Below are 55,729 nucleotides of genomic sequence, written 5' to 3' on the forward strand. Positions count from 1 at the left end.
GATATCGTCGCGGCCACCGGACTGGCCAAGACGACGGTCATCCGGCTGGTGCAGACGCTCGAGCAGAGCGGCCTTCTCTGGGCGACCAACTCGGGTTACATGGCAGGCCCGGGGCTCTGGCGATGGGCTCATCTCGCCCGCCGGGGCTGGGAACTGCCACCGGAGACGCAGCGCCTGATGCGCGAGCTTGCCGCTCGGGAGCGGGAGACCGTCAACGTCTACGTCGCCCGCGACATCGTCCGGGTCTGCATCGCCCAGCAGGAGAGCCCGCAGGCCCTGCGGCACGTCGTGCAGGTGGGCGACGAGTTGCCGCTGTGGGCGGGCGCATCGGCCAAGGTGCTGCTGCGGGACGCCTCGGCCGGCCTGCTCGAACGGGTCGCCCGCTCCTCGCCCTACGGCGCGGAACACGTGCACCTCATGCAGGAGCGGATCGCCGAGGCAACCCACCAGGGTTATGCCGTCAGCCACGGCGAACGTGACGCGGGGCTGTCCGCGGTGGCCGTTCCGATCCTGGGCCGGTCCGGAACCGTGGTGGCCGCACTGACACTCAGTGGTCCCACCGTGCGGTTCAGCGATGACCGCGTCGCCGCGTTCGCCGAGGCGTTGCTGGCCGCGGCGGCACAGATGAACGAACGCGGTTTCGACCATCCGCTCGGCTCGTCGTACTGACCCCCGGCCGGACCACCGGTCCGGCCGGGGACCTCGGAAGGAGAATCGCGCATGCCCGACCGCCCGCTCGCCGGTGTCCGAGTCCTCGATCTCACCAATGTCCTCGCCGGGCCGTACTGCACGTACCACCTGATGCTGCTCGGCGCCGAGGTCATCAAGATCGAGATTCCGGGCCGCGGTGACCTCGCCCGGGTGCTCGGACCGGACCCGGAGCTGAACCGATCGAAGCTGGGCGCGTCCTTCCTGGCGCAGAACGCCGGCAAGAAGTCGATCGAGCTCGACCTGAAGAACGAGCCGGACCGGGCGACCTTCACCGAACTCGCCAGGCACGCCGACGTCCTCGTCGAGAACTACCGGGCCGGCGTACTGGCCCGCATCGGTTTCCCCTGGGAACGGCTGCAGCAGCTCAACCCGGGCCTGATCTACTGCGCGATCAGCGGCTTCGGCCAAACCGGGCCGATGAGCCAGGCTCCGGCCTACGACCAGATCATTCAGGGCCTGTCCGGGATGATGAGCGTGACCGGCACCCGGGAGACCGCACCGCTGCGCGTCGGTTTCCCGGTGGCCGACACCGTCGGCGGGCTCAGTGCCGCCCTGGCCATCACCGCGGCCCTGGCCGGCCGCCGGCTCGACGGCAAGGGGCGCTTCCTCGACGTCTCCATGCTGGAGGCCTCTCTTTCCGCCATGGGCTGGGCCGTCTCCAACTACCTGGTCAGCGGCATCGAGCCCGAGCCGATGGGCGACCAGAACGCGACTGCCGCACCCTCCGGGACGTTCGACACCGCGGACGGCCCGCTCAACATCGCGGCCAACCGGCAGGAGCAGTACGAGACGCTGTGCCGGCTGGTCGGCCGTCCGGAGCTGATCACCGATCCGCGCTTCGCCGACCGCGAGGCCCGCAAACGGCACCGCGTGGAGCTCAACCGGCTGCTGAACGAGGCGCTGAAGCGACGACCGGGCCGGGAGTGGGAACGCATCCTGACCGCGGCCGGCGTTCCGGCCGCCCGCATCCTCACCGTGGCCCAGGCCGTCGCCGTGGACCAGGTCGCGGGGCGCGGCTTCTTCGCCGACATACCCTTTCCCCCGGGTGTTCCGCGCCAGACCGTGGAGCGCTCCGCCGACCGCTCCCTTCGGGTCAGCGGCAGCGGCGTGCTCTTCGACGGCGAGCCATTGACACCGCCGGCACCGCCTCCCGTGCTCGGCGAGCACAACGCGGAGCTGCCCGAGTTGCTGCGGCGCTGGCGGGAAGCGCGCGATCCGCGGCTGGCCGACGACGCCGCCCGGTGAGTCAGCCATCGTCGCCACCGCGCGCCAGCTCGGCGAAGTCGTCGCCCATCCGCTCCTCGTCGGCGGCGAGCCCGGTGAACAGGCGGAAGGACGCGGCGGCCTGGTGGACCGCCATGCCACCGCCGTCGACCACCGGGCAGCCGAGCCGGCGCGCCGCGCTGATCAGGTCGGTGTCGAGCGGGCGGTAGATCACGTCCGCGACCCACAGTCCGGGCCGTAGGTGCTGCGGGTCGATCGGCGTGCCCGGATGGCCCTCCATGCCGATCGGTGTGGCGTTGACCAGGCCGTCGGCCTCGGCGAGCCGGGCCGGAACCTGCTCCGGGGTGATCGGCTCGACGGCCGCCGGATGGTGCGCCGCGATGGCCTCGGCCAGCCGGCCGGCTCGTTGCGGGTCGACGTCGGCCACGGACAGCCGGCGTGCGCCCGCGCCGGCCAGCGCGGCGGCGACCGCCAGGCCCGCTCCGCCGGCACCGAGCTGGACGACGTGCCCGAGCGGGGCATCGGGTAGCGCCCGCGCCAGGCCGGTCGCGAAGCCGTACCGGTCGGTGTTGTGACCCACCGCCTTCCCGTCGCGGAAGACCACGGTGTTGACCGCACCGAGTTCCGCCGCCTCGGGAGCAAGCTCGTCGAGGAATTCAACGACGTCCTGTTTCGCCGGGTGGGTGATGTTGAGCCCGTGGAAGCCGAGCCGCCGCGCCGAGGCGAGCAGCTCGCCGACCTCGCCGGGCCGGGAATCCAGGTCGATCAGCTGATAGAGGTAGCGCACCCCGTGCCGGTCGGCCTCGCGCTCGTGCAGGGCCGGGCTCATCGAGGTGCCGATGCCGGCGCCGATCAGGCCCACCAGAAAGCGCTGCGGACGGGGCATGCCGACCTCCAGTTCTTTGTACGAACCAGTACGTTAGTTAGCGTCACGGAAACCTGCTCTGTCAAGAGTGGAAACACTTCAGCCGATCAGAAGATGTCAGTGCCGTCGGAGACCACGTCGTCCCCGGCCATCGCATTGGTGTTGTTGAGATGGCCGTAGCGGAATCGGGTGCCGGGGTGCCGGGCCGCGTGCGGGCGGGAGTCCACGATCGGCAGATGGCCCATGCCGGCCGCGCTTCCGGGACGCCCGGTCATCACGGTCAACTCGTCGTCAGTGGCGAAGGTACCGTCCAGCAGCACCTCGGCCGCCCCGTCGACGAAGGCGTCGAAAGCGTCGGTCCAGACCGGCAGGCAGGTGGCGTAGACGAACGACGAGCCGGTCCGCCGGTCGCTCAGGCGCAGCGCCGACACCCACCCCTCCCCTGGTGTTCCGGTGGCATAACGGGGTCGCTTGGCGCCGACCGTGAGCCGGTCGACGATCAAACCACCGTCGAGCTCCAGCCGCTCGGGCATCTCCCGCCAGTCGAGATCGGTGTATTGCGCGAGCATCGACCGCAGCGGAAACGCGGTCTGCAACGCCGCGCTGACGGCCGGCGTGGCATGGACGGTAAGCCGGACCGCCTCACGCAGGCTCAGCAGGCCGATCGTGTGGTCGAGTTCAGCGGTCGTCAGCAGGACACCGCGCAACGGGGTGTCGCGCAGCCCCGGGCCGGGCGCGAGTTCGGGGGTGGCGAGGATCTGGGAACGAATGTCCGGGCCGGCGTTCAGCAGGAACCAGGCGGTGCCGTCGCCGCTGACGGCGACCGTGTCCTGGGTTCGGTTGCGCCCGGTGCGGCGGGCATCCCGGCAGGGTGGGCAGGCGCAGTTCCACTGCGGGGAGCCACCGCCGGCCGCACTGCCCAGGACGCGGACCCTCACGGGTACCGCCGCGGGATCATCGCAGGCCGGGTGCCGGCCGGGGCGACGAGATCGTGGTGCGGTGACAAGGAGCAGGCCGGGTCGGTCGCCGCCGCGTCGCCGGTGAGCTGGAACGCCTGGCAGCGGCATCCGCCGAAGTCGAGTTCGCGAAGTTCGCAGTCGCGGCAGGGCGACGGCATCCAGGCGGTGCCGCGGAAACGCTCGAACAGCTCCGACCGGTACCAGATGTCGGCGAGCTGGTCGCGATGCACTGTCGGGGCCGGCGGGCCGGGCAACTGCTGCGCCGCCAGGCAGGGCAGAACCACGCCGGTCGGGGTCACCGCGAACTGCCTCGTGCCCCAGCCGTTCATGCACGGTTTCGGCCGGCCCGTGTAGTGGTCCGGTTCCACGTAAACGATCTCCATGAGGTCGCCGTACCGCTCGTGCACCTCGACCGCTGCGGTCCGCGCCCGCTCGATCTGACCGGCGGCGGGCATCAGGGCGGCCCGGTTGCGCAAACCCCATCCGTAGTACTGGGTGTGCGCCAGCTCGAGACGATCGGCGCCGAGGTCGGCGGCTAAGGCCGCGATGGAGGACAGGGCTTCCACGTTGCCGGCGTGCAGGACCACGTTGACGGTCAGCGGCAGCTCCGCCTCGCGGATGAGGGCGGCCACGGCGATCTTCCGCTCATGCGAGCGCAGCCCCGCGATGGCGTCCGCGGCCGGAGCGTCGGCGTGCTGGACGGAAAGCTGGACGTGGTCGATGCCCGCGTCGACCAGCTGGTCGAGGCGGCCGCGGGACAACCCCACCCCACTGGTGATCAGGTTGGTGTACATGCCGAGGGCACGAGCGTGGGCGACCAGGTCGGCCAGATCGGGCCGTAGCACCGGCTCGCCACCGGAGAAGTGCACCTGCAGGACGCCGAGCTGCCTGGCCTGGTCGAGCACGTTCCGCCATCGGTCGGCGGTCAGCTCGTCCCGGGCCGGGTCGGCCTGGACGGGGTTGGAGCAGTAGCCGCAGCGTAGAGGACACCGGTAGGTAAGTTCGGCCACCATGCCGATCGGCAGCGGCGAGCGAGCGCCCGGGCGGCCGGCGCACGTGTGCGGTTTCGCCGGCATCCCCTCATCGACGATCAGGCGCCGCGACGCCAGGTCGGCGATCAGGTCACCGATGTCGGCCGGGCGCACCTCGTCGAAGGTCTCGGAGAGCAGAGCGGCGATGCCGTCGACGTCACGGAACCCGTCGCAGGCGCGCACCACGTCCGGCGCCGGGCCGGTCAGCAGGAGGCTGCCTTCCGGGTAGAGCAGCGCGTCGGTGCCACGGACCGGGTCGTGCACCAGCCGCACGCCGCGGGCCAGCCCCGGCCTCACAGCACCCCTCCCTGGTAGTCGATGGCGTCGAGCATCGCGCCGAGCACGTCGCATTTGAAGGCCAGCGCTCGGAGCGCCGCCTGTTGCTCATCGGCGGAGCGGCAGTGAGTAAGGACCAGATCGAGGGTGTACTGCGCGTCGTCGCGTACGACTGGAATCCGGTTCTCGAAATAGGCGTAGCCATCCGGCTTGATCCAGCGGTAATGCTGCCGCCAGGCCACCACCCGGGCCGCCATCAGGTCGGGTGAGAACATCTCGGTCAGCGCCGCTGCCGCACCCTCCGTCCACGGCCGGCTCTGACAGAAATTCAGGTAGCCGTCGACGGCGAAGCGGGTGCCCCGAGCGACGTGCCGTTCGTCGAGCATCTCTTCGCGGGCGAGGCCGACCGCATCGGCGAGGACCAGCCAGTCGGCCTGTCCGCCCTCGCCGTCGCGGACGCCGTCGTGGAACACCACGCGCTCCAGCCACCGTCGCCGCACCTCGGGCAGCGGACAGTTCGCGATGACCGCGGCGTTCTTGCGGGCCAGGATCTGCTGGTAGTACCAGCGGTTCGCGACCCAGCCACGCACCTCGGCCGGTGAGCAGTCACCGGCGTGCAGACGGAGGTGGAACGGGTGGCGGTCCCAGTAGCGGGGTCCGAGGCCGCGCAGCGCGGCCTCGAACCCCTCCCGGCTCAGCGCGTCCGGGGCCACGGGGTGCCGGTGCCGGCGTACGCGGAGACCTCGGCCCGCGACTCCAGGCACTCCGTCTTCGGCTTGGTCCAGGTCTTCTTCTTCATCGGGATCCCTTTCATGAGACGACGATCTTGCCGGTGTTCTGCGGATATATGGCGTCGTTATAGAAATAGGTGCCGGGCTTGGTGAACGTATGTGACCAGGACTTTCCGGGCATCAGGACGCCGGTGTCGAACTCGTCGTCGAAGAACGACACGGCGGCGTGCGCGGAGGTGTTGTCCGCCGGGTTGACGAAGGTGACCTGCGCGCCGACCGGGACGGTGAGGTGTTGCGGCGACATCGCGTTCTGCGCGACCAGGTTCTCGGTGGCCCCGGGTACCTTCCGGGTGGCGTCCCAGATCCGGCCGATGGTGACGGTGTTGTTGGCGGTAGCGCCGGTCACCGGCGCGGAGCGGACGTCGTTGCGTTTCGACGGCGGAACGGGTGCGGGGGCCGGTGCCACGGTTCCGCCCAGCTTGAACGCCCACAGGTGGTCGCCCCGCGGGATGTCCGGGTAGGGCAGGCCGTTGCCGCCGGCAAAGACCGCGATGTACTGCTCGCCGCCGATCTCGTACGAGATCGGGCTGGTGTGCACTCCGGCGCCGGTCTGGAAACTCCAGAGCACGTCGCCGTTGCGGTCGTCCATCGCGTGCAGGACTCCGTCGGGGCCGCCCTGAAACATGATCCGCCCGGCGGTGGTGAGGATGCCGTTGCCATGGGCGAGCGACCATTCCCCGTCCTTGACCCACACCGGCTTGTTGGTGACCGGATCCACGGCCGCGATGCCGCCGGCGAAATACTCCCCCAGCGGCCGGGACGTGTTGACCCGGCCGTCCCGGGCGTTCGAATAGCCCGAGTTGATCAACCCATAACCCACATAGATCCAACCGGTGTACGGGTTGAAGGACAGGTGCGCCCAGTCCGCGCCGCCGCCCGCACCCGGGAAGATGATCACCGGCCGGTCCCAGTGCGGGGTGTACAGGCCACCGGTCTCGTAGAACGGCACCGGCCGGGTCGCCTTGTCGATGCGTGGCTCCTGCGGCACGAACGGCTCGCCGCCCGGGAACGGCTGTGTGGGCGCGGTCTTCTGGCGTACGTCCTGGGGAACCGGTCGTTCCTCGATGCCGTGGATCGCCTCGCCGGTGCGCCGGTCGAGGATGTAATACATGCCGACCTTGCTGCCGTAGACCACCACCTTCCGCGGCTTCCGGTCGACGACCAGGTCGACCAGCACCGGGGCCATCACGTTGTCCATGTCCCAGATGTCGTGGTGCACCGACTGGAAATGCCACCGCCGCCGCCCGGTCTTCGCGTCGAGCGCGACGATCGAGTTGGCGAACAGGTTGTCGCCGGCCCGCGACGAGCCGTCGGTACGCGGATAGGGGCCGCTGAACGTCCAGTAGACGAGGCCGAGCTCCGGGTCGATCGCCGGGTGGATCCACGGCACCGCGCCGCCGGTCTTCCACGAGTCGCCCGCCCACGTGTCGTGGCCGAACTCGCCCGGTCCGGGGGCCGACCAAAAGGTCCAGGCGATCTCGCCGGTGGCGGCATGCAGCGCGTACGCCCGGCCGCGCGCCCCGCCGGTGCTGCCCTGCATGCCGACGTAAATCAGGCCGCCGAAGTAGACGACCGCTCCGGCCAGCGTGCCGGTCAGGCCGCCGCACTGCCCGTTCTGCGGGTCGCAGCCGCTGTCCGAGCCGCCCTCGTCCGCGGTGATCAGGGCTTTCTGCCAGACGATCGCGCCAGTGCGCTGATCCAGTGCGTACACGATGTTGGCACCGCTGGTGGAGAAGACCTTGCCCTCGCCCAGCGCGACGCCGCGCATGTTCGTGGTCTTGCTGCCGAGATTGGTCTTCCACTTGATCGCGCCGGTGCGACCGTCGACGGCGAACACGTTCTGCTGGGTGGTCTGCACGTAGAGCACGCCGTCCTGGACGACGGCGGTGCTCTGCTGCGGCTGGCTGGTGCTGCCGCCTTCGAGGTTCGCGTGCCAGGCACCGCCGAGCTGCCGGATCGTCCGCCGGTTGATCTGACTCAGGTTCGAGTGGTTGGTGTTGCCGAGGTCGCCACACACTTTCGGAAAGTTCTTGCCGGTCCGCCCGAACGCGGCGGGCTGCGACGGGATGACCGGGGCCGCCGCAGCCGGCGTTCCGACGGCGGTCGCGCCGGCCACACCGGCCGCACCGGCCAGGAAATTGCGTCTTTCCATCGACTGCCCCGCCTCAGCTGCAGAACGGAAGCTTGCCCATGGCGGACAGGATCCCGTTGACGACGTGCTTCTTGAAGAAGGCCTGCCCGACGAAGCCGGACCCGTCGGTCCAGGCGGCCGAATCGTGGCCGAGGGCGGTGACCCAGGAGCGTCCGCCGTCGTAGTACTGGCACCAGGAGATCGGGTGGAACTTGCCGTGGCCGGGGTGCGTGCCCGACTTGGTGGCCAGGGTGGACTCGTCGACGCCCAGCAGCCATTTCACCCGGCCCGGGAAGGGCATCCAGTTGTACCACTCGTCCTTGAAGTCCCACCGGCCCGGCAATCCCTGGGTGGACGAATCTTTGGCGTAGGTGACGACGGTGCCGTTCTGGTTGGCGCCGTGGTCGTAGTACTGGGTGCCGCCGCACAGCCCCTCGTAGTACGGCCAGTTGTACTCGGTGCCGCCGATCGCGTTGTGGATGCCGACGAACCCGCCGCCGGCCCGCATGTACTGCCGCAGCGCGGTCTTGGCCGCGTCCAGGTGCGCGCCGGTGGTGGTGTTGACCGCGCTGGCCGGCTGGACCGCGGTGCCGTGCTTCCACAGCGTGTCCCGGCTGGTGCTGCCGAAGACGACCGCCTTGTAGGTACTGCCGATGCCGGGCATCTGGGTGACGTCCTCGGTCCAGTCGACCTGCACGCCAACCTCGCCCATCCACTTGATGACCGCATTCTGCAGCACGTGCGCCGCCGTCAGCGGTGGGTTCAGCCCGGCCGGGAGCGCGGGTCCGAGGTGGGCGTGCCGCGGGCCGGCGGTGCGGGTGTAGAGCAGGATGCGATCCTGCCGGTTGAGCACCCACGGGTGGTAGGACGCCGGCACCTGCCCGCGGACCACGTTGTAGTACGGGTCGTAGTACTGCTCGAGGCCGCGCGGGACGTTGGCCGTGATCGGCTGTTTGACCGTCGGTTCCGCACCGCCGGCGTGCCGCTCGCCGGCACCGTTCGCGGAGGCGGCTCCGGGGATAGCGGTAACGGCGGCGGCGGCCGCGGCGGAGGCGGCGGCCGCGCCCCGCAGGACGGAGCGCCTGGGAAGTTTCGCCATAGGAAGCCTTCCATTGAACATGAGGTCCGCTAGGCGGACCGATAGTTCCACTGTGAGGTCCGGCTCAATATAAAGACGATGTTTCCGGCTGCGCAAGGTTTGATTGCCGCTTCCCACAACCCACTGATCGGCACCCATGGACCACTGGCCGGACCAGCGGTTAACTATCCGGTACGTTCATAGACGAAGGGAAGGCCATGGGATATCGCACTTCGGTCTCCACCGCGTGCCTGTCGGGCGCCCTCGAGGACAAACTCGCCGCGGCCGCCGCCGCACGCTTCCCGGGCGTGGAACTCACCGAGAACGACCTCATCGTGTCGTCCTGGTCGCCACGCCGCATCCGCGAGGAGTGCGAACGACGAGGCCTGACGATCGACGCCTACCAACCGCTCACCGACGTCGAAGGGGTGCCGCCCACCCTGTTCGCGGCCAACCTCCGGCGGGCCGAAAGGATTTTCGGCCTGCTCGAGGAATTGGGAACGCGAACGTTGGTGGTGTGCTCGACGATGTCCCCGGACGCGGTCGACGACGACGATCTCGCCGCGGAACAGTTGCACGCTCTCGCCACCCGGGCCGCCGCGCACGGCGTGCGCATCGCCTACGAGGCGCTCGCCTGGGGCCGGTTCGTGAACACCTACACCCACGCGTGGCGCATCGTCCGACGCGCCGGGCATCCCGCCCTCGGCCTGTGCCTGGACAGCTTCCACGTCCTGTCGCGCGACGACGATCCGGCCGGAATTCGCGTCATCCCGGGTGACAAAATCTTTCACTTGCAGGTTGCCGACGCGGAACGGGCCATCGCCGACGTCGCCCGGCGAAGCCGGCACCACCGGCTGTTCCCCGGACTGGGATCGTTCGACCTGCCGGCCTTCGTCGGAAACGTGCTGGGCACCGGCTACGACGGCCCGGTGGCGCTGGAGGTCGTCAACGACGTCTATCGGCAGGCCGATCCCCGGCAGGCCGCCATCGACGGCATGCGGTCCCTGCTCTCTCTGCAGGAAAGCATCGCGGACACGCCGGCCAAGCCGGCCCTGACGCCCGCTCCCGAACTCGGCGGCATCGTGTTCACCGAGCTCGCGGTCGACGCGACGTCCGGCCCCGTGGTCGCCCGGGCCCTGGCGGCGCTGAGCTTCGTCCACACCGGTCAGCACCGCTCGAAATCCGTCCAGCTCTGGCAGCAGGCCAAGGCGCGCGTGCTGCTGAACTTCGCCGCGCAGCGAACGGTCACGCCCGGAACCACCACGGTCTGCGCATTCGCGGTGGAGAGCACCGATCCCGCCGCGTCGACCCGGCGCGCGGAGGACCTGCTGGCTCCGGCCCTGCCCCGCCTGCACCAGCCCGGCGAGGCCGAGCTGACCTCCATCGCCGCACCCGACGGGACCGCGGTCTTCCTGGTGCACACCGGCGCGAACAGCGAGAGCTGGCTGCAGGACTTCCAGCCGGTGCCGCCTCCGCCCTCCGACCGAGCGGCCCACGGCCGGATCACCGGCACGGACCACATCTCGCTCACCGACGTGGTCGACGACTTCGACAACGCCACCCTGTTCTACCGGACCGTACTCGGCCTGCACGCCGGAAACACGGCCGAGATCGCCGCGCCGTTCGGTCCCATCCTGAGCCGGGTGGCCACGGATCGATCCGGCCGGGTACGCATCGCCCTCAACACCGCGCCGCTGCGTCGCGGGGACTGGGCGCCGGTGATACCGAATCCGCAGTACGTCGCGTTCAGTACCGATGACGCGATCGCCTGCGCGGCCGCGATGCGGGAACTGGGCGCCGCGCCCCTGAGGATCCCGGACAACTACTACGCCGATCTCCAGGCCCGTTTCGAGATCGGCGAGGAGACACTCGCCGCTCTCCGGGAGCACTCGATCCTGTACGACCAGGACGAGAAGGGCGCCTACCTGCACTTCTACACCGAGATACTCGGCTCTCGGGTGTTCTTCGCGGTGGTGCAGCGGATCGGCGGCTACGGCGGCTACGGAGGTCCGGTCGATGCACCGGTACGGATGGCCGCCCACCGCGAGCGACGGTTGCTCGCGCTCAGACATACCTCGCTCGACCAGCTGGACGACCGCCGCGACTTCTCGCTGGCCCACCTGACCGCGCTGAGCCTCTCCCCGCCCGAGCTGGTCGACGCGGCCGCCGAGGCCGGCTATCGCTACGTCGGTTTGCGGCTGACCCGGGTGACCCCGCAGGAGCCGCATTACCCGCTGGCCACCGACCCTGCCCTGATGCGGACCACCAAGGCCCGCCTGGCCTCGACCGGGATCGAGGTCCTGGACATCGAGCTCGCCCGGATCAGCCCGGGCGACGACCCGCGCGACTTCCAGCGGTTCCTCGAAGCCGGCGCCGAACTGGGCGCACGGCACGTCATCGCCCAGCTTCCCGACCCCGACCGGGCCCGCAAGACCGATCGATTCGCGCAACTGTGCGAGATGGCCCGGCCCCTGGGCCTCACCATGGACCTCGAATTCCCGTCCTGGACGGAGACCCCGGACCTGCACGCCGCCGTCCGGGTTCTCCGCGAGGCCGGCCAGCCCAACGCCGGTATCCTGATCGATCTCCTGCACTTCGCCCGGTCCGGTTCGAGCATCGCCGACCTGCGTCAACTGCCGGCCGAATGGTTCCACTTCGCCCACGTCTGCGACGCCCCACCGGTCGTACCGCCCACCGTCGCGGAACTGATTCACACCGCCCGATTCGAACGGCTCTTCCCCGGCGAGGGCGGCATCGACATCAACGGGATCCTCGAGGCCCTGCCGCCCGGTCTGCCCTACGCGCTGGAGATCCCCCGGGCAACGCTCGTCGCCCAGGTCGGGGGCAAGGAGCACGCCCGGATGGCCATCGCTGCGGCCCGTAAACACTTCGCGGTCGCCGACAAAGACTGATTGCGGTCGATCCACCCGCAGGTTACGTTGGCCGAACCTCACAGCGGATCACTTGGTCCACCTGGTGGTCCTTGTTGTCAAGAAGGGAATTAACGTGGCGATCGAGGTTCCCCGCAGAGACGTCCTCAAAGGAGTTGCCGTCGCAGCCGCCGCGACGACGCTGACCCAGCTGCCCACCGGCCCGGCCGCGGCCGCCGCCGACCGGTCGTGCACCACGCCCGGCGGCAAAGACTTTCCCAAGGTCGGCGGCAACTACGGCAACCAGAACTACTCCGCGCTCGGCGACATCCACACCGGCAACGTCAACCGGCTCGGCGCGGCCTGGGTCAACCGGATCGAGGGCGGCCTGACCACCGGCACCAACCAGAGCACCGCGGTCGCGGTCGACGGCGTGCTCTACATCGAGTCGGCGCTGGGCAACGTCTTCGCCGTCGACGGCCGGACCGGGCAGACCAAGTGGAAATACACCCAGACCCGGGGCACCGTGACCCGGCGCGGGGTGGCGGTGGGCGAGGGCAAGGTCTTCACCCACGGCAAGGGCAACTGGGTGATCGCACTCGACCAGGCCACCGGCGCGGTCGTCTGGGAAAAGCAGATCACCGGGTACGGGAACATGGAGAAGGTCGCCATCACGTACCACGACGGCCTCCTGCACGTCGGCACCCACGACAGCGTCCGGGCCGCCGCACTCGCCCTCAGTGCCGTCGACGGCTCCCTGGCCTGGAACTTCTGGGGCACACCCGGACCCGGCGAGATCGGCCACGACACCTGGGCCGGCGACTCCTGGCAGGTCGGCGGCGCCACCCCATGGATCCACCCGGCGCTGGACCCCGAGCTGGGCCTGGTCTACTGGACCTTCGGCAACGCCCGGGGCAACAACTCGTCGCAGGACGGCTCCGGCCGCGAGGGCCTGAACCTGTTCTCCAGCTCGATCGTCGCCCTGGAGCTCAAGACCGGGAAGTACCGCTGGCACTTCCAGTCCATCCACCACGGCATCTGGGACATGGACAACGTGATGGCGCCGGTCCTGGCCGACGTCCGGATCCACGGCCGGCTGCGCAAGATCGTGGTGTACGGCAGCAAGTCCGGCATGTACTTCATCCTCGACCGCACCGACGGCTCGGCGCCGCTGGGCATCGACGAGGTACCGGTCCCGCAGGAGCCGCGGCAGAAGACCTGGCCCACCCAGCCGTTCCCGCGGCAGGGGCCGTGGACCGAGAACCGCGTGGTGGACCAGCCGCTCGGCACCTCGGTCCCCGGTGACCCCAACCGGGCGGTCCCGAACTACGTGCAGGGCAAGCTCTACGATCCGCACTGGGACGTCCCGGTGCTGTCCATCCCCGGCCACGGCGGCGGCGCCGACTGGAACCACCAGTCGTTCAGTCACTCCTCCGGGCTGGTTTATACCGGGTACGCGTACGTCGCGGCCGCCCACTCGCTCACCGAGGCCAGCAACGGCCTGCGCCCGCCGGGCGAGTACCAGACCGGCGGGGTCGTCGCGGTCGACCCGGCCACCAACAAGGTGCGCTGGAAGCGGCGGATGCCGTACTCGCTGGCTCACGGCAACGGCGTGCTGAGCACCGCGGGCGGTCTCATCTACATCGGCCAGCCCGACGGCAACCTGCTCGCCCTCGACGACGGCAGCGGCCGGGAACGGTGGCGGTTCCAGACCGGCGCGTCGATCAGTTCCAGCCCGATCATGTACGAGGTCGACGGCGCCCAGTACCTCGCGGTCTACGCCGGCGGCACCGGCATCCCGTACGGCGATTCAGCACCCCGCGGCGACTTCCTCTGGGCCTTCAAAATCGGCGGGAAGGTTCCACCCGCACCCACCCCGACCCCACCGGTGATCCGCCGCCCGGTCTCCGGCGGCCCGGTCGAGGGCAGCATCGTGAACAACACCGTGGTCCTGGCCCGCACCTACGACGCCACCACCGGCACGGTCGGCAGCATCGAGTCGACCGCCGTCAACGGCATGGCCCCGACCCACCTGCGGGTGCCGGCCGGCACCACGGTCACCTTCACCAACCCGGCCGGCAACATCAACACACACGGAGCCACCCAGTTCTTCGAGGGCCTGTTCGACATCCGGCTCCAGCCCGGCGAATCGTTCAGCTACACCTTCCAGCGGCGAGGCGAGTACTTCTACAACGACAGCTTCAGCCCCCGCCCCACCGGAAAGATCGAGGTGTACTGAGATCGACCGTTAGACGGACCTCATGGACCACTGAGCGGACCTTCGGTAAGGTGGGGAACCATGACCAACGAGCAAGCTGCCGACTGGTGGGGCACCGCGGTGTCCCGCATCGAACCGAACCTGATCGAGCTTCGCGGCATCCCGGTCCAGGAGCTCATCGGGACAACCGGTTTCGGCGCGATGATCTGGCTGATGGTCCGGGGCGACCGGCCCACCGCGGATCAGGCTCGGCTGCTGGAGGCAGCGCTGGTCGCCGGCGTGGACCACGGCCCGCACGCTCCCTCGATCGCGGTCGCGCGAATGAGCGCGACCTGCGGTGTCGGGCTGAACAACGCGATGGCCAGCGCCGTCAACACGCTCGGCGACTCGCACGGAGGCGCCGGTCAGGAATGCGTGCAACTGCTCGAAGAGGTCCGCGGTCGCGAGGCCGGCGGCTCCCTCCTCGAGGACGCCGTCGCCGACACGATCGAAGCCTGGCGGCAGCGCGGAATCCGCTACCTGCCCGGATTCGGCCATCGCTTCCACACCCATGACCCGCGCCGCGATCCCCTGCTGGCTCTCGTCGACGACGCCGTGCGCACCGGCGTCGTCGACGGCGAGCACGCCCGCGCCGCGCGGGCGGTCGAGGCCGCCCTCAACGAGGGCCGGCGCCGGCCCATCCCGATGAACATCGACGGCGCCACCGCCGTCATCTACGCCGAACTGGGTTTCCCCGCTCCCCTCGCGCGCGGGCTGTTCGTGCTCAGCCGCAGCGTGGGCATCCTCGCCCACGCGTGGGAGGAGATGGGTCAGGGCCGCCGCAACAAGGGACCGATCCCACCCGCCATCCGTCCCACCTACCTCGGCTAGCCGGCCCGGGGATCCGGTTCAGGCGAGCCTGGTCACCCCGGCTGGCAGGCCGGACGACGGCCGGTAGCCCAGCCGACGCCCGGCGCCGCACCGCGGACCGGCACCAGGAGGCCGCGCTCGCGGCGCCGTCCAGCCGCGCCGTTTGCGCAGCCGGCGTACCGAACTGCGCGGTCGGTATCCGGAAGGTTTCTCGTGCGGTGCTCACCGCGGGAATGTTCATCAGGCACAGCAATGCGGTGATCAGCGCTGCGCCGACCCGTCGATTTCCATCAGAGCTCAGCAGAGCCCGCTCTCGGGACGGCGAACGATGTAGACCAATCGAAGGCGTGGGTTACTCGCAGCGGCAGCTGGAGTCGGTGCGCCGCGCGCGCCGCCCACCTCACTGCTGCGCGTTGGTATGGGACGGCAGTGCAAACGGTCCTATGCAGACATAACGAAGGTCCCGGGCATCGGTCCGGTAAGGGACCAACGGCTCGGCCCCGAGGGCCTTGGTAACGGCGAGGTGCGACATCATGCCCTGACGTGCGGCCGGCCCACGGAGGACGATAGAGCTGGAAGTTTGTCCGATGCGCTCCCGCGGAGGTTGGCCATGTCCGTTCAAATCGCAGGACAGCGGGACCGCCGGCGGCGTCTCGGTTGCGCGGTCGGCCGGCTGGCTGTCAGCGCGTACGAACGCAACGTCGGTGGTGTGGTGGTGTTCGAGAAGGATGCCGCGAAGATCGCGCCGTTTCGGTGGTTGAAAGACGCGCTGACCTTGAGCGCCGAACTCAGCGAGGCGGTCGGCACGGTGTACGTGCGGGCCGCCCGCCGGGTGACGCGATGAACTGACGGATCGGCAGACCGGAGGTGAACTGCTGACCTACCTCGGCGACCTGCGCGGCGGCGTTCCCGCCCGGCGCATCGACAAGCTCGCGGCGAACTGGGACCTCGACCTGAACAAGAGGGCTGCTGCTCGGGTTCGCCGCTCTGTTCGCCGCCGCCGGCACCTGGCGCTACGGCCGGCGCGACATCGCCGTCTGACAGTTCACTCACTGTCGAGGAAGGCCTGCAGGATGATGCAGAGCGGGCCGGCCTGGATGGACCCGACACCGGGACGGATCGGATGGTCGCTCAGGAGGATCACCATGTGCCCGGCCGGAACCACGTACGCCGTCCGGCCCTGATCGTTGTTGATCAGCTCGCCGTAGCCGCGATAGATGTTCTCCACCTCGGCGAAGGACATGCCGACCCGGGCGCCGGCCGCGGTGCGCACCGCACTCGTGTCGGTTTCGAGCACCATCAGGACGCCGCGGTGGAACGTGAGAACGAGTTCGCCGGCCCAAGCGCCCGCGGATCCCGCCAGCTGAACACCCGCACTGTCCGGGTCGGTGACCCAGCTGAGCAGGCCGGCCGAGGAAAGGCGTTCAAGACCAACGCCCATCCGGAAGGGACCGGCGCCGCGAACGGTGATCACGTGGTCCGCTGCCGTCGCAGCCGTGGTCGCTCGAGGCGCCGCAGCCGAGGACTCGCCCGTCCCCACCGCCACACCGGCGAACAACAAGGCCGCCGCGAACAACATTGCCAAACGATTGCGTACGAACATGGGGCCCACCTCGATTCAGGATCTCGGCCGGGTCGATGGCATCTGGCCAGCTCGGTTGCGTCGGAGCGGCCACCCAGCCTTCAGATTTCACGGTTGGACGCCAGCCAGCAAACCGACAGGGGCGAAAGTCACCGATGTCAGCAAGATCCCATAGGACCCCGGCCAGTGTTAGCCGGGTCCAACGGCCCTGCCCGATCCCAGCGACGGGTGGCAACCTGAGGGGATGTAACGAGGAGAGGCCTCTACGATGAACAGTCCCGGTGGTCCCGTTACGCGCTCAGCGGCGCGCGCTGCATTCGAGTCGGCCGCCCGGGTCTCCCTGCGTGCGCCGTCGGTGTTCAACACCCAGCCGTGGCGGTGGCACATCCGCGGGGACGTGATGCGGTTGTGGTCCGACCCGGAGCGCCGTCTTGGCGTCACCGATGCGGAAGGACGCCTCCTGCTGCTCAGCTGCGGCGGCGCGCTCCACCACGCACGGATGGCATTCGGCGCTCAGGGCTGGCAGACCGAGATCGACCGCCTCCCCGACGAACGGCAGCCCGACCTGCTGGCCACGGTCCGGGTCGTGGGTCACGGCCCGCCGGATCCGTCGGCGGCGCGGCTCGCCGGCGCGATCAGCCGCCGGCGGACCGATCGCCGGGCGTTCGGGGAGCGCCAGGTTCCGCAGGCGTTACTGACGCTGCTGGCCGAGCAGGTCGAGGCCGAGGGTGCCCGGCTGTGTCAGGTCCCGGACGCGCGGGTGCCGGAGCTCGCGGTGGCGGTGGAGGAGGCGGCCGACGTCGAATACTTCAGTCCGGCCCACCGCAACGAGCTGACCCGGTGGACGCACCGGCCGGCCTGGACCGGCGACGGCGTACCACCCGGCACGGCCGTGGAGCCGGCTCACCGGCGGGTGCCCGCGCGCAACCTTCTGCCCAGCGGATCACCTGGCCTGCTCGCCGGTGTCGGCGAGGACGAGGGAGCGGTGTACGTGATCGTGCACGGCTCCAGCGGCCATCCCTTCGACCTGCTCCGTGCCGGCGAGGCGATGTCGGCCCTGCTGCTCGTGGCAACCGCCGAGGGCGTGTCGACGGCACCGATCAGCGAGGCAGTCGAGGTGGCCTGGCCACGCGAGCTGCTTCGCCGACTACTGCCGGACGGCCAGGGCGAGCCCTACCTGATCGTACGGCTGGGTTATGCCGACTCCGGTGATTTGCCGCCGGTCTCACCTCGCCGGGAGCCTCGCGAGACGATTCAGATCGACGCCTGGTAACCCGGCCAAGCAGTATCGCGAGTCGTGCTCGCGATCCGGAATACCGGGTACTGCCCGGCGATGGCCTCGAACGCGGTGAGCGGGGCGTGGCGATCAACCGCGATGTGTGGCCTCGCCCCTGGAGCGACGGCGAGGAAGCGGCGCAGGATCGGCCCACGATCCTGAACGTCGACCTCCACCAGATGGACCAGCTGCCGGCGGCCGCGGCGCAGCACGACGTTGCCGTGCGCGGCTCGTACGTTGGCTACCCAGTGCTTCACGCCGCTTGCGATGATCATTCCGCACACCACCTTCTGGGATCATGACGCGTCGGCAGGCATCGTCCAGGTTGGCGGAACCAGCAGCACCGGACAGAGCAGGTGCCGTCCGGCCGCCGGGCGGACAGAGCCGGCGACCAGTCCAGCAACCCGGCCTTGGCGTCCCATGCCGGCGACCAGCAGCTGGCCTCGCCGGGATGCCTGGTCGAGGGTGTACGGCAGGTCGAGCTCCGAGATGAGCACGGCCTGCATCGCGACCTGCGGAAAGGCTGCGGACCAGCCGCTCAGAGCCTCGGCCAGCCGCCGCGCCGCTTCGTTTCGCTCCAGATTGTTTCCACCCAGCGGCCTGGACGGAACGCCGTCGTGACCTGGTCGCGCGCGGTCCCACACATGGACAGCCGCCAACCGGGCACCGATCTGGTCAGCCAGCTCGAATGCGTAGGCGGCTGACCTCTCGCCCGGCTGGGCGGATACACCAGCGATGATCGGCCCGCGATAGCCCACCCATCCACGGTGCACCAGCAATGGCGACGTGCAGTTTTGGGTCAGGTGGGTCGCGGTTGAGCCCCAACCCGTGCCGGGCGCGGACCTGTCCCCGTGCCCCACTACGAGCAGACACGCGTTGCGGGAGTGGGTAGCAAGGACCTCGCCGGCGACGCCATGGATCAGCTCGGTGCGCACCGGCACCCTCCAGGCGGCCGACGTGAGGCGGTCTTCGATCGCATCGAGCAGCCGCCGGCACTGGATTCCGGATGTGCCGTCCGCCTTCCGGCGAGTCCGTCCGGAATAACGTCCCGGCCAGGCGTGCACGATCAGCAGCGGGGCCGATCGGCGGGCCGCCTCGGCGGCCGCCAGGTCGACCACTGCTTTCCACATTCTGGTTCCATCGACACCGGCCACGACTGGCCGGCCGTCGCCTGACATCGTCGCATCGTCCATGTTCGTATGCCGTTCAGGAGCTGGAGCCGAGGTCCGGCGGAGCCGCGAGCGTGTGCCGATCGTCCTCCCGCGGCCGAGAACACAGCCACGAACAACATCCTCATCACCTCCTGCTTTCATGCTCGGGCGGATCGCAATTTGATCGACAGAGCCCTATGGCCCTAGTGCCCTGCGGCCTTGCGATCCAGGGCTTCCGGCCCTGCGTCAGCGGACGTCGCGCTCTCGGCTCAGGCCTCAGCGCGGCCGACAATCGAGCTGGGAACCAGAAATGGGAGGGGCCATGAGCCCAGGGCGGCCATCGTCACCGACGCCAACCCGGACCGGCGGAAACGTAACGGTCCGGGCGGTCCGGCCAGCAGACCGGCGAGCGCTGGCAGCGCTCTACGGAAGAGCGACGCCGGACAGCCTCCGGCTGCGCTTCTTCGACCAGGCATCAGAACGAGAACATCCCACTGACCAGGGCACGCCACGTCAACGGACCGACGATGCCGTCGACGGTCATGGACGGCACCTCCGCATGGACGGCCCCCTGGAAGTTGCGCACGGCCTCCTCGGTCCGCGGCCCGAATATGCCATCGACCACGCTCCACTCGCCGGCGCAGCCGCAAAGGTTGCGGTACTGGAACTCCTCCTGGACGCCCCGTACCGCATCGCCCTCGGAGCCTCGGCGGATCACGGTGACCAGGCTGGCCCACGTCCGGGGACCGACGATGCCGTCCACCAGCAACGTGTGCCGCTGCTGGAACTGGCGCACGGCCGCAGTGGTTGCCGGGCCGAACAGCCCATCCACGACCACGGCGTACCCGCGGGCTCGAAGCAAATATTGCAACGCCGGAATCGGATGTTCCTTCGCGCCCTGACGCATCTGCGGCCAGGGACTCATGGTGCCCATGCCGTCCCTCCTCGTCTGCTGTTCGCCAGGCCGGACCGGGACTCGGTCCGGCCCGGCCCGGCCGCGCTCTACCGGTGGACCAGCACCTTCAGCGCACCGCTGTGGGTGGGATCGGCGAAGACGTCGTACGCGGTCATGAATTCTTCGAAGCCGAACCGGTGCGTGACCATGTGGCCGAGGTCGAGCTGCCCGGCGACGAGCATGTCGAGCAGCTTCGGTGTCGAGTACGTGTCGACCAGGCCCGTCGTGATGGTCACGTTACGGATCCACAGATCTTCGAGGTGCAGCGTGGCCGGCTTGCCGTGCACGCCGACATTGGCGACCCGGCCACCGGGCCGTACGAGTGTCGTGCAGAGCTCGAATGTCTGCGGTGTGCCGACCGCTTCGATGACGACGTCGGCGCCGAGGCCACCGGTCAGCGACCGGACCGTTTCGAGGGGCTCGTCCAGGCCGGCGAGCACAGTGGTGTCCGCGCCGAACATCTTCGCCGCTTGCAGACGGCTCGTGGCCTTGTCGATCACGATGATGTGGGCGGGCGAGTAGAGCCGAGCGGTGACGACGGCGGCGAGCCCGATCGGCCCGGCGCCCACGATCACCACGGTATCGCCCGGGCGTACCCGGCCGTTGAGCACTCCGACCTCGTACGAGGTCGGCAGGATGTCGGCGAGCAGGACCGCTGATTCGTTGCTCACGCGGTCGGGCAGCCGGTAGGTGGACAGGTCGGCGAACGGGATCCGGGCGAACTCGGATTGCACTCCGTCGACCAGGTGCCCGAGGATCCAGCCGCCACCGCCGAGGCATTGGCCGTAGGCGCCCTCCCGGCAGTAGCGGCATATGCCGCAGGCGGAAATGCAGGAGGCGAGCACCCGGTCGCCCGTTGCCAGCCCGCCGACGCCGCTGCCGGTCTCGACCACCGTGCCGACCGCCTCGTGGCCGAGCACCCTTCCGGGTTCCACCTCGGGCACATCACCGCCGAGGATGTGCAGGTCGGTGCCGCAGATGGTGACGGCGTCAACTTGGATGATCACATCTCGCGGGTCCTGAATCGCCGGATCGGGGATCTCGGTCCACGACCTGGTTCCGGGTCCGCCGTACACGAGTCCTCTCATGATGGCCTCACCTTCGATCGATGGCGTTCCCTCTCATATTCGGCCCGCACGGACCCGTACGACAGGGACCTCCGGCCCTACTCGGACCTGCGGAAGGCGGTTTGTTCCTCCGGTTCAAGGGTCAGGAGACTCTGACTCGCCGGCCCCGAGGTGCTTACCGTCCAGTTGTGGTCCGTTCGGGGCCGCTCTGGAAGGAGCATCCGTCGTGAAGGCAGCAATCTTCCACGCCCGCAGGGACATCGTCATCGAAGACGTACCGGAGCCTGAGTTGCGCCCCGGCGCCGTCGCGATCGATGTCGCCTGGTGTGGCATCTGCGGTACCGACCTGCATGAATACCTGGAAGGCCCGATCTTCATCTCACCCGCCGGGCACCCGCACCCGCTGACCCACGAGACCGCCCCGGTGACCATGGGACACGAGTTCTCCGGCACCGTCACCGCGCTGGGTGCGGGCGTCACCGACCTGGCCGTCGGCGACAACGTCGTGGTCGAGCCGTACTTCGTCTGCGGCACCTGCGCACCCTGTCAGGCCGGCAACTACAACCTCTGCACCAGCATGGGATTCATCGGCCTTGCCGGCGGCGGCGGTGGCCTCAGCGAGAAGGTCGTGGTCGACCGTCGATGGGTGCACCCGATCGGCGACATCCCGCTCGACCAGGCCGCCCTCATCGAGCCCCTGTCGGTCGGCCACCACGCGTACACCCGCAGCGGTGCCAAGGCCGGCGACGTCGCCTTCGTCGCCGGCGCCGGGCCGATCGGCCTGCTGCTGGCCGCGGTCCTCAAGGCCGAAGGTCTCACCGTGATCATCTCCGAGCTCAGCGAGGCGCGTAAGGAGATGGCCCGTTCCACCGGAGTCGCCGACCATGTCCTCGACCCCGGAACCGAGGACGTCGTGGCCCGCGTCCGCGAGCTCACTGACGGCGCCGGCGCCGACGTGTGCTTCGAGTGCTCCAGCGTCAACGCCGCACTCGACCAGCTCTTCGACGCGGTCAGGCCGGCCGGCGTGATCGTCGTCGTGTCCATCTGGGGCCACCCGGCGTCGATCGACATGCAGCGCCTCGTCCTCAAGGAGATCGACCTGCGCGGCACCATCGCCTACGTCCGGGACCACCCGGCCACGATCGACCTCGTCCGCACCGGCAAGGTCGACCTCACACCCTTCATCACCGCGCGGATCTCCCTCGAAAACCTCGTCGACCAGGGCATCCACACCCTGATCGACCACAACGACACCGCAGTGAAGATCCTCGTGCACCCCTGAGTGAAATGCCGGGACGGTGGTGCTCGATACAATTCCTACGGGTGGACTCGACCGATGGGGACGTGCTCGCCGGGCGCCTCGCGCTCGCGCAGCGCTGCCGTGGCCATCAGCTCAACGAGCTGGTGGCTGATCGTCAGACCGAGCCCTGTGCCGCCGAACTCACGGCTGGTCGCGGCATCGACGTCAGACCGCTGCCAGGCCGGCGGCCCGCTCGGCGCGTTCCTTGATGCCGAGCAGCATGCGGCGTTCCATGATCAGACTGCCCGGCTCCATCACGACCCGATTGACGACCCGCGACGGCCACGAGGCATCCGGCACGGCGATCCGGTTACGACTGATCAATCGGGTGCCTCCGGGATCGGGGCGTAGGTGGAAGGCCCAGACCCAGTTGCCATCGACAGATCGGAACGCCAGCGCCCGCTCGGGCTCGAAAATCTTGACGCGCATGCCGGGCCCGTTCGGACCGACCGGTAGGACATCGCCGAGGGACAGGTTCTGGTACTGCGGCAGGATCTCGTCAGCACTGTGCATGCCGAGGCCGAACAGATTCTCGATCCAGTCGTAGGTGTAGGCGCCACCACGGCCGCTGCCCATCTGCACGAGCCACGGCCAGACCGCGGCCGGCGGCACGGCGACGCTGATGGCCCGGGTGGATTTGATGTCCGGGTCGGCGAGCAGCTCGTCGCCGAGCAACCGCGCGGTCGCCTCCTCGGCGGTGGCTCCCCAGGTGAGGCACCACCGGCGAGCGGCTTTCGAGTAGACGACGCCCGCCGCCAGGCCCGCCAGCGCCAAACCGGCACCGGCCGTCATCCAGGTCTTCATAGTCCCTCCCTGTCTTCACGTTCGCACTGCCGGGGCCTGTCCAGTAGGGACGTACGGCCCTGTTGGACGGGACCGACGCGGGGCTACCAACGAGGGAGGAGCGACCGTGAACGAGTGGGGATGAGGAGCAAATGTCCAGATACGTGTACGACTTCATCGAAGGCAACAAAGACCTCAAGGACCTGCTCGGGGGCAAGGGCGCCAACCTGGCCGAGATGACCCGGATGGGGCTGCCCGTCCCGCCCGGATTCACCATCACCACCGACGCCTGCCGGGAATACCTGCGCACCGGGTCCGTCCCGACCGGCCTGTTCGCGGAGCTCGAACATCATCTGCGCCTGATGCAGACAAGTTTGAACAAGACGTTCGGCGACCCGCGCGACCCGCTGTTGCTGTCGGTGCGCTCGGGGGCGAAGTTCTCGATGCCGGGGATGATGGAGACGATTCTCGACATCGGCCTCAACGACACCAGCGTGGCCGGGCTCGCCCGGCAGAGCAATGACGAGCACTTCGCGTGGGACTCCTACCGGCGCCTGATCCAGATGATCGGCAAGACCGTGTTCGACATTCCCGGCGAGGACTTCGAGACCGAGCTGGCAAATGCCCGTTCGGCCGCCGGCGTGCGGACGGACGCCGAGCTGACCACGGCACAGCTGCACGACCTCGTCGCGGCGTACAAGAAGGTCTTCCACACCCACACCGGCCGCGACTTCCCGCAATCGCCGCACGAGCAGCTGTTCCTGTCGGTCACGGCGGTCTTCCGCTCGTGGAACGCCGAACGCGCCGTGCTCTACCGCCGGCAGGAACGCATCCCACCGGACCTGGGCACCGCGGTCAACGTGATGGCCATGGTCTTCGGCAACCGCGGCGACAACTCCGGCACGGGCGTGGCCTTCACCCGCGACCCGGCGACCGGCCGCCGCGGCAGCTATGGCGACTATCTGCGTAACGCGCAGGGCGAAGACGTCGTGGCGGGCATCCGCAACACCGTCGGCCTGACCGAGCTGGCCACCATCGACCCGGTGAGCTACGGGCAGCTGCTGTCCATCATGCAGCGGCTAGAGCAGCGCTATCGCGACCTGTGCGACATCGAGTTCACCATCGAGAACGGCAAGCTGTGGATGCTGCAGACCCGGGTCGGCAAACGCACCGCAGCCGCCGCGTTCGTCATCGCCGCGCAACTCGTCGACGAGGGCACGATCAGCCTCGACGAGGCGCTGCAGCGGGTGACCGGTGAGCAACTCGCCCAGCTCATGTTCCCCAGCTTCGACCGGACCGCGGCGCCGGCCCCGCTGACCACCGGGGTGGCCGCCTCGCCGGGTGCGGCGGTCGGGGCGATCGTCTTCGACTCGGCTGCGGCGGCCGCCGCGACCGGGCCGGTGATCCTGGTGCGCCGGGAGACAAACCCGGACGACCTGCCCGGCATGATCGCGGCCCAGGGCATCCTGACCTCGCGGGGTGGCAAGACCTCGCACGCCGCCGTGGTCGCCCGTGGCATGGGCAAGACCTGCGTCTGCGGGGCCGACCAACTGGAGATCGGCGAGGATTCGGTCCGTGTGGCCGGGCAGACTCTGCGGGCCGGTGACGTCATCTCGATCGACGGCACCACCGGACACGTCTATGCCGGCTCGGTGCCGGTGCACGCGTCCCGAGTCGTCCGTTACTTCGAGGGAGAGCTCACCGCGCACGGCGATGCCCTGCTGTCCGCGATCGAACGCCTGATGATCCACGCTGATCACCAGGCCCGGCTCGGCGTACACGCCAACGCCGACACCGGCGCCGACGCGGCACGGGCCCGGCGTTTCGGCGCCACCGGCGTGGGCCTGTGCCGCACCGAGCACATGTTCCTCGGCGACCGGCGCGTTCTGGTCGAGCGACTGATCCTGGCCACCGACGACGCCGAACGGGAAGCCGCGCTCGCCGCGCTGCTGCCACTGCAGCGCGCCGACTTCGAGGAACTGTTCGCCGCGATGGACGGCCTGCCGGTCACCGTACGGCTGATCGACCCGCCGCTGCACGAGTTCCTGCCTCCGCTGGAGGAGCTCACCGCCCGGGTCGCCCGGGCCGAGGCGCTCGGCGCCGACCCGGGCCGCGACGGCACGCTGCTGACCGCGGTGCGCCGGATGCACGAGCAGAACCCGATGCTGGGCCTGCGCGGCGTACGCCTCGGTCTGGTTGTTCCTGGTCTTTTCGCCATGCAGGTCCGGGCGATCGCGGAGGCCTCGGCCGCCCGGGTCGCCGCCGGCGGCGACCCGCGGCCGGAGATCATGGTTCCGCTGGTCGGCGCGGTTCAGGAGCTTGAGGCCGTACGGACGGAGGCCGAGGATGTGCTGGCCGGCGTCCACGGGGCACCGGAGATCCGGATCGGCACGATGATCGAGGTCCCCCGAGCCGCGCTCGCGGCCGGCGAGATCGCCGCTGCCGCCGAGTTCTTCTCCTTCGGCACCAACGACCTGACCCAGATGACCTGGGGCTTCTCCCGCGACGACGTGGAGGGAGCGTTCTTCGGCCGCTACCTCGAGCTGGGCATCTTCGCGGTGTCCCCGTTCGAGACCATCGACGCCGGCGGTGTCGGCGAGCTGGTGCGCATCGCCGTCGAGCGCGGCCGCGCCACCCGGCCGGACCTGACCATCGGCGTCTGCGGCGAGCACGGCGGCGACCCCGCCTCGGTCCGGTTCTTCCACGCGGCCGGCCTGGACTACGTGTCGTGCTCGCCCTTCCGGATCCCGATTGCTCGTCTCGAGGCCGGCCGGGCGGCGACCGCCGCCGCGACGGCCTCCGACACCAGATAGGGGGAACTGCCATGGTCACCGCCCTCGACAGCCGGCACGAGGTGATCCCCGTTCGCTCCGGCGAGCGTGAGATCGGCGCGTACGTGGTGCGCCCGGAGCGGACCACGTTCGTGCCGGCCGTGGATGTCACCGCTCTGGTGCTCGGCTCGATGGCGTTCGCGACGGTGGCCGCCGTGGCGGTCGCCGTCGGGATCGCCCGTCGCCGACCACCCGCTATCGGTGCGGTGACGATGGGCCCGGGCGGCTGGCTCAGCCTGAAACGGTCCGCCGCTCCGCCGTTGCGGGCGGCGGAGCGGCGGCCGTGGTGGGCACACGCACTGCGTGCCCGGCGGTTGACGACGGAGCCCTGACCCGGACGGTAATGACCTTCAGCTCTCACCGTCCGGGCTTATGGGACTCCGGGCTCGCCGGCTGGGGCCTCGGAGGTTTCCGTGGCCCTCGATTCATTCGTCGATACCAGAAACTGCGTCCCTCTTTCCGAGGAGGATGGGCTCAAGTCCGCCACCCGCGACCTTGCCGCGGGTCAGGGAAGCGACTGGAGTCTGAATGAGTGAACTTTCCGACGCGATGCTGATCGGCCTGTTGGAGGCGGCACCGGACTCCATCATCGTGGTCGGGGCCGACGGCCGGATCGCTCTGGTGAACGCGCAAACGGTCCGACTGTTCGAATATGCACAAGATGAGCTGATCGGTCAGCCCATTGAAATTCTGGTTCCGGAGAACGCCCGCTCCACGCATCCGACGCATCGCCGGGGCTACTGGGCCGACCCTCGGCCCCGGCCGATGGGCGCCGGCACTCCCCTGACCGGCCGCCGCAAGAACGGAAACGAGTTCCCGGCTGAGATCTCGCTGTCATCCGTCAACGCGGGTCCGGACACCTTCGTCATCGCCGCGGTGCGCGACGTCAGCGACCGGCTCCGGGTGGAGGCGAAATTCCGGGGTCTGCTGGAGGCCGCGCCCGACGCCATCGTGGGAGCGGCCGCCGACGGCTCGATAGCGCTGGTTAACGCCCAGACCGAGCGGCTGTTCGGCTATCGACGTGACGAGCTGATAGGGCAGAAGATCGAAGTACTTGTGCCTGAGGACGTACGCGCGAGGCATCCAGACCTGCGGCACCGGTATTTCGCCGATCCGCGGCCACGCCCGATGGGTGCGGGAAGCCCGTTGCGTGCCCGCCGCAAGGACGGCTCGGAGTTCCCGGCCGAGGTCAGTCTCTCCGCACTCGAGACCGAGGACGGGGTGATCGTGTCAGCCGCTATCCGGGACGTGACCGAACGCGTGGAGGCGCAGGCCCAGCGCCTCCGACTCGAGGCCGAGGCTCAACGGCTGGTCGCCGCGGCAGAGCGGGAACGGCTGGAGGCACAGCTACACCAGTCCCGGAGATTGGAGAGCCTGGGTCAACTGGCCGGCGGAGTAGCGCATGACTTCAACAACCTGCTGGCAGTGATGCTGAACTACACCAGCTTCGTCACCGAACAGGTGCAGGAGGCCGCCGCGGCCGACCCGGACAGTCACTGGACCCAGGCGGCAACCGACCTGCAGCAGGTCCTGCGGGCGGGCACCCGCGCCACCGAGCTGACCCACCAACTCCTGACATTCGGTCGCCGAGAGGTCGTCCGGCCTCAGGTACTGGACCTCAACGGCGTCATCCGGGAGGTGGAACAGCTGCTGCGCCGTGCCCTCGGCGAACACATCCAACTGCACGTCGAGCTCGACGAGGACCTGTGCCCCGTGCTGGCCGACCCGGGACAGATCGAGCAGATCCTGATGAATCTGGCGGTCAACGCCCGTGACGCCATGCCGGATGGCGGGACCCTGACCATCCACACGACCAACCACCGGGTAACCACGCCTACCGACGCAGCGTCACGTCCGGCACCGCCGCCGGGCCGCTACGTCCGCGTCCGGGTGGCGGACACCGGAACAGGCATTCCTACCGAGGTGCTCGATCGCGTCTTCGAACCCTTCTTCACCACCAAGGAAGCGGGCAAGGGGACCGGACTCGGCCTGGCCACCGTCTACGGCATCATCACCCAGGCCGGCGGGTTCGTCACCATCAACACCGCACCCGGCGCCGGCACCGCCTTCATCACGCTGTTCCCGGTAACCGACGAAACCCCGGCGGTCCTGGAGAAACCGGCGCCGGCTCCGGCGCAGCAGCACGGTCGTGCAACCGTTCTCGTGGTGGAGGACGAGGAAGCGCTTCGCGAGGTGACGAAGAGAATCCTGACGCGCAACGAATACCAGGTGCTGACCGCCGGAAACGGCCCCGAGGCGATCAAGGTAGCCGAAGACTTCCCCCACCACATCGACCTACTGCTCACTGACGTGATCATGCCGTTCATGAACGGCCGAGAGCTCGCCGAGCAAATCACGGCGACCCGGCCGGGGCTTCGGGTGGCCTACATGTCCGGGTACGCGGAGCCATTCGTCATCGGCGACGACGCTCTTGACCGCGACACCGTCCTGATTACCAAGCCCTTCACCCGGGCCGAACTGTTGTCCCGCATCGGCGAAGTCCTGAATCAAGGCTGAGAGGTTCGTTCCTGGGGAGACGAACCGGAGCCGGACGGGCCACTCGTCAGGTGACAACGGGACCTTCGGCCCTGATCCGAGACCGGCTGAACCGGAAGCGTGAGAGGCAGAAGGACTGGAGGTGTCCGATGAAGGTGCTCGAACAGGCCGCCGAGGCGTCGCTGCATGCGCCATCGGTCTTCAACACTCAGCCGTGGACCTGGCGAGTCGTCGGCAACACGCTCGAGTTGTACGCCGATCCGACCCGAAAGCTGGACAGCACCGACCCGGATGGCCGGCTGCTGACCATCAGCTGCGGTGCCGCGTTGCATCACGCCCGGACCGCGCTGGCCGCTGCGGGCTGGTCGGCAGCAGTCGAGCGGTGGCCGGACAGCTCGCGCCCGGATCTTCTGGCCCGGATCACGCTTGGCGAAGAGGTGCCGGCCGACCCGGAGTCGCAGCGGATGGCCGCCGCACTGCCGCGCCGCAGGACGGACCGCCGTGCCTTCGGCGAGCAGGAGGTGACCGAGTTCGAACTGACGAAACTGCGCCGGTTCGTCGAGGCCGAGGGTGCCTATCTGCATGTGGTCCGCCCCGACCAGGTCGTCATGCTGGCGATCTCCGCCGAGCTTGCCGGCAGTGCGGAGCTGGACGACCCGGCCTATCGGGCCGAACTGCAGAGGTGGACCAACCGGCCCGGCTTCAGCGGCGACGGTGTGCCACCGGCGACCGCAGTGCGGTCGGAACTTCGCCGGGTCCCGGTGCGCGACTTCACTCCGGGCGGCACCCTCGGACTCGCTCCCGGTTCGGCGCATGACCAGGGAGCGGCGTACGTCATCGTCTTCGGCCTGGATGACCAGCCGGCAAACCTGCTCCGCGGCGGAGAGGCCTTGTCGGCGCTGCTGTTGCTCGCCACCGCGGACGGCTTGGCTACCGCACCGTTCAGCGACGCCGTCGAGGTCGAGTGGCCCAGGCACCTGCTGCGCAGCATGATCGCGGACATCGGCGAGCCATATGTGGTGGTCCGGCTCGGCTATGCCTCGGCGCGCGAGCCACTGCCCGCCGCGCCCCGCCGTTCCGCCGGCGAAGCCGTTGTCGTTGAGCAGACGACCCGCCGTCGTTCGCCGTGACAGCAGGGAGGCTGCTGTGAACACGTACTCAGAGACCGACCTTCAGCGAGCGGCCGCAGCAGGTATCCGCGCGCCGTCGATGCACAACACGCAACCGTGGTTCTTCCGCCTGCGGAACGGCGCGATCGAGATACTCGCCGACCCGGCCCGTCAACTCGCCGTTGCCGATCGAGCCGGCTGGGCGGTGCGGCTGGCCTGTGGCGCGGCGGTCTTCAACGCCCGACTCGCCTTGGCTGTCGCCGGTGTCCCGGCCGACGTCGAGCTCGGCCCGGATCCCGCCGACCCGGATCTCATCGCCCGCCTCACCCCGGGCAAGCAGCGGCTGACAACGTACGCCGAGACGGATCTGCACGCCGCCATCGCCCACCGCCACAGCAACCGGGCGCCGTTCTGGCCCGACCCGGTGCCCGCCGAAACCCGCCTGCGGCTTATCGAGGCGGCTCGAGCCGAGGGGGGTTGGCTCGAGCTGCTGGTGGGGATGACCGCGCTCAGCGGCTTCGCCGAGATCGCTCAGGGTGCCGACCGGGTGCTGCACCGGACCGCTCGATACCAGTACGAACTGGCATCCTGGACCCACACCGACGTCGCACCGGACGGCGTTCCCATCAGCGCCGGGGCTCCCAGTTCCGAGCCGCAGGATCTTCTGCCACAACGGTCGTTCTCCGACCATCGTCGTGCTCCCGGCCGCGACTACGAGCCCGAGCCGCTCGTTGGCATCCTCGGTGCCGGGGGTGACCGGCCGCTGGACCAGATCGTCGCCGGGCAGGCACTGCAAAAAGTCCTACTGACCGCGACCTCGGCCGGCCTGGCCGCTTCGATGCTGTCCCAGCCGATCGAGGTTCCGGCCGCGCGTGACCAGCTCCGCCGCTCTCTTGGCCGCCGTGGCGTTCCCCAGCTGGCAATTCGGCTCGGGTACGGCGTGCCGGGCCACCCCACGCCCCGCCGTGCGGTGGCCGAGGTTCTCCTGCCTTCCGACCTTTGATCGGCACGCTGCAGCTTCGCGCAAGAAGGAGTCCGCCGGGCCGCAGATCAGCTCCGGAGGTGATCGCCGCGCAGGCGGGTGGCCAGAACCGCCGCCTGCGTGCGCCGCTCCAGTCCCAGCTTCGCCAACAGGTGCGACACGTAGTTCTTCACCGTCTTCTCGGCCAGGAACATCCGGGACGCGATCTCCCGGTTGGTCAGGCCCTCGGCGATGAACTCCAGGATCCGGCGCTCCTGGTCGGTCAGCCCGGCCAGCTCGCGCGGCGCCTCCACACCGTTGCGGATGCGCTCCAGGACCCGCTGCGTGATCGCCGGGTCGAGCAGCGACTGCCCCTCGGCGACCCGGCGCACCGCGTCGACCAGGTCGGTGCCGCGGATCTGCTTGAGCACATAACCGGAGGCGCCCGCCATGATCGCGGCGAACAGGGCCTCGTCGTCCTCGTAGGAAGTGAGGATCAAGCCCTTGATCGACGAGTCGATCGCCCGGACGTCGCGACACACATCGATGCCGCTGCCGTCGGGCAATCGGCCGTCCAGAATCATCACATCAGGCCGGAAGGCCGGGATCCGGCGGGTCGCTTCCTGGGCCGAGCCTGATTCGCCCACCACCTCGATGTCACCGGCGGCCTGGAGAAGGTCGACAAGGCCCCGGCGGACCACTTCATGGTCGTCGAGGAGAAAAACGCGAATCATCTATCCTTCGTACCCCCTGCCAACCTCGCGTCGCAGGGCCGAAAGTCCTACGTCTGCGGAGCTGATGGCCGTACTGCGCGAGGCCCTGTCCAATATTCCCCGTCATGCCCAAGCCGGGAGGGCACGCGCCACCCTCCGAGTCAGCAGCGACGCCGTCGTCCTCGCGCCGCTTCGGCAATCGCGGACCTTTCCGGCCCAACCCGGTACCCGCCGCCGGTCTCGGCACCTCTCTCATCAGCCAGCCGGTCGAGGTGCCGGCCGCCAACGACCAACTGCGCCGGGCGCTGGGCCGATCCGGCCACCCACAGATCGCCATCCGCTTCGGCTACGGCACACCGGGTCACCCAGACCTGCAACGCGAGGTCTCGTCGCTCACCTATCGACCGGGCGATAGGGCCGGCCGGCACCTGCGGCCCACTCGTGGCCGGCGAACCGGAAAAAGCCCGGCGGTGGGCGGCCGGGGTCGCCGCCGCACTGCTGACCGAACGGCATCGAGTCTGAGATGTGGCGGCCGGGTCGCGATCAGCGCGGCCCGGCCGCCGTTGTGGCATGACCCGACGCGAGGCCGCCGGCAGGCCAGTCCTCCGGCACGAGAACCACCGGGCACGGGGCGGATCGCAGGCCGACCGGTCCGGGACCGGCCGATCCGTACAAGAGTTCGGCGAATCGTCCGTGCCGGCCGATGCCGGCAACGAGCAATCTGCCCCGGCGGGACGCGCGCTCGATCGTGGGCGCCAGGTCCAGGTCGGACACGATCTCGCGGTCGACCGGTACGCCGGGGAATCGTGCGGACCACCGAACGAGCGCCGTTGCCAAGGCTCGCTCCGCGCAGGCGCGTTCGGCGGCGTAGCCACCTCTCGCGGCGGAGGGCTCCGATCCGTCGGCGGCCCAGGGGCGACTCCACATGTGCATTGCTGATCGCAAGGTCCGGCTGAGCGAGGCGTGCACGGGCGGCGGCGACCTCGAGCAGATGCCGCCCGTCCGCAGACGGTGCCGCAGTGTTCCGGCCGCGGAAGGCCCCGGTATATCGGCCGGGCCACGCGTGCACGATCAGCAGGGGTGCCGCAAGCCGGGCCGCTTCGGCGACGGCCAGGTCGAGAGTGCCCTGGGCACTGCCCGAGCCGTCCACCCCGACCACCACCGGCCGAACCTGCGGTGAAGTTGCGTTGCTGCCCATAGCCGCAGGCTAGAAGCGGGAGGCACGGCCCGGCACCGCCGGTGGACAGCTCCCACCGGGCCAAAAGTCATCCGGCCGCCGCCGGGCCGTTCTCCGACGGCACCGCCAAGGGATGACGGTCGTCGTCGTTACCAACGCCGTGGCCAAGGCCCCGATTGACCCGCTGTAAAGGGTCTATCGACTCTGCTCTGCGGGGCAACCCGGCCGGACGATTACATCGAGACTCATGGAAGGACAAAGCCATGATGAACCACGGATTTGGTATGGGCACCGGATGGTCCCTCATCGTCTTCGCCATCGTGCTGCCGACGCTGTTCCTGCTCGCGGGGCTTCTGATCGCCCAGCTCCAGCGGGCTCCGCACACCAGCGAGCCGGCCGTCTCCGACGCCGACCGAATTCTCGCCGACCGGTTCGCCCGCGGCGAGATCGACTCCGAGGACTACGAATACCGTCTGCGCACCCTGCACGACGTTCGGCGATAGCCATGCACACCAACCTGGCGCCCGCCGGCCTGACCACCGTCGAGGCCGCGATACGTCTCGACGCTGACGGACCCAACGTCGTCGCGAAACCGGTGCGGCGCCGTCTGTCGGCTCGGGTCGGCCACCAGCTGGCCGACCCTCTCGTGGCGTTGCTCCTGGTCGCGGCGGTGGTTACCGCTGTTCTCGGTGACATCCCGGACACTGCGGTCATCGCCCTTGTCGTGTTCGTCAACACGGTGATCGGCGTGGTCCAGGAGGTTCGCGCGGACGCGGCCATCGCCGCTCTGGACGACCTCGCCGCGCCGAACGCCCGGGTGGTCCGCGACGGTCTCGACCGGATCATGCCCGCGGCGGAGCTGGTCCGGGGCGACCTGGTACGGCTGGAGGCGGGCGACGTCGTGCCCGCCGACCTCGATCTCACCGTCGCCGAGCGGGCCGCCTTCGACGAATCCTCCCTGACCGGCGAATCCGTGCCGGTACACCGAGACGCGGGCGAGGCGGCCGGCTCCGGCACCGTGCTGACCACCGGTCGGGCCACGGGCGTCGTGGTCCGGACCGGCGCCGACAGCTCCCTGGGCCGGATCGCCGACCTGGTGTCTCGCACCGCCCCGGGCCTCACGCCGCTGCAGCGGCGGCTCGCCGCTCTCGGCCGGACCCTCGGCGCGGCCGCCGTCGCCGTCTCCGCGATCGTCTTCGCGCTCGGCCTGCTGGCCGGCCAGCCCGTCGTCCGGATGGCGATCACCGCCGTCAGCCTGGTCGTGGCCGCGGTGCCGGAGAGCCTGCCCGCGGTGGTGACCCTCGCGCTCGCCCTCGGCGCCCGCCGGATGGCTCGGACCCGCGCCATCCCCCGCCGCTTGCACGCCGTCGAGACCCTGGGCTCGGTCACCGTGATCGCCGCCGACAAGACCGGAACGCTCACCGAGAACCGGATGTCCGTGCAGCGAGCCGCGACCGTGGACGGCGGGCGGCACAAGGTCACCGGTTCCGGCTACACGCCGACCGGCACCGTGCTACCGGCCGGTGTGGACGACGCGCTCCGTCGCCTGGCCCTGGCCGGCCTGCTCTGCAACGACGCCAGTCTGGTGGCACCGCGCGAGGATGGCGAGTGGGGCGCGGCCGGCGACCCGATGGAGGCCGCGCTGGTCGCGTTCGCCGGCCGGTGCGGCTACGACTCGGCGACCGAGCGGGCCAAGGCCCCCCGCGTCGCGGAACAGCCGTTCGACCACGCCACGCTGCGCATGACCACCGCGCACCACCTGGAGACCGGCGAATACCTGATCATCGCGAAGGGCGCGCCCGAAGCCGTCCTGGACCCGGAACGTCACGCGGATCTGATCGCCGCGGCTCACGAGTTCGCCGTCGACGGCCTGCGCGTGCTGGCCATCGCCACCGCCGTCGCCGACCGGCCGGACACCGAGGTGCCGCTGAGTCCGGCCGGGCTGGTCGGCATCGGCGACCCGCTGCGCGCGACGGCAGCCGGCACCGCCGCGGCGTTCGAGGCGTCCGGCGTACGCCTGCTCATGATCACCGGAGATCACCCCGCGACCGCCGCGGCCATCGGCACCCACCTCGGGATTCTCGGCCCGGGCGACCGCGTCGCCCGCGGCGACGACGGTCCGCTCACGGCCGAGGACGTCGCCGGCACCCGGGTGTACGCACGCACCCAGCCGGACCGGAAACTCGACATCGTGGCCGCCCTGCAACAGCGGGGTGAGGTCGTGGCGATGACCGGTGACGGCGTCAACGACGCACCGGCGCTGCGCCGGGCCGACATCGGTGTGGCCATGGGCGGCGGCACCGAGGTGGCCCGGCAGGCCGCCGACCTGGTCCTGATCGACGACAACCTGGCGACCGTCGCGGACGCGATCGGCGAGGGCCGGCGCATCTACGACAACATCCGCCGGTTCCTGCGCTACGCGCTCTCGGGCGGCGTCGCCGAGTTGCTCGTGATGCTCGTCGGCCCGCTGCTGGGCATGCCGCTCGCGCTGCTGCCCGGCCAGCTGCTCTGGATCAATCTGCTCACGCACGGCGTGCCGGGTGTAGCGCTCGGCGCCGAACCGGCCGAGAAGGACGTCCTGCATCGGCCACCCCGCTCGCCGCAGGAATCAGTGCTCGGCGACGGACTGCTGGCGAGCGTGCTGATCGGTGGCGCGGCGGTCGCCTCGGTGGTGCTGGCCGCCGGTGTGGTGGCGGATCAGGCCGGGCGGCCCTGGCAGTCGGTGATGTTCGTCGTGCTCGGGCTGGCCCAACTCGGCGTCGCGCTCGCCGTGCGCGCCAAGACCTCACCCGGCGGCGACCGTAACCCGTGGCTGCTCGCCGCGGTCGCCCTGTCCGGCGTGCTGCAGGTCGGCGGGGTGCTGCTGGAACCGTTGCGCACCCTGCTCGGCACCGAGCCGCTGACCGGCATCGAACTTATCGGCTGCGCCCTGATCGCCGTGCTGCCCGGCGCTGCGCTGCGCCTGCTGCGCCACGGCCGGGCCTGAATCGAAGGAGACCGCCATGACCATCATCGTCGGCACGGACGGCACCGGGCAGAGCATGGCAGCGGTGGAGTGGGCGGCTGCGGAGGCGCATCGCCGGCAGACCCTTCTGCGGATCGTCTACGCCTTCGACTGGGACTGGCGCGAGTCCCGGCTCGAGGTCGGCACCGACTACATCGACCTGGCACGGGAGATCGCCCAAGCCGTCGTCGTGGCCGCCGACGACCTCGCCCGGGCCACCGCCCCAGGCATCACCGTCGAGGCCGACACGCTGATCGGACACGCCATACCCCAGCTGCTCGAAGTGGCCCGCGGAGCGGAGCTGCTGGTGGTGGGCAACCGCGGCCGGGGCGGTTTCGCCGACCTGACGCTCGGCTCGGTCGGCCATCGTCTCGCCACTCACGCGCCCTGCCCCGTGGTCGTCGTGCGCGGCCGAGAGAAGCCCGACGGGCCGGTGGTCGCGGGCCTCGACCACGACTCGTCCGCCGAACGGGTCCTCGACGCGGCCTACGATGCGGCGTCCCGGCGCGGTGACGGCCTGATCGTGCTGCACTCGTTCGCGCCGGCCGTCCCCCGATGGCTGGCCGAGGTCCGGCATGCGGACCTCCCGACCGAGCAGGAAAGAAACTCGGAACGGGCCAGGATCGGACGGCTGCTGCAGCCGTGGCGTGGCCGGTTCCCCGAGGTGCCGGTCGAAACGGTCCTCACCCACGACACCGCTTCCGCCGCGCTCGTCCGGGGCTCGCACAACGCGCAGCTCGTGGTCGTCGGCTCGCACGGGCACGGGACGGTGACCGGACGGCTGCTCGGCTCGGTGGGCCTGCAGTTGTTGCACCATGCCCACTGCCCGGTACTCATCGCCCGGGACCGCGCTGCCGGGAAGGCGGGACGATGACCCCCACCGGCAGCGCCGACGCGCTGGCCCTGGACGGCGGCATCATCACCATCCGGCCGGTCCGGCCGGCCGACCGCGACTCCCTCGCCGGCCTGTACGCGAATGCCGCACCGGACGACCTGCGGATGCGCTTCTTCGCCCAGCCGAGTGACCGCGCGCTGGCCGCCGAAGTGAACCGGCTCTGCCGGGCCGAGTCCGACCAGCACATCGCCGTCCTCGCCGTCGAGGGCAACCGGCTGGTCGGGGTCGCCTCCGTCGAACGCACCGACGGCCCCGGCCAGCGCGCGGAGTTCTCGGTCTTCGTCGCCGGCCCCGACCACGGCCGGGGCATCGGCACCCTGCTGCTGGAACACCTCGCGGCGAGTGCCCGCCACCACGGCATCGCCGAACTGGTGGGAGAGGTGCTCCCGGAGAACTTCGCGATGTTGCGGACGGCGCGTGATCTCAGCACGCACGTCCGGTCCCACTTCGACCACGGCATCATCGACGTCGGCCTGACCACCCTCGACCCCGAAGCCGAGGCATCCGTCGACCTGCGTGACCGGACCGCCGAGCGGGCGTCACTGCACGCGCTGCTCTCCCCCGCCGCCGTCGCGGTCGTCGGCGCCGGCCACAAGCCCGGCGGTGTCGGCCACGAAACGCTACGCGGCCTGCGCGAATACGGCTTCACCGGCGCCCTGTACGCGGTCAACCGCAGCGGTGAGCCGGTCGACGGGATCACCGCCTACCGCTCCCTGCGCCGGCTCCCGACGCCGGTCGACCTGCTGGTGATCGCCGTGCCCGCCGAACACGTCTCTGCCGTGCTGGCCGACGGCGCGGCCGTGGGCGCCCGCGCCGCCGTCGTGCTCAGCGCGGGCTTCGGCGAGTCCGGCCCGCAGGGGCGACGCCGCCAGCACGACCTCGTCCGGTTCGCCCGGAAGCACGGAATCCGGCTGGTCGGCCCGAACTGCCTCGGTGTGATCAACACCGACCCGGCGGTACGGCTCAACGCGTCGTTCGCTCCGGCCGTGCCACCGACCGGCGGCCTGGCCGTCGCCGCCCAGTCCGGCGCGGTCGGGATCGCGCTGGTCGAGGACGCCATCCACGCCGGCCACGGGATCTCCACCTTCGTGTCGCTGGGCAACAAGGCCGACGTCAGCGGCAACGACCTGATCGCCTACTGGTACGACGACCCGGCCACCCAGGCGGTCGCGCTCTATCTCGAATCGTTCGGCAACCCCCGCAAGTTCGCCCGTACCGTCCGGGCGCTGGCGCGTCGCAAGCCGGTGCTGGCCCTCAAGAGCGGCCGTTCGGGCGCGGGTCAACGGGCCGGCGCCTCGCACACCGCGGCCGCCGCCGCACCCGCCGCTACGGTCGACGCGTTGTTCGCGCAGGCCGGCGTCGTGCGGCCGGACAACCTCGGCGACCTGATGGACGCCGCCCGGATGCTCACCGGCCAGCCTCTTCCCGCCGGGCGGAGACTCGCGATCGTGGGCAACGCCGGCGGTCTCAACGTCCTGGCGGCTGACGCCGCCGAAGCGACTGGCCTGACCGTGCCCGCGGCCGGCGGCGACAATCCGCTCGATCTCGGCGCCGGAGTCACCCCCGCTGCCTTTGCGGCCGCCGCGGTCAAGGCAGCCGGGAGCGCCACCGCCGACATGCTGTTACTGATCGTCATCGGCACCCACGCCAACCAGCCGGCCGCCATCATGGAGGCACTCGGCACGGTAACTGACGAAAACCCTGACCTTCCGGTGGCGGTGGTGCTGATCGGTGGCGATCCGGCCGTACGGCTGGGGAAGCGGGGAGCGCCGGTCTACGACCTGCCGGAACGTGCCGTACATGCGCTGGCCGCCGCCGCCGGTTACGCCGAGTGGCAACGGCAGCCGCTCGGCCGGCGGCCTGAGCTGGCCGGAGTCGACGCCGAAGGCGCTCGGGCTCTGGTCGAGCAAGCGCTGGCCGAGGGAGGCAACTGGCAGGACTACCAACGCACGGCCGCGATTCTGTCCGCGTACGGCATCGGCGTTCTGCCTGCGGTGACGGCGATGTCGGCGGCTTCTGCCGCCGCGGCCGCCGACGGGCTCGGCTACCCCGTGGTCCTCAAGTCCGCCGATCCCGAACTGGTGCACAAGACCGACCGCGGTGGCGTGCGGGTCGGGCTGAACGGTCCGGCCGCCGTGCGGCACGCGTTCAAACCGGTGGCCGCCGCCGGCCGCCCCGATACCGGGGTGCTCGTGCAGACGCAGGTGACCGCTCCGGTCGAACTGGTCGCCGGGATCGCCCACGATCCGCAGTTCGGCTCGGTCGTGCTGCTCGGCTTGGGTGGTGTGCACACCGACCTGCTCGGTGACCGCGCACTGCGCCTGGTCCCGATGACCGACCTGGACGCCGGGCGGATGTGGCGCGGTCTGCGTGCGGCCCCGCTGCTGACCGGCTATCGGGGAACGCCCCCGGTGGACACCGCCGCGCTCGAGGACCTGCTCCTGCGACTGGGCCGGCTCGCCGAGGACCTGCCCGAGATCGCCGAACTCGACCTCAACCCGGTCCTGGCCGGCCCGGACGGTGTCGTCGCGGTGGACGCCAAGCTTCGGCTCGCGCCGGTCGGTGCGGAGCCGGATCCCCTCCTACGCCGCCTCAGCACGGCGTAACAACCGGAAAGGAGCCATCATGAACACCCGCAAAATCATCGTCGGGTACGACCGCTCCGCCGACGCCAAGAACGCCGCGCGGTGGGCGCTCGACGAGGCGGAACGCACCGGCGCGCCGGTCGAGCTCTTCTTCGCCTACGAGTGGCCGGTCTGGATGCCCTCCGCCCCCTCCGTTCCGGCCGGAGCGGCCTGGCCGGACAGCGAGACCGACCAAGCGATCAAGCAGGTGATGCAGGCCGCCCTCGCGGAGGCGAGGCGCACCCATCCCACACTCACCATCACGGCCAAGACCCTCGACGGGATCGCGGCGCTCGCTCTCGTCGATCGTTCCGCCCGGGCCGCGCTCGTCGTGCTCGGCAGTCGCGGGCACAGCGCCGTCACCAACCTGCTCGGCTCGGTCGGCGTCGCGGTCACCGCACACGTGCACTGCCCGGTGGTCGTCGTGCGCGGACAGGAAGACTCCAATGCCCCGGTGGTGGTCGGCGTCGACGGCTCCGGCTCGTCCGAGGCTGCGCTCGCGTTCGCGGCCGAACAGGGCCGCCACGCGTGGCGTGGCTCTGCGGGTCGTTCAGGCTTGGAAGCCCCAGGCGCCGCCGATCCCCGATGAGGAGAAGCGGCACCTGGACGACCTGATCGCCGGATGGCGAGGGAAGTACCCAGACCTCCCGATCTCGGTGGAGCTGGTCACCGAGCACCCGGCCGCCGCCCTGACCACGGCGAGCGCCGGGGCCCAGTTGCTGGTGGTCGGTTCGCGCGGCCGTGGTGCGCTGCGGGGCATGCTGCTGGGATCGGTGAGCCAGCACCTGCTGCGCCACTCCGTCTGCAGCATCGCGGTCGTGCACGAAGTCACGGCCTGACCGCAGTTGGCCGGCCCGGGGAGGCTTCTCCGGGCCGGCCTCTTCATTTCTGTCAGTCTGCCGAAGGCAGCACGACCAGCGGGCAGGACGCGCGCCGGGCCACTGCCGCGACCGCCGCTGCGGTACGCGCGTCGCCCGGCGCGCTCAGCACAGCCAGGCAGCAGGTCCGAGTGGCGGCGGTGAGGCAGATAGCCGGGTCGAGGTCACCGCGGACCGACGTCGACACGGACACGCCCGGATACTTCCCGGACCAGCACTCGAGCACGTCGCCAAGGACCAGACGGTCACCCTCGGACAGTACGGAAGCCACCACCCGCAGGGGCACGGTTCGGCGTTCGGCCTCGTCGAAGGCCACGCGCAACACGTCCTCGGCGGATGTCACGGCCAGAATGCCGGCGAGGACGGGCCCGGTCGTGCCGGCCCGTCCCGCCTCCGGCCGGGACATGTCATCCGCCGTTCGGCCGGGTCGCGCCCAGGTCGACGGCGGCCACGCCGGGCACCGTGCGCGCCAGCACCACGACGATTCCCTGCTCGGGGTCGTCGTCGAAGACGCCCGTGAGGTGAGCGATGCCGCCCTGCACGGTCGCCGCCCAGCGGTGGCCACCCGCGTACTCGTCGAGCCGGTGCTGCACCTCGGCGGTGAGCACTTCGTCGCTGCGGACCATGGCGCGCAGGATGTCGCGGCGGCTGATGATGCCCAGCACCACGCCGTCCTCCACCACCGGCATGCTGCGCACATCGGTCTCCAACATCGTTCCGGCGACGTCGGCGACATCGGCGTCCGGCCGGGTGGTCAGTGGGTCCGACGACATGACCTCGGCGACCATGCCCGGACGGTTGGCCGGGTCGGTGTCGGGCAGCCGGTTGAGGTGCGCGGTCGGGTCCGCGGGCACCCGGTGCCAGAGCAGGTCGCTTTCGCTGACCATGCCGACCAGCCGGCCGGCCCCGTCGACCACCGGAAGCGCCGTCACCGCGTTGGCGGTGATCAACTGGGCGGCGCTCTCCACCGTCGCGGTCTGCGCCACGGTGTGCACCGGGCTGGTCATGATGTCCTTGGCACGCATGACCTCACCTCCGCGACATCTGCTTCGTCAGATCGACGAGGCGGTTGGTGTAGCCCCACTCGTTGTCGTACCAGCCGAACACCTTCACCAGCCGGCCCCGCGCCTGGGTCAGGCGGGCATCGAACACGCAGGAGGCCGGGTCACCGACGATGTCGGTGGAGACCAGGGGTGCCTCGGTGTAGCGGATGATGCCCTGCATGGGGCCAACGGCCGCGGCCGCCACCGCCGCGTTCACCTCTTCGACGGTGACCTCCGTGCCCAGTTCGAGCGTGAGATCGCTGATCGAGCCGTCCACCACGGGAACCCGCAGTGCGACGCCGTCCAGCCGGCCGGCCAGTTCGGGCAGGACAAGTCCGACGGCCTTGGCCGCGCCGGTGCTGGTCGGGATGATGTTCACGGCCGCGGCCCGGGCCCGGCGCGGGTCCTTGTGCGGTGCGTCGAGGACGTTCTGGTCGTTGGTGTAGGCGTGCACGGTGGTCAGATAGCCGTGTTCGATGACGAAGGCGTCGTTGAGCACCTTGGCCAGCGGTGCGACGCAGTTGGTCGTGCAGGACGCGGCCGACACGATCTGGTGCCTGATCGGGTCGTAGGACTCGGCGTTGACACCCGGCACCAGGGTGGCGTCGACACCCTTGCCCGGAGCGGAGATCAGCACCCGGTCGGCGCCGGCCTTGAGGTGCAGCGCCGCGTCGTCGCGGGTGCGCAGCCGGCCGGTGGCCTCGATCACGAGGTCGACGTTCAGGCTGCCCCAGGGGAGCGCCTCGGGTGACCGCTCGGTGAACGTGGGGATGCTGTGCCAGCCGACGTTGAGCAGGTCGCCGTCGTGGCCGACCTCGGTGTCCAGGCGGCCGAAGGTCGAGTCGTACTCGAGCAGGTGAGCGAGCATGCCGGTGTCGTACAGATCGTTGATGGCCACCACCTGCAAACCCGCGTTGGCCATGTCCTTGGCCATCAGGCGGCGCAGGTAGTTTCGGCCGATGCGGCCGAAGCCGTTGATCGCGATGCGGTAGGTCATGGTGGTCCTCCAGCCTCCAGTACTCTCCCTTCAGCCTCTCGCTGTGGAGGACTTCGGGGCAGAGCCTAAGGTCCCACGTGGACGGGTCCTCCTACCGCGCCACCGGTACACCTCGTCGGCCGCCCAGACGATCAGCGGGAACGGCAGCAGGAAGGCCAGTTCGGCGGGCCCCAGGGCGGCCGTGCTGAAAATCGGCTGCAGCGGTGGCAGATAGATCAGTACGGCCGCGAAGACCAGCTCGAACGCGATGCCCGCCAGCAGCAACCGGTTGCTGAACAGGCCGATCGAGCGCAGCGACGCGTGGTCGGTGCGGGCCGCGAACGCCGTCCCGATCTGGCAGGCCACGATCCCCGCGAAGGTCATGGTGGTGGCCCGTCGATAGTCCCCGCCGGACAAGCCGGCCCCCGGGTGCCAACCGGCCCGCCACAGTGCCCAGAAGTACCCGGCCGTGACCAGGACGGCGGACACGACGCCGAGCAGGCCCCAGGCTCGCAGCAGCAACCGCCGGTCGATGACGCCCTGCCCCGGCGGGCGTGGCGGCCGATCCATCAGGCCCGGCTCGGCGGGTTCCCGGCCGAGTGCCAGCGCGGGCAGGGTCTCGGTGCCGAGGTCGATGGCGAGGATCTGCAGCACGGTCAGCGGCAGCGGTACCGCACCGCCGGACATTGCGAAGATCAAGAACGGGACGATCTCCGGTACGGCGTGCGCGAAGATGTAGAGCACGAACTTGCGGACGTTGTCGAAGACCCGGCGTCCCGCGTCGACGGCTCGTACGATCGTGGCGAAGTTGTCGTCGGTGAGCACCATGGTGGCCGCCTCCCGGGCCACGTCGGTGCCCGAGCGGCCCATCGCGACCCCGATGTCCGCGTGCCGCAACGCCGGGGCGTCATTGACTCCGTCCCCGGTCATCGCCACGATCTGGCCGCCGGCCCGCAGCGCCTCGCAGATGCGCAGCTTCCCCTCCGGTGAGGATCGGGCGAAAACGATCTCGCCCGGGACCGCCAGCAGCTCGTCGAGTTCGGCCTCGGTCATCCGGTCCAGCTGGTCGCCGGTCACGATCCGCCGCCCGTCCCCACCGATTCCTACCTGCCGGGCGATCTCGGCGGCGGTCGGCCCGTAGTCACCGGTGATCACGTGCACCCGGATGCCCGCGTGATGAGCGGCCGCGACGGCCTCGGCCACGCCCGTGCGCGGCGGATCGACCATCGCGATCAAGCCGAGCAGCAGAAGATCACGCTCCGCCGCGGTACGGTCCGCGGGCGGCGCCGGAACCTGCCGCGTCGCGACGGCGAGCACCCGGAGTCCGGTGGCGGCGTACCGGTCGACCGCCGCGGACAGGCTCGCTCGCGCGGCGTCGGACAGGGCGCCAGTCGTGCCGTCGGCGGCCAGGACTCCGATACATAGCGGCAGCACCGATTCCACGGCGCCTTTGGTGTGGACGAGATCTCCATCGAGGGTGGACATCCGCTTGAGCCTGGCGTCGAACGCGTACAGCGCGCCCCGTTCCCGGTCCCGGTCGGCCGCGTGCACCGGCGCGCCGAGGTCGGCGGCCAGCCGGAGCAGCGCCCGTTCGGTCGGATCGCCGGTGCCGCCGGCTGTGCCGTCGCCGCTTTCGCGTGCCGTCGTGCACCGGGCCGCCGCGACGGCGAGCCGCCGGCCACGCGGATCTCCGGCCTCGATCTCCGCGCCGGGCAGCCAGAGCCGGGTGACCCGCATCCGGTTCTCGGTCAGCGTGCCGGTCTTGTCGGTGCAGACGACCGTGGTGGCGCCGAGCGTCTCCACCGCGGACAGCCGCTTGACCACCGCGCCGTCGCGCGCCAGCTCCCGGACACCGGCGGCGAGGGCCAGCGTGATCGTGGGCAGCAGCCCCTCCGGCACGTTCGCCACGATCAGGCCGATCGCGAAGCTGATCGCCGCGGCCCAGCCCAGGCCGGCCACCACGCCGATCGGCAGGAAGGCCGCACCGGCCGCCACCGCCGCGATCGCGATGATCCAGGTGGCCCGCCGCACCTGCCGTTCGAGCGGACTCGGATCGGTTCGTCCACGCTGCGACAACGCCGCGATGCGGCCGATCTCGGAGTGCATCCCGGTGTGGATGATCACGGCCCGGCCCTGCCCCGCGACACACGCCGTACCGCTGAAGATGAGTTCCCGTGCCTCGAGCAACGGCCCCGGCACCACCTCGGCGTCGGCCGCCCGCCCCGCGGGCACCGACTCGCCGTTGAGCGCGGAGAGATCCACCGACAGGTCGCCCTCGATCAGCCGGGAGTCGGCGCAGATGCGGTCACCCTCGGCGATCTCGATGACGTCACCGGGGACCAGCTCACGCGCCGGTACCTCGGCGAGCAGGCCGTCCCGCAGAGCTCGCGCGGTGGCGGGCAGGTAGGCGGCGAGCGCCTCGACCGCCCGCTCGGCCTGCCGCTCCTGCACGAACGCGAAGCCCGCGTTGAGCGGGATCACCGCCACGACGGCCAGCGCCAGCGCCGGGGTGCCCCCGAACCAGGCGAGCACAGCGGCGACCATGAGCAGCACGGCGAGCGGCTGGGTGAACTGGGCGAGTAGCTCGGCCGGCCAGGACCGGCCGCGCCGCCGGGACAACTCGTTGGGCCCGTACACGGTCAGCCGGCGAGCCGCCTCCCGGGCACCCAGACCGTCGGCCGACGTGCGCAGATCACGAAACAGCTGGGGTGGAGGCCGGCGTCCGTCAACGGCGACGGGCTCAGCCAGGGTCTCGGTCATAACTCCAGCGTTCGCGCCCGCGTCCGCGGACGGGCAGGGCCGACCGCCCACACACCGCGGACCTTCGGCCCTGCGGGTGACGGCGCCGCCGTCATGGCAACAGGACGGCCGCTCCGGTGACCCGGCCGGCCGCGAGGTCGGCCAGGGCGTCGGCGGCGCGGTTCATCGGGTACGGCGTGACCGCGACCTGAAGACGATGGCTTGCCGCGAACGCGAGCAGATCCCGGCCGTCCTGCCGGGTGTTGGCGGTGACGCTGCGAACCGTTCGCTCCTGGAACAGGTCACGCTCGTAGTTCAGGGCCGGGATGTCACTCAGGTAGATGCCGGCGATCGCGAGCGTGCCGCCTCGGTCGAGGCCTCGCAGCGCCACCGGCACAAGATCACCGACCGGTGCGAACAGAACCGCCGATTCCAGCGGTTCAGGCGGCTCGTCGTACGCGTCGCCGGCCGAGACCGCGCCGAGTTCGAGCGCGAGTTTCCGGGCCTGTTCCGAGCGGGTGAACACGTGCACCCGCGCTCCCTCGGCGATCGCGACCTGCGCGGTCAGGTGGGCCGACGCGCCGAAACCGTAGATGCCGAGCCGGCCGCCGGGCGGCAGATCAGCCCGGCGCAACGCGCGGTATCCGATGATGCCGGCGCACAACAGCGGTGCGAGCTCCGCGTCGGAGTAGCCGTCGGGCAGGCCGTACGCGAAATCCGCCGGCACGGTCGTGAAGTCGGCGTACCCGCCGTCGGCGTCCCAGCCGGTGTAGCGCGATTCGGGGCACAGGTTCTCCGCGCCGGCCCGGCAGAACCGGCATGTGCCGTCCGTGCCGCGCAGCCAGGCGGCACCGACCCGATCGCCGGCCCGGAAGCCGGTCACCCCGTCCCCGCTCTCGAGCACGTGGCCCACGATCTCGTGGCCGGGCACGACGCGGGGGCGGTGCACCGGGAGCTCCCCGGTGACCACGTGCAGGTCGGTGCGGCAGACACCGCACGCGTCGACGGCCACGAGCAATTCGCCGGGCGCCGGCCGGGGCACCACCATCGGCACGCGAATCAGCGCACGCCGGATGTCGGGTCCGGGTTCCTTGACCTGCCAGCCGAACATGCGGCACCTCCAGATCTCCGGATTTACTCAGTGCTTGCCCCGCACGACCACGACCGGGCAGTGGGCGTGCTGGACGCACAACTGACTCACCGAACCGAGCAGTGTGCCGGCGAACGCGCCGTGTCCCCGCGAACCGACCACGAGCAGGGCCGCATGGGCCGAGGCGTCGATGAGCACCTGCGCCGGATGCCCGGGCAGCACGATCTCATCCACCTCCACCGGCGGCGGATCGAAGCCGAGCACCTCCTGCACCGTGGTGCTGAGAAGTTTTCCGGCGGCGGCAGCGAGATCGTCGTACGGAATCAGGGTCAATCCGGTGTAGGCCGGCACCTCCCAGGCCGCGATGGCCCGGACCCGACCTCCGGTGAGCCGCGCCTGGTCCAGAGCCCACCGCAGGGCCGCCCGGGACGGCGGGGAGCCGTCCACGCCGACCAGGATGTCGGTCTGATGGCCATCGTTCAGGTGCTCATCGCGTGACATCGCAACCTCCTCACGACCGCTCTTTGGACCACTTTCGTTCCCGGAACGGCGCGCCGCACAGGGTCCTTCGACAGGTATCCCGATGTGCCGGCCAGATTCTCGGTTCCAGCGCTTGCCGTGGTGACGCATCCACCGCCGTCGTCGTCGGGGACCAACGCCCCTGACGGCGGGAAGGACCCCCGGGGATGCTGACGTCGAGCGAAGGGAGCTGTCATGGAGATCTACGAAGGAGCACCGGTCGTGATCGGGATCGACGGTTCGCCGGACACTCCGGAAGTGGTCCGGGTAGCCACTCGCGAGGCAGCACTCCGGCATCGGAATCTGCGACTCGTCCGCTGCGTCAGCTGGCCACCGATGGGCTGGAGCACTGCTGCCGGGCCGGCGCTGCGATCCCGCCGGGAAAGCCGGTCGCTGGCCGGTAAGGATTTGGCCGAGGCCGCCGGCCTCGCCCGCCGGCTGGTCCCGGAGGCGGGTGTCGTTTCGGAGATCGTCGACGGCTCCCCGGCCGCACAACTGCTGGCGGTGGCCGACGGCGCCGTGATGCTCCTCGTGGGCGGGCGCTCGGCGAACACCGAGCTCATCACCCGCTGTGCCTGCCCGCTCATCGTCGTGCACGGTCATCAGGACCCGTACGGCCCCGTCGTGGTCGGCGTTGACGGCTCCCCCGGGTGTGCTTCCGCCTTGGACTTCGCCGCGCAGGAGGCATGTCTGCGGAACGTCGAGCTGATCGCGCTGCACACCTGGACGGGCAGCGACGGCACCGAACTGAACGCCGGCCTACCCGTGAGCCGCCAATTCGGGTCCGGTGAGGAGGAGCAGCAGCGAGTGCTCGCCGAGGCGCTCGGTGGAATTGCCGTACATTTCCCGGACCTCGCGGTCCAACGCGTCGTGCGTCGCGGATCCGCGCGCCGGCAGCTGCTCGAACTGTCCTACTCGGCCCAACTGGTCGTCGTCGGCGGCCTGCTGCCGGGCTGGGTCAGCCGCCAACTTCTGCTACGCGCCGGCTGCCCGGCCGCGGTCGTTCATCCCGCGCATGCACTCGGAGCGTGAACCGAGGTGATCCATAGTGTGTCCCACGCGCCGCTGACCGGCACCGCGGGTCACCGAACGACGTCAAGGTAGATGCGACCCGGCAGGAGGCCGCGTCACCGGCAGTGCTGATGGCCACCGGACCCACCGGCTCAAAGAGGCACATCGGCCCTGCCCCAGTTCGCCAATGCGTGGGACCCTCGCGACAAGAGGACCGCCGGCCTCGCGGCCGGCCCAGCTCCGGGAGGCAGAGATGATCGCGCACGTCGGTGATCGAATCGTTGTCAAGGGAATCCATGTGGGCGCGGCCGTGCGGGTCGGCGTCATCACGGCGCTGCGGCACGCCGACGGCACCCCGCCGTACGAGGTGCGGTGGCTGGACGACGGGCACATCGGACTCATCTTCCCGGGCCCGGAGACGCATATCGAGCTGCCCGCCGCGCCACGGTGAAAGGCGGAGGTGGTTCGCCATGAAGTCCCGCGCCGTCGTCGTGGGTACGACCGGTAACGCCGTCAGCACCGCCGTCGTCGATTGGGCAGCCGATGAGGCTCGGTACCGCCGACTGCCGCTGCGCATCGTGCACATCCTCGAATGGGATTCCGGTCAGGCGCCGGAGTCCGGCAGCGGTTCCTACGTCGAGCGGGTGTGGTCCGCAGCCGCCGCGGCGACCAATGCCACGGCGGCGCGGGCCCGGGACATCGCCCCGGGCCTCGAGATCACGGCGGACACCCTGGCCGGACATCCGGCCGGCCGGCTGCTCGAACTTGCCCGGGACGCGGAACTCGTAGTCCTGGGGCACCGGGGCAGCGGCGGTTTCGCCGGTCTCCTACTGGGTTCGGTCAGCCTGCGTGTCGCCGCACACGCGCCGTGCCCGGTGGCGGTCGTCCGTGGCCTCCCGAACCGGGACGGCCCGATCAGCGCCGGCGTCGACGGCTCGCCCGCCACGGCCCAGGTTCTGGAAACGGCCTTCGCCGCCGCGGCCGCGCGCGCGGCACGCCTGGTGGTCGTGCGCGCGTTCGCTCCGGCGATGCAGCCGTGGCCGGCGGAACTGAAGCAGGCCGAGGCCGCTCGACTGGAAGAACAACTCAAATCCGAACGCCAGAGGTTCCCCGGCGTGCCGGTCGAGATCCAGCTGACCCATCGGAGCATCACCTCCGTCCTGGTCAGTGCGTCCGTCGACGCGCAGCTGGTGATCGTGGGGAGCCGTGGCCGGGGCGCCCTGCGCGCGGCTCTGCTCGGGTCCACCGGACGGCACGTGCTGCAGCACGCGCAGTGTCCGGTCCTCGTCGCCCGGCCGCTCTGCTGAACAGGACTTAGGTCCCGAACCTTCGGGCCGTCGGGCTCCTTTGCTCCAGCTGCCAGCCGTGCATCGTCATAGGTACGGATATCGATCGAGGAGGGACATCATGACAACCATCGGCCGGGGCACCGCCGCGCACCTCGAGAAGGTCGAAGCGCCCGGCTCCATGCTCACCCACACTGCCGCGAGGACACTCGCCGTCCTGCGCATCTCCACGGGCTTCGTGTTCCTGTGGGCGTTCTTCGACAAGACCTTCGGCTGGGGCTACGCCACCCCGTCGGCCCGGGCCTGGATCAACGGCGGCTCCCCCACCAAGGGCTTCCTGTCCGGCGTCGAGGTCGGACCCACCTGGCTCCAGGACTTCTTCCACAACATCGCCGGCGCCGGCTGGGCGAACTGGCTGTTCATGCTCGGCCTGCTCGGCATCGGCCTCGCCTTCGTCCTCGGTATCGGCATGCGCATCGCCGCCGGCGCGGGCGTCGCGATGATGGCCCTCATGTGGATCGCCGAATGGCCGCTGGACAAGACCACGGCCGCGGGCGAGCCGAGCGGCTCTACCAACCCGGTCACCGACTACCACTTCATCTACGCCCTCGCCGGCGTGGTCCTGGCCCTGACCTACGCGGGACACACCTGGGGACTCGGCCGCTGGTGGGCTTCCCTGCCCCTCGTGCAGAAGAACCGCTGGCTGATCTGACCGAACTGTCCCGCGCCGCCCGGCCACTACAGGCCGGGCGGCGTGCTTGGCGCATCCGGTTCGGGCCGCAATGCCCTCAGCGCAGGCCTACAGCGGGAGACCGAGCGGATACGGGCGCTGGCCGCCGCCAACGACCCTCGGTATCGCCGGATGCCGGACCGCGATCTCGGAAGGACCGCCCTGTGGCGCCGGCGGCTGACGGGCGCGGCCCAGGCCCTGCGCCGGTCCGAGGAGAAGAACGAGCGGCAGGCCCACACCTACCTGGCCTTCGTGGGCTTCCGGCGCAACGCGAACTCCCCCAGACCAAGCACACGGTTGAGCGGTACGGGTAAGGCCATCATCGGCGGCTGACGCGACGACCGGCGGCACGCTCATCAACTCGGCAGCCGTGGCGGCCCGCGCCTTTGCCCGAGGGACGCCGGCCGGTCCTTCAGCGGCGGGATCGATGGGCTCGCCGTCAGGACGCGGTGATCTCGTCGGCCAGGCCTCGCGCCCAGGCGCGTACGCGGCCGGGGTTGCGGAAGTCGCCGGCATGTCCTTCCCGAGCGAGCTGGCGGGCGACGTGGCCGAGCCAGCCGTGCGCGTCGGTGGTCATCCGGCCGCCGAACGTCTGGTGTTCCCGGGCGCCGAGCTCACGCAGGGCCGTCTCGGCGTGCCGTACCGGCGGCACCGGCCCGGTATCGGCCGAGACGTCCAGCGGCCCACTGCTGAACAGCCAGACCGGGCGGCCGGTGAGCCGCTGCGAGAACCGCTGCACGAATCGGCGTGCGTCGGCGTGCCAGCCGTACGCGTAAAGGGCGGAACCGAGAATCACCGCGTCGTACTCCGCGACGCCAGTGACCTCACCCGCCGGTACGAGACTGACCGTGAGTCCCGCGGCCTGCAGTTCGTCGGCGATCCAGGCGGCGATCTCACCGGTGCCGCCACCGGTGGTGCCGTAGGCGACCAGGACGCGCATAATCCCTCTCCAACTCAGTCGACAAGGAACACAGGGCAGTAGGCGCGCTGGATCACCGACCGTTCCGTCGCTCTTCCAGCACAGCCCTCGATGTCCGGGCTCGGCAAGGGCCGATAGTCACCGGCTGGGTCAGTTCAGCGGATAGACGATCCGCGTGCGGTAGTCGGACTCCCTGGTGTCTCCCGGCCCGGCGACGTACTCCTCCCACATGATCCGCGGTGGTGTCCGGGCGTGGTCGCCGAACCAGTTGGCGAGGAGGGCGTAGGTGGCCGGCAGGGTCGAGTACGGTCCGATGTGCTCGGCGCGGACGACCTGGCCGGCGGGAAGGTGCTCGACGGCGAGCCCGGGTGTTGCCGAGGGCTCGGCGGCGACCGGGAACCCGGCGGTCACGTCGAACACCTGGCTCCGCTCGTGTGAGTAGACGGCGGTCGGCGGGCCGGTGACCGTCGCGCCGATGTGGGCCAGTTCGGCGGCGACGGCCGGAATTGCCCGGCTGAAGAACGCCTCGATCTCCGCCGGGGCGACCCGCCCGCGCCGGCCGGCGACAATCCGGGCGGGTGCGGTGGTGATCTCGATCCGGTCGGTGGCGGTGGCATTCCCGGTGCGCTCGCGGACACGATGTGGCACCACGAGGACGGGACGTGCGGTGTGGTGCAGGGTTGCCATCGCGACGCTGCCGAGCAGGATCTCCCGGATCGCCGATCGGCCCCGGGAGCCGACGACCACCGCGGCCGCCTTGTGCTCGGTGGCCAGCCGGGCGAGCGCGTCGGCCACCGCTCGGCCGCTCGGGTGCCCGGCCAGCTCCTCGGCGGTGAGCGCCTCGTAACCCTCCGGTGCCGGTTGCTCCGGCGCTCCGTCGTGGACCGCGGCGAGAACGAGCCGGCGCCGGCCGAACAACTCCTCCGCGACGGCCAGCGCACGCTGCGCCCCCGGCGAGCCGTCCCAGCCGACCAGAACAGGCCCTGCCGTCAGCGACGCTCGCTCGTTGAGCAGCAACGGGTGCGGCACCACCAGGACCGGTCGGGGCGCGTAGTGCACGGCCATGTCGGAGACGCTGCCGAGCAGGGCGTGGGCGCCGCCGAGACCACGCGAGCCCAGCACGAGCAGATCGGGTTCGAGCTTCTCGGCGAGCTCGGCCAGTTGCATTCCTTCGCCGCCGTAGCCGCGTTCGACCAGCGGTTCGGCTTCCCAGCCAGCCGCCCGGGCCAGCGCGACACCCATGGTGGCGACGCGCATGGACTCGGCGGCGCCCTCCCGCTCCACCGCGGCGACGAAGTCGTCGACTCGCCGCGTGCCGTGCCAGAGACGGCGGCGCAGCGTCTCGTCGGCGAACGGGGGCACCCACAGGTAGGCGATCCGCGCGTGCGCCTGAGGCACCAGTGCGGCGGCCACCTCGATGGCCGCTCCGGCCGCGACGGAACCGTCGTAGCCGACAATGACCTGCAACGATGTCATTTCTTCTCCTCGGGTTCCGGCAGCAGCACCTCGGAGACCGGGCGCCGGGGCGTACGGCCGGCTGGATTGCCGTAGCCCACTCGCAGCACCATTTGCGCGAAGCGGCGGGCGTTCGGGGCCGCCAGGAGGCGGCGGACGGCCGGTATCTCGACCGGCTGACTGATCGGCGTGGTGGACAGGTCCTGCCAGGTCGCGGTGAGCAGCACCCGCTGCAGGGCTTGGCCGGCGCGCAGCCAGTCGGCGCGGTCGTCGCCGTCGGTGGCCAGCACCACGACCGTCGGATAAGGCTCGAATTTCGCGGTCTGGCGGGGCAGCTCGGACAGCTCTCCGAGGTCCCTGATCGGCATCGATTCGAGGGCGTCCCACGGTCCGACCGCCCAGCTCGGCACACCGTCGTGCCGGACCGTGGGGCCGGTCCAGCGGGCGAGCTCCTCCCGGTACCCGGGCCGCTCGCGTAACCGCCGGTCGGCCTCCTGGGCCAGGCCGAGGATCGCGTCGCGTCGATGATGTGCAGGCGGCGCGCCGGATCGGCGTACACCTCGATCCTGGGTCTTTCGATCCGGAACCGCCATGGCTGGCTGTTGTGCAGTGACGGTGCGGCGGCGGCCGTCCGGACGCAGTCGGCGAGGACCTTCCGCGACGGCGGAACGCTGGTGATGGTCATCGCTCCTCCCCACTTCGGGTGGCCTTTGTTCAACCAGACCTCGGTACCGGCCGGATCTTCCAGGGCCGTTGGTCCCGTGGAAGCCGTCCGGTCGGGTCGGTGGACCGTGAGGCCGGGTCCGTCTCCAGTGCCTCGCGGGCGAGACGGCCCAGCCTCCCGGCCATCGATGGCTTCCGGCCCCGCCAGACCGGAGCGGCCGCCGGCTCCTTCATCGAGTGGTGTTCCGCGCGGTTACTGCCGGCGGGGGTTACGGACGCGACTCGATCGGCCGAGCGCGCCGACCAGGTCGACGGCCAGGCAGACGAACAGCGCGATGCCCCAGCTGTTCCACGGTCCCCAGGACGCGACGTCCGGGGTGCCCTGCACGAGCCAGACGATCAACCAGATGACGGTCATGACGGTCTCCTCGGGCGGTTGTCAGTTCGGTCCCTCCGCCGATGGGCGGACGATGTAGACCGGGCATTCGGCGTGGTGCAGCAACTGCAGGCCGGTCGAGCCGAGCAGGGCACCCGCGATGACCCCGCGCCCGCGGCTGCCCACCATCACCAGCTGAGCCTGCTCGGACTGGTTGACCAGTGCGGATGCCACGCTCTCGTGGGTGAGCACCAGCTCGACCGACACATCGGGGAACTTGTCACGCCACGGTGCAAGCTGCTCCTCGAGCCGCGCCCGCTCCTCCGCCTCGGCGACCGGCGTAGGCACGTCGACGGCCTGCAGGCTCGCCATCCACAACGGAAGCGGCGGTAGGTAGGAACGGACGATCCGCAGCGTGCTCCCACGCCGGTCGGCAGCGTCGAACGCCGTCTCCAGCACGAGGTCGGCGGACGGTGAGTCATCGACGCCCGCCACCACCGGGCCGTCGGTGACATCACCCCGGCCGCGAACCACGACGACCGAACATTTGGCGTGGGTGGCCACCCGCTGGCTCACCGAGCCGAGCAGCAGGCTGCCGAAGCCGCCGCGCCCGCGGCTGCCCAGCACGATCAGGCGACTGTTCTCCGAGTCGGCGAGCAGCCGCGGTGCGGGGTTGCCGACTACCAGATCGTCGTCGATCTGCAGACCACGGTCGATCATTCGGGCCTCGTACGCGGCCTTCGCGGTGATCGCCTCGGCCTGACAGCGGGGCAGATCCAGGTAGTCCTGGCTCATGTCGTAGCGGGCCTCACGCCATTCCCAGTCGAAGACGTGGGTGACCCGGAGCGGGAGGTGGAGCCGGTGCGCTTCACGCGCCGCCCACCTCACCGCCGCCGTGCTCCAGTCGGTGCCGTCGGCGCCGACGATGATGGGATTGACTCTCATGACTGCTCCTCTCACGCTCTCTCTTCTGAGCGTGCGCCTTGCCCCTCGGCGAAAGCAGAGCATCGAGTCCTAGTTGGACGGGCTGGAGGTCCCTGACCGCGGATGACGGCTCACGCGGAACCGAAGCCGACACCGGTGCCCAGGTCGGCGGTGTCGTCGATGTTGAAGGAGATCCGGTCGACAACGTCGACCACCCCCGGGACGCGGCGCGCCATGTGCGCAACTCCCCTCGCCGTCGACAACCATTCGACCTCGCCCGTCAGGGTCGCCACTCCCTCGGTGACGGCCGCGGTGATCCCGGAAGCACGACCGTCGAACGCGCCGTGGAGCAGACTCTCCAACTCGGCCCCGATGTCGTCGTCCGGGCGCAGGTGCACCTTGAGCAGGTCACCGCGGGTCACGACCCCGATCAGCCGGCCGAGTTCGTCGGTCACCGGCAGCCGCTTCACCTTCTCGGCATCCATCTTGCGGGCCGCCGCAGCGATCGAGGTGCCGCTGAGCGCCGTGATCGCCGGTGCGCTCATCAGGCCGCCGGCCGTCCGGGCATGTGCCTTCCCCTTCGCTGCCCGGCGGCGCCGGCCGTCGAACAGCCGAGGCTCCTCGTTCCCGGCAAACTCGATCTTCCGGAGAAGATCGGACTCGCTGACCACACCAAGGACGCGGCGGAAGTCGTCCACCACGGGCACGGCGCTGAATCGGTGCTCGACCAGCATGTCCACCATCGACCGGTAGGAGGCGGCTTGGTCCACTGACACGACCGCCTCGGTCATCACGTCGTTAACAGTCCAGCTCTTCATCACGTACCTCCTTTGTCGCCTCACGGTAGGAGGGATTCGGACAGCCGGTGCAGAGTCTTAAGGCCCGAGGTTCCCGAACAGACGCGACCAATGGCCCTGTTCGCCCGGAGCGCGGCGCTCCACGGTGGAGGCGATAGCCAATCGGCGCACGCCCGGAGGGATCGTCATGACACAGCGGTATTTGATCGTGGTGGGAGTGGACGGATCGGACGGCGGACGACGCGCGCTGGACTGGGCAGTCCGAGAGGCCGGCGGCCGCGGTGGGGCCGTCGAGGCCGTCACCGCCTGGTCGTGGGACGGGCTCGAGTTCGGCCCGGTCACCGCGACCAGCCCGCAGGAGGCCGAAGGGCGGGCGACTCGCCTGCTCGACGACGAGGTCCGGGCCTTGGCCGTCCGGTGCGGTTCGCACGTGCCGGTCGCCGCCCGGGTGGTCGAGGGAAGCCCCGGCGAGACCCTGGCTCGCGCCGGCCGCACGGCCGACCTGCTGGTTCTCGGAAGCCACGGGCACAGCCGGATCCGGCACACCGTCCTCGGCTCGGTAAGCGAGGCATGCATCCGCACGGCGACCTGCCCGGTCGTGGTGATTCCGGTTCCGGTCCCGATGCCCGCCGACGCGGACCCGGTCCCCCGGCCGTGACCCGGGACAATGCGAACCGGGACCAGGCCGGGGCCGCCGAGAGAATCCGCGTGGGTCCAACGCCAAGCCGAAAATGAAGGACCAAATACTCTGACGGGTACGGCGGGACAGAGCCACGCTGGTAGGGAGCCCACCGACACTCCGGAATAACGACGACCGGGCCTGATGGACGGCTGATGCGCCCCCACGACCCACGTCGTCAAGACGGCACCGGTTGCTGCAGCCGGGTGCCGGTGGGCCCTCCAGGACGGAGGATCCCATGCGGGCAATCGCCACCATAGAGCCACCCGTGACGTCGGTCGGTAACGCGAGTCCGGTCGTCCTGGCTGCGATCGACGACGACGCCCACTGCGCCGCGGTTCTCGCCTGTTCCAGCGCTGAGGCCGCCCGGCTCGGACTCCCGTTACGGGTGGTGCATGTGTGGAGCGAACGGCACATCGGCAGGTACGGCGCCTCCGGCTGCACCGCGGACAGCGACCGGCTGCTGTCCCGCAGCGTCTACGACAACCTGGCCGCGGACGTGGCAAAGACGGTCGAGCGGCAGATCCTGCACGACGACGACCCGGCGCGAGCTCTCCGCGCACTGAGCCAGACGGCCGCAGTGCTGGTGGTGGGTGCCGGAAGCGGCGACGACATGGGCGAAACCACCCGGCGGCTCGCCGGCCGCACCCGCTGCCGCCTCATCGTTGTCCCGGCCGCGGGAGGCAAGCCGGCATGACCATCTTCCGCAGGATCCTG

At 70.4% G+C, this 55,729-nt stretch carries 52 protein-coding genes (1 of these 52 cut by a window edge); 26 read left to right on the forward strand and 26 right to left on the reverse strand.

The annotated features are described in order from the left end of the window. A protein-coding gene (locus Ate02nite_RS30120) for an IclR family transcriptional regulator (RefSeq protein ID WP_203811223.1) crosses the window boundary here: on the forward strand, window positions 1-669 show its 3' portion. It extends 132 nt beyond the left edge of the window; only the last 669 of its 801 coding nucleotides appear in the window; the start codon falls outside the window, past its left edge; it ends in the stop codon at window positions 667-669. A 51-nt stretch (window positions 670-720) separates the two neighbouring features. Then, window positions 721-1,956, forward strand: coding sequence for a CaiB/BaiF CoA transferase family protein (locus tag Ate02nite_RS30125; protein ID WP_203811224.1), 1,236 nt, complete (start codon window positions 721-723; stop codon window positions 1,954-1,956). 1 nt (window position 1,957) lies between these two features. Here the strand turns inward: Ate02nite_RS30125 and Ate02nite_RS30130 are convergent, their stop codons facing one another. From Ate02nite_RS30130 to Ate02nite_RS30155, 6 genes are all read right to left on the reverse strand, one after another. Further along, window positions 1,958-2,821: a shikimate dehydrogenase gene (locus tag Ate02nite_RS30130; RefSeq protein ID WP_203811225.1), complete on the reverse strand. Its 864-nt coding sequence runs from the start codon at window positions 2,819-2,821 to the stop codon at window positions 1,958-1,960. Between the two features lie 86 nt (window positions 2,822-2,907). After that, on the reverse strand, window positions 2,908-3,738 hold the full coding sequence (gene pqqB, locus Ate02nite_RS30135) for a pyrroloquinoline quinone biosynthesis protein PqqB (RefSeq protein WP_203811226.1): 831 nt from the start codon (window positions 3,736-3,738) through the stop codon (window positions 2,908-2,910). Continuing rightward, a complete protein-coding gene (gene pqqE, locus Ate02nite_RS30140) occupies window positions 3,735-5,087 on the reverse strand; it encodes a pyrroloquinoline quinone biosynthesis protein PqqE (RefSeq protein WP_203811227.1) in 1,353 nt (450 codons plus the stop codon). The genes pqqB and pqqE overlap by 4 nt, the downstream gene beginning before the upstream one ends. Continuing rightward, window positions 5,084-5,779, reverse strand: coding sequence for a pyrroloquinoline-quinone synthase PqqC (gene pqqC, locus Ate02nite_RS30145; RefSeq protein ID WP_203811228.1), 696 nt, complete (start codon window positions 5,777-5,779; stop codon window positions 5,084-5,086). Before pqqC ends, pqqE begins: the two co-directional genes overlap by 4 nt. 97 nt (window positions 5,780-5,876) lie before the next feature. Beyond that, complete coding sequence (locus Ate02nite_RS30150; protein WP_203811229.1) at window positions 5,877-8,009, reverse strand: outer membrane protein assembly factor BamB family protein; 2,133 nt, start codon at window positions 8,007-8,009, stop codon at window positions 5,877-5,879. Window positions 8,010-8,022: 13 nt separating this feature from the next. After that, window positions 8,023-9,087 carry a ThuA domain-containing protein gene (locus Ate02nite_RS30155; protein WP_203811230.1) on the reverse strand — a complete coding sequence of 355 codons (1,065 nt, stop codon included), beginning with the start codon at window positions 9,085-9,087 and terminating at the stop codon, window positions 8,023-8,025. 197 nt (window positions 9,088-9,284) lie between these two features. Between Ate02nite_RS30155 and Ate02nite_RS30160 the strand changes: the two genes are divergently transcribed. The 4 genes from Ate02nite_RS30160 (at window position 9,285) to Ate02nite_RS30175 (ending at window position 15,847) form a co-directional block, all read left to right on the forward strand. After that, window positions 9,285-11,978: a TIM barrel protein gene (locus Ate02nite_RS30160; RefSeq protein ID WP_203811231.1), complete on the forward strand. Its 2,694-nt coding sequence runs from the start codon at window positions 9,285-9,287 to the stop codon at window positions 11,976-11,978. A gap of 94 nt (window positions 11,979-12,072) precedes the next feature. Further along, window positions 12,073-14,175, forward strand: coding sequence for an outer membrane protein assembly factor BamB family protein (locus Ate02nite_RS30165; protein ID WP_203811232.1), 2,103 nt, complete (start codon window positions 12,073-12,075; stop codon window positions 14,173-14,175). 60 nt (window positions 14,176-14,235) lie between these two features. Next, window positions 14,236-15,024, forward strand: coding sequence for a citryl-CoA lyase (locus Ate02nite_RS30170; RefSeq protein WP_203811233.1), 789 nt, complete (start codon window positions 14,236-14,238; stop codon window positions 15,022-15,024). Window positions 15,025-15,613: 589 nt separating this feature from the next. Beyond that, entirely contained in the window at window positions 15,614-15,847 is a 234-nt protein-coding gene (locus tag Ate02nite_RS30175; RefSeq protein ID WP_203811234.1) for a hypothetical protein, read from the forward strand. A gap of 201 nt (window positions 15,848-16,048) precedes the next feature. Here Ate02nite_RS30175 and Ate02nite_RS30180 read toward each other — a convergent pair whose 3' ends face one another. After that, window positions 16,049-16,477: a hypothetical protein gene (locus Ate02nite_RS30180; protein WP_239147802.1), complete on the reverse strand. Its 429-nt coding sequence runs from the start codon at window positions 16,475-16,477 to the stop codon at window positions 16,049-16,051. A 376-nt stretch (window positions 16,478-16,853) separates the two neighbouring features. On the opposite strand from Ate02nite_RS30180, the gene Ate02nite_RS30185 reads away from it, so the two are divergent. Next, the gene (locus tag Ate02nite_RS30185; protein ID WP_203811236.1) at window positions 16,854-17,858 is read left to right on the forward strand and encodes an Acg family FMN-binding oxidoreductase; all 1,005 of its coding nucleotides are present in this window, start codon (window positions 16,854-16,856) and stop codon (window positions 17,856-17,858) included. Here the strand turns inward: Ate02nite_RS30185 and Ate02nite_RS30190 are convergent. The 4 genes from Ate02nite_RS30190 to Ate02nite_RS30205 form a co-directional block, all read right to left on the reverse strand. Further along, on the reverse strand, window positions 17,840-18,136 hold the full coding sequence (locus Ate02nite_RS30190; protein ID WP_239147803.1) for a hypothetical protein: 297 nt from the start codon (window positions 18,134-18,136) through the stop codon (window positions 17,840-17,842). The two genes, Ate02nite_RS30185 and Ate02nite_RS30190, sit on opposite strands and share 19 nt — an antisense overlap. A 21-nt stretch (window positions 18,137-18,157) precedes the next feature. Then, window positions 18,158-19,054: a universal stress protein gene (locus tag Ate02nite_RS30195; protein WP_203811237.1), complete on the reverse strand. Its 897-nt coding sequence runs from the start codon at window positions 19,052-19,054 to the stop codon at window positions 18,158-18,160. A gap of 433 nt (window positions 19,055-19,487) precedes the next feature. Continuing rightward, on the reverse strand, window positions 19,488-19,946 hold the full coding sequence (locus Ate02nite_RS30200) for a peptidoglycan-binding domain-containing protein (protein WP_203811238.1): 459 nt from the start codon (window positions 19,944-19,946) through the stop codon (window positions 19,488-19,490). Window positions 19,947-20,014: 68 nt separating this feature from the next. Continuing rightward, window positions 20,015-21,055: a zinc-dependent alcohol dehydrogenase family protein gene (locus Ate02nite_RS30205; RefSeq protein WP_203811239.1), complete on the reverse strand. Its 1,041-nt coding sequence runs from the start codon at window positions 21,053-21,055 to the stop codon at window positions 20,015-20,017. A gap of 205 nt (window positions 21,056-21,260) precedes the next feature. Between Ate02nite_RS30205 and Ate02nite_RS30210 the strand changes: the two genes are divergently transcribed. Further along, window positions 21,261-22,316 carry a 2,3-butanediol dehydrogenase gene (locus Ate02nite_RS30210; protein ID WP_203811240.1) on the forward strand — a complete coding sequence of 352 codons (1,056 nt, stop codon included), beginning with the start codon at window positions 21,261-21,263 and terminating at the stop codon, window positions 22,314-22,316. A gap of 183 nt (window positions 22,317-22,499) precedes the next feature. On the opposite strand, the gene Ate02nite_RS30215 is transcribed toward Ate02nite_RS30210, so the two are convergent. After that, entirely contained in the window at window positions 22,500-23,138 is a 639-nt protein-coding gene (locus tag Ate02nite_RS30215) for an SRPBCC family protein (RefSeq protein ID WP_203811241.1), read from the reverse strand. A 131-nt stretch (window positions 23,139-23,269) separates the two neighbouring features. Here Ate02nite_RS30215 and ppdK point away from each other — a divergent pair, with 131 nt between their 5' ends. The 5 genes from ppdK to Ate02nite_RS30240 all read left to right on the forward strand — a co-directional run bounded on the left by ppdK (window position 23,270) and on the right by Ate02nite_RS30240 (window position 30,556). Beyond that, a complete protein-coding gene (gene ppdK, locus Ate02nite_RS30220) occupies window positions 23,270-25,930 on the forward strand; it encodes a pyruvate, phosphate dikinase (RefSeq protein ID WP_203811242.1) in 2,661 nt (886 codons plus the stop codon). Window positions 25,931-25,941: 11 nt separating this feature from the next. Then, complete coding sequence (locus Ate02nite_RS30225; protein ID WP_203811243.1) at window positions 25,942-26,280, forward strand: hypothetical protein; 339 nt, start codon at window positions 25,942-25,944, stop codon at window positions 26,278-26,280. 196 nt (window positions 26,281-26,476) lie between these two features. Continuing rightward, on the forward strand, window positions 26,477-28,465 hold the full coding sequence (locus Ate02nite_RS30230) for a hybrid sensor histidine kinase/response regulator (protein ID WP_203811244.1): 1,989 nt from the start codon (window positions 26,477-26,479) through the stop codon (window positions 28,463-28,465). Window positions 28,466-28,593: 128 nt separating this feature from the next. Beyond that, window positions 28,594-29,574, forward strand: coding sequence for an Acg family FMN-binding oxidoreductase (locus Ate02nite_RS30235; protein ID WP_203811245.1), 981 nt, complete (start codon window positions 28,594-28,596; stop codon window positions 29,572-29,574). 16 nt (window positions 29,575-29,590) lie between these two features. Further along, a complete protein-coding gene (locus Ate02nite_RS30240) occupies window positions 29,591-30,556 on the forward strand; it encodes an Acg family FMN-binding oxidoreductase (protein ID WP_239147804.1) in 966 nt (321 codons plus the stop codon). A 47-nt stretch (window positions 30,557-30,603) separates the two neighbouring features. Here Ate02nite_RS30240 and Ate02nite_RS30245 read toward each other — a convergent pair whose 3' ends face one another. Both Ate02nite_RS30245 and Ate02nite_RS49860 read right to left on the reverse strand, forming a co-directional pair. Then, on the reverse strand, window positions 30,604-31,248 hold the full coding sequence (locus tag Ate02nite_RS30245) for a response regulator (RefSeq protein ID WP_203811247.1): 645 nt from the start codon (window positions 31,246-31,248) through the stop codon (window positions 30,604-30,606). Window positions 31,249-31,624: 376 nt separating this feature from the next. Then, window positions 31,625-32,425 carry a universal stress protein gene (locus Ate02nite_RS49860; protein WP_203811248.1) on the reverse strand — a complete coding sequence of 267 codons (801 nt, stop codon included), beginning with the start codon at window positions 32,423-32,425 and terminating at the stop codon, window positions 31,625-31,627. Window positions 32,426-32,688: 263 nt separating this feature from the next. Between Ate02nite_RS49860 and Ate02nite_RS30255 the strand changes: the two genes are divergently transcribed. The 6 genes from Ate02nite_RS30255 to Ate02nite_RS49055 are packed head-to-tail and all read left to right on the forward strand — an operon-like array spanning window position 32,689 to window position 39,766. Next, window positions 32,689-32,907, forward strand: coding sequence for an SHOCT domain-containing protein (locus tag Ate02nite_RS30255; protein WP_203811249.1), 219 nt, complete (start codon window positions 32,689-32,691; stop codon window positions 32,905-32,907). A gap of 2 nt (window positions 32,908-32,909) precedes the next feature. After that, the gene (locus Ate02nite_RS30260; protein WP_203811250.1) at window positions 32,910-35,390 is read left to right on the forward strand and encodes a cation-translocating P-type ATPase; all 2,481 of its coding nucleotides are present in this window, start codon (window positions 32,910-32,912) and stop codon (window positions 35,388-35,390) included. A 16-nt stretch (window positions 35,391-35,406) separates the two neighbouring features. Beyond that, window positions 35,407-36,282: a universal stress protein gene (locus tag Ate02nite_RS30265; RefSeq protein ID WP_203811251.1), complete on the forward strand. Its 876-nt coding sequence runs from the start codon at window positions 35,407-35,409 to the stop codon at window positions 36,280-36,282. Next, on the forward strand, window positions 36,279-38,909 hold the full coding sequence (locus Ate02nite_RS30270; RefSeq protein ID WP_203811252.1) for a bifunctional acetate--CoA ligase family protein/GNAT family N-acetyltransferase: 2,631 nt from the start codon (window positions 36,279-36,281) through the stop codon (window positions 38,907-38,909). Before Ate02nite_RS30265 ends, Ate02nite_RS30270 begins: the two co-directional genes overlap by 4 nt. A gap of 19 nt (window positions 38,910-38,928) precedes the next feature. After that, a complete protein-coding gene (locus tag Ate02nite_RS30275; protein WP_239147805.1) occupies window positions 38,929-39,516 on the forward strand; it encodes a universal stress protein in 588 nt (195 codons plus the stop codon). Then, the gene (locus tag Ate02nite_RS49055; RefSeq protein WP_239147806.1) at window positions 39,461-39,766 is read left to right on the forward strand and encodes a universal stress protein; all 306 of its coding nucleotides are present in this window, start codon (window positions 39,461-39,463) and stop codon (window positions 39,764-39,766) included. Before Ate02nite_RS30275 ends, Ate02nite_RS49055 begins: the two co-directional genes overlap by 56 nt. A 52-nt stretch (window positions 39,767-39,818) precedes the next feature. Here the strand turns inward: Ate02nite_RS49055 and Ate02nite_RS30280 are convergent, their stop codons facing one another. The 6 genes from Ate02nite_RS30280 to Ate02nite_RS30305 form a co-directional block, all read right to left on the reverse strand. After that, window positions 39,819-40,148 carry a hypothetical protein gene (locus tag Ate02nite_RS30280; protein WP_203811253.1) on the reverse strand — a complete coding sequence of 110 codons (330 nt, stop codon included), beginning with the start codon at window positions 40,146-40,148 and terminating at the stop codon, window positions 39,819-39,821. Between the two features lie 64 nt (window positions 40,149-40,212). Beyond that, complete coding sequence (locus Ate02nite_RS30285) at window positions 40,213-40,830, reverse strand: CBS domain-containing protein (protein WP_203811254.1); 618 nt, start codon at window positions 40,828-40,830, stop codon at window positions 40,213-40,215. Between the two features lie 4 nt (window positions 40,831-40,834). Then, window positions 40,835-41,845, reverse strand: a complete 1,011-nt coding sequence (gap, locus tag Ate02nite_RS30290; protein WP_203811255.1) for a type I glyceraldehyde-3-phosphate dehydrogenase — start codon at window positions 41,843-41,845, stop codon at window positions 40,835-40,837. Window positions 41,846-41,875: 30 nt separating this feature from the next. Then, window positions 41,876-44,584 carry a cation-translocating P-type ATPase gene (locus Ate02nite_RS30295; RefSeq protein WP_203811256.1) on the reverse strand — a complete coding sequence of 903 codons (2,709 nt, stop codon included), beginning with the start codon at window positions 44,582-44,584 and terminating at the stop codon, window positions 41,876-41,878. Between the two features lie 91 nt (window positions 44,585-44,675). Beyond that, window positions 44,676-45,674, reverse strand: coding sequence for a zinc-binding alcohol dehydrogenase family protein (locus tag Ate02nite_RS30300; protein WP_203811257.1), 999 nt, complete (start codon window positions 45,672-45,674; stop codon window positions 44,676-44,678). Between the two features lie 27 nt (window positions 45,675-45,701). Beyond that, window positions 45,702-46,154 carry a universal stress protein gene (locus Ate02nite_RS30305; protein WP_203811258.1) on the reverse strand — a complete coding sequence of 151 codons (453 nt, stop codon included), beginning with the start codon at window positions 46,152-46,154 and terminating at the stop codon, window positions 45,702-45,704. A gap of 213 nt (window positions 46,155-46,367) precedes the next feature. Here Ate02nite_RS30305 and Ate02nite_RS30310 point away from each other — a divergent pair, with 213 nt between their 5' ends. The 5 genes from Ate02nite_RS30310 to Ate02nite_RS30330 all read left to right on the forward strand — a co-directional run bounded on the left by Ate02nite_RS30310 (window position 46,368) and on the right by Ate02nite_RS30330 (window position 49,532). Beyond that, window positions 46,368-47,204, forward strand: a complete 837-nt coding sequence (locus tag Ate02nite_RS30310) for a universal stress protein (protein ID WP_203811259.1) — start codon at window positions 46,368-46,370, stop codon at window positions 47,202-47,204. Window positions 47,205-47,436: 232 nt separating this feature from the next. Then, window positions 47,437-47,634 (forward strand): DUF1918 domain-containing protein, encoded by a 198-nt coding sequence (locus Ate02nite_RS30315; RefSeq protein ID WP_203811260.1) that lies wholly within the window; start codon window positions 47,437-47,439, stop codon window positions 47,632-47,634. A gap of 19 nt (window positions 47,635-47,653) precedes the next feature. After that, window positions 47,654-48,490, forward strand: coding sequence for a universal stress protein (locus Ate02nite_RS30320; RefSeq protein ID WP_203811261.1), 837 nt, complete (start codon window positions 47,654-47,656; stop codon window positions 48,488-48,490). 100 nt (window positions 48,491-48,590) lie between these two features. Then, window positions 48,591-49,181 (forward strand): DoxX family membrane protein, encoded by a 591-nt coding sequence (locus Ate02nite_RS30325; protein WP_203811262.1) that lies wholly within the window; start codon window positions 48,591-48,593, stop codon window positions 49,179-49,181. 150 nt (window positions 49,182-49,331) lie between these two features. After that, window positions 49,332-49,532 (forward strand): hypothetical protein, encoded by a 201-nt coding sequence (locus Ate02nite_RS30330; RefSeq protein ID WP_203811263.1) that lies wholly within the window; start codon window positions 49,332-49,334, stop codon window positions 49,530-49,532. 106 nt (window positions 49,533-49,638) lie between these two features. Here the strand turns inward: Ate02nite_RS30330 and Ate02nite_RS30335 are convergent, their stop codons facing one another. The 6 genes from Ate02nite_RS30335 to Ate02nite_RS30360 form a co-directional block, all read right to left on the reverse strand. Continuing rightward, window positions 49,639-50,139, reverse strand: a complete 501-nt coding sequence (locus tag Ate02nite_RS30335; RefSeq protein ID WP_203811264.1) for a flavodoxin domain-containing protein — start codon at window positions 50,137-50,139, stop codon at window positions 49,639-49,641. 129 nt (window positions 50,140-50,268) lie between these two features. Continuing rightward, window positions 50,269-51,594, reverse strand: a complete 1,326-nt coding sequence (locus Ate02nite_RS30340; protein ID WP_203811265.1) for a universal stress protein — start codon at window positions 51,592-51,594, stop codon at window positions 50,269-50,271. Next, window positions 51,591-52,166, reverse strand: a complete 576-nt coding sequence (locus tag Ate02nite_RS30345; RefSeq protein WP_239147807.1) for a nitroreductase family protein — start codon at window positions 52,164-52,166, stop codon at window positions 51,591-51,593. Before Ate02nite_RS30345 ends, Ate02nite_RS30340 begins: the two co-directional genes overlap by 4 nt. 323 nt (window positions 52,167-52,489) lie before the next feature. Further along, window positions 52,490-52,654, reverse strand: coding sequence for a hypothetical protein (locus tag Ate02nite_RS30350; protein WP_203811266.1), 165 nt, complete (start codon window positions 52,652-52,654; stop codon window positions 52,490-52,492). Window positions 52,655-52,675: 21 nt separating this feature from the next. Then, window positions 52,676-53,557, reverse strand: a complete 882-nt coding sequence (locus Ate02nite_RS30355; protein ID WP_203811267.1) for a universal stress protein — start codon at window positions 53,555-53,557, stop codon at window positions 52,676-52,678. A gap of 110 nt (window positions 53,558-53,667) precedes the next feature. Further along, window positions 53,668-54,354, reverse strand: coding sequence for a CBS domain-containing protein (locus Ate02nite_RS30360; RefSeq protein ID WP_203811268.1), 687 nt, complete (start codon window positions 54,352-54,354; stop codon window positions 53,668-53,670). A 166-nt stretch (window positions 54,355-54,520) separates the two neighbouring features. On the opposite strand from Ate02nite_RS30360, the gene Ate02nite_RS30365 reads away from it, so the two are divergent. Together Ate02nite_RS30365 and Ate02nite_RS30370 are read left to right on the forward strand one after the other, a co-directional pair. Then, the gene (locus Ate02nite_RS30365) at window positions 54,521-54,991 is read left to right on the forward strand and encodes a universal stress protein (RefSeq protein ID WP_203811269.1); all 471 of its coding nucleotides are present in this window, start codon (window positions 54,521-54,523) and stop codon (window positions 54,989-54,991) included. Between the two features lie 289 nt (window positions 54,992-55,280). Then, a complete protein-coding gene (locus tag Ate02nite_RS30370; protein ID WP_203811270.1) occupies window positions 55,281-55,709 on the forward strand; it encodes a universal stress protein in 429 nt (142 codons plus the stop codon). Window positions 55,710-55,729 lie beyond the last annotated feature (20 nt).

Source organism: Paractinoplanes tereljensis (assembly GCF_016862435.1).
GTDB classification, from domain to species: Bacteria; Actinomycetota; Actinomycetes; order Mycobacteriales; family Micromonosporaceae; genus Actinoplanes; species Actinoplanes tereljensis.

What these genes read in the sequence shown, in the direction of transcription:
- Ate02nite_RS30125 (WP_203811224.1), top strand. Translation starts at nt 721, where the DNA reads ATGCCCGACCGCCCGCTCGCCGGTGTCCGAGTCCTCGATCTCACCAAT.
- Ate02nite_RS30130 (WP_203811225.1), bottom strand. Translation starts at nt 2,821, where the DNA reads ATGCCCCGTCCGCAGCGCTTTCTGGTGGGCCTGATCGGCGCCGGCATC.
- Ate02nite_RS30150 (WP_203811229.1), bottom strand. Translation starts at nt 8,009, where the DNA reads ATGGAAAGACGCAATTTCCTGGCCGGTGCGGCCGGTGTGGCCGGCGCG.
- Ate02nite_RS30155 (WP_203811230.1), bottom strand. Translation starts at nt 9,087, where the DNA reads ATGGCGAAACTTCCCAGGCGCTCCGTCCTGCGGGGCGCGGCCGCCGCC.
- Ate02nite_RS30160 (WP_203811231.1), top strand. Translation starts at nt 9,285, where the DNA reads ATGGGATATCGCACTTCGGTCTCCACCGCGTGCCTGTCGGGCGCCCTC.
- Ate02nite_RS30170 (WP_203811233.1), top strand. Translation starts at nt 14,236, where the DNA reads ATGACCAACGAGCAAGCTGCCGACTGGTGGGGCACCGCGGTGTCCCGC.
- Ate02nite_RS30175 (WP_203811234.1), top strand. Translation starts at nt 15,614, where the DNA reads ATGTCCGTTCAAATCGCAGGACAGCGGGACCGCCGGCGGCGTCTCGGT.
- Ate02nite_RS30185 (WP_203811236.1), top strand. Translation starts at nt 16,854, where the DNA reads ATGAACAGTCCCGGTGGTCCCGTTACGCGCTCAGCGGCGCGCGCTGCA.
- Ate02nite_RS30190 (WP_239147803.1), bottom strand. Translation starts at nt 18,136, where the DNA reads ATGATCATCGCAAGCGGCGTGAAGCACTGGGTAGCCAACGTACGAGCC.
- Ate02nite_RS30195 (WP_203811237.1), bottom strand. Translation starts at nt 19,054, where the DNA reads ATGGACGATGCGACGATGTCAGGCGACGGCCGGCCAGTCGTGGCCGGT.
- Ate02nite_RS30200 (WP_203811238.1), bottom strand. Translation starts at nt 19,946, where the DNA reads ATGGGCACCATGAGTCCCTGGCCGCAGATGCGTCAGGGCGCGAAGGAA.
- Ate02nite_RS30205 (WP_203811239.1), bottom strand. Translation starts at nt 21,055, where the DNA reads ATGAGAGGACTCGTGTACGGCGGACCCGGAACCAGGTCGTGGACCGAG.
- Ate02nite_RS30215 (WP_203811241.1), bottom strand. Translation starts at nt 23,138, where the DNA reads ATGAAGACCTGGATGACGGCCGGTGCCGGTTTGGCGCTGGCGGGCCTG.
- ppdK (WP_203811242.1), top strand. Translation starts at nt 23,270, where the DNA reads ATGTCCAGATACGTGTACGACTTCATCGAAGGCAACAAAGACCTCAAG.
- Ate02nite_RS30225 (WP_203811243.1), top strand. Translation starts at nt 25,942, where the DNA reads ATGGTCACCGCCCTCGACAGCCGGCACGAGGTGATCCCCGTTCGCTCC.
- Ate02nite_RS30230 (WP_203811244.1), top strand. Translation starts at nt 26,477, where the DNA reads ATGAGTGAACTTTCCGACGCGATGCTGATCGGCCTGTTGGAGGCGGCA.
- Ate02nite_RS30235 (WP_203811245.1), top strand. Translation starts at nt 28,594, where the DNA reads ATGAAGGTGCTCGAACAGGCCGCCGAGGCGTCGCTGCATGCGCCATCG.
- Ate02nite_RS30245 (WP_203811247.1), bottom strand. Translation starts at nt 31,248, where the DNA reads ATGATTCGCGTTTTTCTCCTCGACGACCATGAAGTGGTCCGCCGGGGC.
- Ate02nite_RS49860 (WP_203811248.1), bottom strand. Translation starts at nt 32,425, where the DNA reads ATGGGCAGCAACGCAACTTCACCGCAGGTTCGGCCGGTGGTGGTCGGG.
- Ate02nite_RS30255 (WP_203811249.1), top strand. Translation starts at nt 32,689, where the DNA reads ATGGGCACCGGATGGTCCCTCATCGTCTTCGCCATCGTGCTGCCGACG.
- Ate02nite_RS30260 (WP_203811250.1), top strand. Translation starts at nt 32,910, where the DNA reads ATGCACACCAACCTGGCGCCCGCCGGCCTGACCACCGTCGAGGCCGCG.
- Ate02nite_RS30265 (WP_203811251.1), top strand. Translation starts at nt 35,407, where the DNA reads ATGACCATCATCGTCGGCACGGACGGCACCGGGCAGAGCATGGCAGCG.
- Ate02nite_RS30270 (WP_203811252.1), top strand. Translation starts at nt 36,279, where the DNA reads ATGACCCCCACCGGCAGCGCCGACGCGCTGGCCCTGGACGGCGGCATC.
- Ate02nite_RS30275 (WP_239147805.1), top strand. Translation starts at nt 38,929, where the DNA reads ATGAACACCCGCAAAATCATCGTCGGGTACGACCGCTCCGCCGACGCC.
- Ate02nite_RS30285 (WP_203811254.1), bottom strand. Translation starts at nt 40,830, where the DNA reads ATGCGTGCCAAGGACATCATGACCAGCCCGGTGCACACCGTGGCGCAG.
- gap (WP_203811255.1), bottom strand. Translation starts at nt 41,845, where the DNA reads ATGACCTACCGCATCGCGATCAACGGCTTCGGCCGCATCGGCCGAAAC.
- Ate02nite_RS30295 (WP_203811256.1), bottom strand. Translation starts at nt 44,584, where the DNA reads ATGACCGAGACCCTGGCTGAGCCCGTCGCCGTTGACGGACGCCGGCCT.
- Ate02nite_RS30300 (WP_203811257.1), bottom strand. Translation starts at nt 45,674, where the DNA reads ATGTTCGGCTGGCAGGTCAAGGAACCCGGACCCGACATCCGGCGTGCG.
- Ate02nite_RS30305 (WP_203811258.1), bottom strand. Translation starts at nt 46,154, where the DNA reads ATGTCACGCGATGAGCACCTGAACGATGGCCATCAGACCGACATCCTG.
- Ate02nite_RS30310 (WP_203811259.1), top strand. Translation starts at nt 46,368, where the DNA reads ATGGAGATCTACGAAGGAGCACCGGTCGTGATCGGGATCGACGGTTCG.
- Ate02nite_RS30315 (WP_203811260.1), top strand. Translation starts at nt 47,437, where the DNA reads ATGATCGCGCACGTCGGTGATCGAATCGTTGTCAAGGGAATCCATGTG.
- Ate02nite_RS30320 (WP_203811261.1), top strand. Translation starts at nt 47,654, where the DNA reads ATGAAGTCCCGCGCCGTCGTCGTGGGTACGACCGGTAACGCCGTCAGC.
- Ate02nite_RS30325 (WP_203811262.1), top strand. Translation starts at nt 48,591, where the DNA reads ATGACAACCATCGGCCGGGGCACCGCCGCGCACCTCGAGAAGGTCGAA.
- Ate02nite_RS30330 (WP_203811263.1), top strand. Translation starts at nt 49,332, where the DNA reads ATGCCGGACCGCGATCTCGGAAGGACCGCCCTGTGGCGCCGGCGGCTG.
- Ate02nite_RS30335 (WP_203811264.1), bottom strand. Translation starts at nt 50,139, where the DNA reads ATGCGCGTCCTGGTCGCCTACGGCACCACCGGTGGCGGCACCGGTGAG.
- Ate02nite_RS30340 (WP_203811265.1), bottom strand. Translation starts at nt 51,594, where the DNA reads ATGACATCGTTGCAGGTCATTGTCGGCTACGACGGTTCCGTCGCGGCC.
- Ate02nite_RS30345 (WP_239147807.1), bottom strand. Translation starts at nt 52,166, where the DNA reads ATGGCGGTTCCGGATCGAAAGACCCAGGATCGAGGTGTACGCCGATCC.
- Ate02nite_RS30350 (WP_203811266.1), bottom strand. Translation starts at nt 52,654, where the DNA reads ATGACCGTCATCTGGTTGATCGTCTGGCTCGTGCAGGGCACCCCGGAC.
- Ate02nite_RS30355 (WP_203811267.1), bottom strand. Translation starts at nt 53,557, where the DNA reads ATGAGAGTCAATCCCATCATCGTCGGCGCCGACGGCACCGACTGGAGC.
- Ate02nite_RS30360 (WP_203811268.1), bottom strand. Translation starts at nt 54,354, where the DNA reads ATGAAGAGCTGGACTGTTAACGACGTGATGACCGAGGCGGTCGTGTCA.
- Ate02nite_RS30365 (WP_203811269.1), top strand. Translation starts at nt 54,521, where the DNA reads ATGACACAGCGGTATTTGATCGTGGTGGGAGTGGACGGATCGGACGGC.